Genomic DNA, 56542 nt, shown 5'->3' with positions numbered 1-56542 from the left:
GATGTCTTTTACCGGGGCAGTCGATGCATTAGTTACCACGAACTTGATGAAGTCGAATACTGTTTATGAAGTATTAGTCGTTGCTGCTCAAGATAGAAGCGTGCTGTCGGATTTAGGGATTGGCATTGAAGCGGACGTAGTGCTATCGGCATTCGATCTTAATCAGTATCAAGTGGATACGCTTATTGTATGTGGTGGGCTGCGTGTAAGGCCTCAGCCCATGCCTATCCTGCGAACGAGGTTAAAACAGGCAGATAGTCAAGGCGTGGTGCTGGGTGGGCTATGGAATGGTGCCTATTTTCTTGCAGAAGCAGGGCTATTGAGTGGCTATCAGTGTGCCTACCACCCCGATGGAAGGGCAATGATGGCAGAGGAGTTTTTAGATGTATCGGTCTCTAAGCGTAGTTTCATCGTTGACCGTAATCGCCTGAGTTGTGCGGGTGCTAGTAGCTCCCTAAGCATGATGATCGAAATTGTCAGAAGTGATTGTGGTAATGATGTGGCCTGTGCCGTTGAAGAGATGTTGAGCTGTGATAAAGCCATTGAGGCTCCGGATATTTCAACGATCAGCGTTGATCAAAACGGTACGCTACCTGAAGCGCTACAAACGGCTTTGCAGCTCATGAAAAACAATATCGAAGAGCCCTTATTGATGTCTGAGATTGCGAAGTGGGTCAACATTTCCAGGCGCCAACTGGAGCGATTATTTTGTCATCATGTGAATGCCAGCCCATCCCGGTACTATATGGAGTTGCGTTTAACGCGTGCTCGGCAACTGTTACAGCAGTCCAATAAGCCTATAGCCGAGGTGGCTGTCGCAACGGGTTTTGTCAGCATTTCTCACTTCCGGAACTGTTTTTATCAGCTCTTCGAAATGACGCCCACTCAGTTTAGAAAGTTGTGCCAAGTTGGCAGCACGTATGAGTAAAGGTGGATAGGCCGGGTAACCCGCTTCAGTGACAGCAGCTCTTGTCAAAGGCGGCTTAGTCCGGCCATTTTGCGGCAGTCTAGAAACCCGGCGGAGAACCAGGAGTCGTCCCGCGCGCCCGTGCGGAGTTATGACGGCCGTCGATCACGCTTGGCGTTGGCAGCGGGCTCTGGGTCACCGCCTCGAGTTTGGCGGTATCGAGATCGGAGGCGATCGCACTCGCCGGTTTCAGGCTCAGGTCGGCATCGCGGTAGGCGACGATGGTGCCGTCGCTGTCTGCCAGGAAGGCGAAGCTCTTGGGCGTGGGCTGGATCGAGCGCACGTTCTCCTGAACATGTTGAAGGGTTACGTCGCCGCCAACCACGCCTAGGAGCATGTCGTCACGCAGAATGGGAGCGGCGAAGGCTACTACCAGCTCGTTGCTTGCGAGATCCAGATAGGGGGTGCTGGCGGTGGCCTTCCCCTCTGTCAGCGCGACGCGATACCACGGGCGCTGGGTGGGGTCGTAGCCCGCCGGGGGCTGTTGGCCATCGCTGGTGATCAGGCGCTTGTCCGGCGTGCCCATGTAGACCTGACTGAAGCCCCCAGCAGCGACGGTCTGCTGCAGCGCCGGAATCAGCGTTTCGCTGCCCACCGATGGCGCGACCGCCTCGATCAGCTTGCGCTTCGACGCGGCCCAGGCGGCAATCGCATCGCGGTGCCCGTTGGCCACCGATTCGAGCAGATCCTGATTGACTGATTGCTGATGGCGGCTGACCAGCCAGTAGCTGATACCGCCGGTGGCCGCGAGCGCGACCAGAATCATCGCCAGACAGCCGGCCATGATACGAATCTTGAAGAATTTCAGCATGCTAAGGTTCTTTGGAAGGGGGTATTGGAAGAGTCCGATGAGAAGTTTGACTTAACGATTTATCGATCTTCCGGAAACGAACTTATTGCTGTCTGCTGTGAGCGCGTTCGGCGCACCGCGCACCGCCAGGTGCGCGCGAGCCCGCAACAGTTGCCGCGAAGGTCAGCCGCCGGGGCTCGTCTGCCGTCAGCTTTTTGTGCCATGGCATGTGGTGCTAGAGCGCTGGCGACGGGTTGACGCTGAAGACGGTCATGAAGTGCAGCACGGTGACGACGACGCCGAACAGCCCGACCAGCCAGACACTGGCGCTGCCGCCTGGTGCCATGAAGCCAGTTTGGGCGTCGGGGCGCTGCCGGGCCTTCACGATCAGCAGAGCAGGGATGATGCAGGTCCAGAAGGCGGCGGCAGCGCCGGCATAGCCGATCGCCAGCACGAAGCCGAAGGGCACGAATAGCGAGCCGAGCAGCGGCGGTATGAAGGTCGCGATCCAGGTTTTGGCGCGGCCTTGTCGATCGTCAGAGAAGCCGAGCAGGTCGGCCATGAAGTCGAACAAGCCCAGGCCGACCCCGATGAAAGAGGAGAAAATCGCCGCGGCCGAGAAGACGCTGAGCACCTTGAGCGCCAGCGAGGAGGTACCGATACCGGCGAGCGCTGCGAGTAGGGCGTCCACGTTGCCGCCCTGGGCCAGCACCGGAGCGAAGTCCGGACGCGCTACGTTGCCGAAGACGCTGGCCAGCCAGACCAGATAGAAGACCAGCGAGATCAGCGTACCGCCAAGGATCGCTTTCTGCGCCTGGGTCTCGCCACCGTAGTACTTGCGCAGCGAGAAGACCGACATATGGTAGCCGAAGGAGGTCAAGGCCACCGGCAGCATGGCGAGTGCGTAGGTAAACCAGCCGAACTGGCGGCCGATGTCGACGAAGATCAGGGACAGATCGATGTGCACGAAGAGGCTGAAGATCCCGAAAGCGAAGCTCGCGATCATGAAGGTGATCAGCAAGACTGAGATGCGATCGACGGCGCGGGTGGAGTGAAAGACCGCGTAAGCGAAAATCGCGACGAACACGATCGAGGCTGAGTGACGGCCAAGCGGTGTGATCCCCGCCAGAATCAGCCCGGCACTGGTGATGTAGGCGTAGAGGAGAATCGCGCCCACGAAGTAGACCGCCAGGTTGTTGAGATAGTTGATGCGTTTCCCCAGCAGATCCTGGGTGATGGTGCTGAAGGACGCATCGGTATCATAGTGCTTGAGAACTTCCAGCAGCAGCCAGCCGGAGAGTGTCATGACCAGCATGGTCAAGAGCAAGGCCAGCGTAGACCATAGCAGCCAGCCGCCGGCGCCCGCGGTGGGCAGGCCTAGCATGCCAGCGCCGACACAAACACTGGCGATGATACTGATACCGCCGATGAGGGTGGGGTTTTTTGTCATTGGAGTCGTCCTGAAGAGGGCCCGGTGAGATACCCCGCTAGGGGGTGTTCATGGCGAGCCGGTTGGATGGTTGCCGATGAGCGCAGCGTAAGTCTCCACTCGATGTCGATGACGCGCCTAGAGGTCGCCTCTCAGCGACCACAGCTCTGGGAAGAACTGCAGGTCTAGCGCTTTCTTCAGATAGGTCACGCCCGAGGTTCCGCCGGTACCGGTACGCTGACCGATGATGCGTTCGACCGTCTTCATGTGACTGAAGCGCCATTTGTGGAAGTTGTACTCGGTATCGATCAGCTTCTCGGCGAGTTCGTAGAGATCCCAATAGCGGTCGGGGTGGCGATAGATGCTCGACCAGGCGGCTTCGACTTCGGGCGAGGCGGCGTAGGGCGTCGACCAGTCGCGCTGCAGGGTCGTCTGCGGCAGCTCGAAGCCGCGCCGCGCCAGCAGTTGCAGGCAGACATCGTAGAGGCTGGGGGTATCCAGCACCTCGTGCAGCCGCTGGTAATGCGCGGGGTGGCGGCGGTGCGCTTCGGCCAGGCGCGGATGCTTGTTGCCGAGCAAAAACTCCAGCTCGCGGTACTGATAGGACTGAAAGCCCGAGCTCTGGCCGAGACTGTCGCGGAAGGCGAGATAGTCGGAAGGCGTCATGGTCGCGAGCACCTCCCAGGCATTGATCATCTGCGACTGGATGCGTGCCACCCGGGTGAGCATCTTGAACGCCGGGCGCAGCTCGTCAGCGTTGATCGCCCGCGCCGCCGCGTGCGCCTCGTGCAAGCACTGCTTCAACCACAGCTCCGAGACCTGGTGGATAATCACGAACAGCATCTCGTCGTGCTGATCGCTTACCGGGTTCTGGCAGGCGAGCAGAGGTGCCAGATCCAGGTACTCGCCGTAGCTCATGTTCTGATCCCAGTGCACCTGCGGCTCGTTGCCCAGGTCGACGGCGCTGTGTTCGCGCGGGGTCGGATTGTCGTCATGCATTTGGGTTACTCCCTGGTCTTGTGTTGTCGTCGAACGTTGTTGTTGAACGTTGTTGTCAACTGTCGCTATCGAGCGTGTCAGCACGGTTCGGATCCAGCGTCTCGCCGACGTGCTCGAGAATGTCGAAATGATCGCGCCCCGGCATCAGGGTGACCGTCGCCGTGACGCCGTCTCGCGCGGCTTGTGCGGCGAGGGCCTCGCCCTGTTGCTGAAACACCGCTGGATCCTGCTCGCCGTGGATCAGCGCCAGCGGGGGAAGCCCGGTCAGCGGCAGGCACAGCGGGCTCAGGCGACGGGCGCGGGATTCGTCCAGGTCGAGTGGCCGGGCAATCGAAGTGCCGAGCAGCGGGCGCAGGTCGTAGACACCGCTGATCAGCCACAGCGCTTCGATGGCTTTTGGGCACTCCGCCGCGAGGCAGCTCATCAGTGCCAGGTGCGCGCCGGCGCTGTGGCCGCCGAGACGTACTTGGCCGCTCAGGTCGAGAGCCTGTTGTTGCGCCAGCAGGTAGCGCACCCCGCGCGTGCTCTCTTCGATCAGCGTCTCCAGCGTGACCGCAGGAGCCAGCGGGTAGTTCAGCGAGGCGAAGGCCCAGCCACGGGCCAACCAGCGGGTGGCCATGAAGTCGGTGGCGGTGGCGTCTAGCGCCTGCCAGTAGCCGCCGTGGAGAAAGATCATCAGCGGCCAGGGGCCGTCGCCCGCAGGCCGGTGCAGATGCAGCCAGGCGTGGTCAGCGTCGCCGTAGGCGAGACGCTGTGGTGGGCACGCCTCACGCAGCGTGCGGCCCAACTCGGCCTGGTGAGCCAGGCTCGCGTCGGCGTCGCGTGCCCAGCGGCTCGGTGAGTGGGCATGCTCGCGCGCTTCGAGACTTGGCGTGTCGGCCATCAGGTCACCTCCGTGCGGGTCTGGAAGCGTGGGTCGCGGTACTCAGCGCTCTCCACTACCTCGCGGAACTGCTCGGCGGCTTGCCAGACATCGACATGGCTGAGATAGAGCGGGGTGAAGCCGAAGCGCATCAGCCCCGGTTCGCGGTAGTCGCCGATCACGCCACGCTCGATCAGCGCCTGGACGATGCCGTAGCCGTGTTCGCGTTGCACCAGACTGACCTGGCTGCCGCGCTGCGCCGGGGGCGGGGTAATGTCCTCGATGCCGTGGGTCTCGAACAGATCTTTGATGCAGGCGCGGAAGAAATCGACCAGTGCCAGGCTCTTGGCGCGCAGTGCGGCCATGTCCACCTGCTGCCACAGCCGCAGTGAGGCTTCGAGCGGGGCGTAGGCCAGCGCCGAATGGGTGCCGGTACGAAAGCGCGTCATCCCGGCGGCCGGGGCATAGTCGGCGTCGAAGGCGAAGGGTTGGGCATGACCATGCCAGCCCGAGAGCGGCTGCCAACCTGCTTGCTGACAATCGCTACGGACATACAGGAAGCCGGGTGCCCCCGGGCCACCATTGAGATACTTGTAGGTACAGCCGACCGCGTAGCGAGCGTCGCTGCCTGCTAGGTCGACTGCCAGCGCGCCCGCCGAGTGAGCCAGATCCCAGATCACCTCGGCGCCGCTGGCGTGAATACGGCGGGTGGTATCGGCCATGTCGCGCAGTTGGCCGGTGCGATAGTTGACCTGGCTCAGTACCACTACGGCCACCTGCCCATCCAGATGCGCCTCCAGCGGCGCGCCCTCGGGCAGAAAGCGATGTTCGAAACCGGCGGTACGACAGAAGCCCTCGGCGATATAGCCATCCGCAGGGAAGTTGCCGCCTTCGCTAAGGATGACTCGCCGCTCGCCCCCCTGGCGCTCAGTGATATAGCCGAGCAGCTTGAACAGGTTGAGGGTGATGCTGTCGCTGACCAGTACCTCCCCCGCGCGGGCGCCGATCAGCGGTACCAGCAGGTCGCCGAGGCGTTCGGGGGCATCGAACCAGCCCTGGTTCCAGCCACCGACCAGCGCGTCGCGCCACTGATCCCGGGTCGCATCGAGCGCGTCGCGGGCGGCCCGCGGCTGCGCCCCCAGTGAGTTGCCGTCGAGATAGAGCACGCCCTCGGGGAGGGCGAAGTTGGCCTTGAAGTCGGCGAGTGGATCCTGGCTGTCCAGGTGACGTGCGTCGGTGATCGTTGGGCGCATGGGCATGTCCGGTCGCGTTAGAGAATTGACACTCCAAAGCGTACGCTGAACGGATCGCGTGTGGGTTGCGTTTTTTTGTGCCCTAATGGCATAAAGTGCAAAAATACGTCTTTATCAAAGGAGGTTCGCAAAATGCATGCATTAGATGCCTTCGATCGTCGTTTGCTCTACACCATGCAGCGCTCACCACGCCAGACGCTGACGGAGTTGGCCGAGCGCGTGAATCTCTCGCCCAGCCAGTGTTCACGGCGTCTCGCTCGGCTCGAAGCGAATGGCATCATCCTGGGGCACGCGCTGCGTCTGGCACCAGAAGCGCTGGGGCTCATGGTGACCGCCTTCATCTCGGTGTCGGTGGAGAAGTCGCGGCTGGGGTCGCCCAGAGAAACGATCGACTCGCTGCTGGAGTGCGATGAGGTCATTGACTGCCACTCCACCACCGGCAGTCACGATTTTATCCTCAAGGTGAAGGTGGCGGATCTCGCCGAGCTGTCACACTTTCTTTCCACTGTCGTCAGTCCGATTCCAGGCATTCGCGATGTCTCTACCCAGGTGGCACTGGAGTGCTTCAAGGAGGCCGGGCCATTCAAGGTGAAGGGCTGATGACGCTGAGTCGCAGGAGGAATGACAAGGGCACGGGCCGTCGAACGTCCATCATCCCTCATGGAAACCACAGACCGGGCTTATAGTCTTCGTGGGTAGTGGTACGTCCCAGGATCCAGCCCCAACTTTTGCAGTCGATAGGCCAGCTTGGCCCGAGTGATGCCCAGTTCGCGTGCGGCCAGGGAGACATTGCCTTCGGCAGCGTTGAGTACGCGTTCGAGCATCTCCACCTCCCGCATGGCTGCGGGTTCGTCGGCGCGGCTGGATGATCTGGCTTCAGCGGCATCGGCGGGGCCCGCCGTCTCGAGGTCTCCCGCGTCGTTGATTCTTAGCTTGGGGCCAGGGTTTGAAGAGAAGCCGTCGTCCTCGAACAGGTGGAAGACATCGATTGGCCCGCCATCCATGGCATTGATGACACCCCGTTCCACCAGGTTTTGAAGCTCGCGGATGTTGCCGGGGTAGTCGTATTCCAGCAAGGCGTCGGAGGCCTTTCGGGTAAGCCCGGTAATGGATTTTCGATAGCGCTCGGCGTAGAGGCGTGAAAAGTGCTCGACCAGCAGCGGGATATCATCGCGCCGTTCCCGGAGTGGCGGGAGCCGGATCGGAAAGACATTAAGACGGTAGTAGAGATCTTCTCTGAAGCGGCCGGCCTGCACCTCCTGAAAGAGATCCTTGTTCGAGGCGGCAACGATCCGAACATCGACTTGAATCGGCTGCCCCCCGCCGACGCGCTCGATTTCGCCATTCTGCAGCGTGCGCAGCAGCTTGCCTTGGGCCTCCAGGCTCAGTGACGGAATTTCATCGAGAAAGAGAGTGCCGCCATTGGCGCGTTCGAAGCGCCCGGGTCGGCTGCGTTCCGCTCCTGTGAAGGCGCCTTTTTCCACGCCGAACAGCTCGGCCTCTATCAGCGTATCGGGGATGGCCGCGCAGTTGAGCGCGACGAGGGGGCCATCGGCCAGCAGGCTGCTGCGATGCAGCGCGTTGGCGAAGAGATCCTTGCCCACGCCTGACTCGCCATTGAGCAGTACGGTGGCAGGCGTGGGAGCGACTCGTTCGATCTTCTGCAGAGCGACGCTGACAGCGGCAGAGATACCTACGATTCTCTGGAAATCGTCACCGCTGGGCGTGTCTCCGGGGATAGTCGACGCCTCGGTCTTTCTGCGCGCGGTGCGAGCCGGTGTCTGGGCATTGGGCAACGTATGTCGGTCGAGCTGGAGCCAACTGAGATCATCGATGTTGTCCATGCGCTCATTGGTCGTTTCACCCACGATACGGCAGTGCGACGCGCCGCAGCCGGCGCACTCCACTTCTCGGTATATCACGCGTTTGCCATAGAAGGCGCTGGCATAGCCGCTGGCGTAGCCAAGCTGCATCCAGCAGATCGGTTCCTGAGATAGTCCGTACGCCTTGACGTGCTCGGCGGCTTCGATGGAGTCATGCCAGAGAAACTCAGCGTCGAATGTGCCGTTCGGAATATCGTGATCGCGCCGTATCGTTTCGACTTTGACCATCCCCATGACGGCGTGCAAGCGCTCCCCTGCGCTCAGTACCCCGGCATCATCGCTATCCGGCCAGTGCTTGCGCACGAACGTCGCATCCGAGGCACCGGCCGAGAAGCCGACGCGCATCAGCAGGTCGCGTGCGCCGATGGGCCCCAGAGCCTCGATTAGCTCTCGACGCAAGGCGCCGAACGAGTTGGCGCCGAACAGCAGCATGCGGCGCGTATCGAACCAGATCCGTCCGTCGTTGGGTGTGAAGCGAAGACTCTCCGTCAAGTCGTGTAGCGTGGGAGGATCTCCGGCATACAGCGCATCTTCGACAGAATTGGCTCGCTGCGCTTGCGCTGCGATCTCCGAAAGGCGCAGTTTTTGGGGCATGTAGTTACCCTACCAAAGTCGCAGAAATGAATTCGATCTTGCCTCGGCTTTACAAAATTTCATAAAAAAATGATGAATTTTATAAAGCTTAAAGGATCGTTCTCTGTCTTGCCGTTATCCATTGGTCTTCAAAACGGGGGAGGTTCTACTGGTTTAATGGGGGGTTACGCTCCTTGCTTATACAAAGGTCTACTCCTCTTTGTTAGTGGCACACCGCTTGCTCTTACCTGATTGGCAAGCTGTATGTCTCATTACTGAGAGGAGAAAGACCATGTCGAATGCACCTGCAAGCACTGCTTATAAAGTCGTCGAAGTACCCGAGCCGATGAAGGCGATGCAGGATCGATTCGGGCGAGAGGGGAGTTTCGTCGGGCGATCAGAAACGGAAAGCCCGTGGGTTCCTTTTGGCGAAAACGCGGCGATACGCCATCTCGCTTTCGATGTCAGGAACAATGTCTACTGCAATATTTTATGGATAAAAGGCCCGGGCGTCATCGGCACGCATAGACACCGAGGCATGGTCTGGGCTGTCGGCATGGAGGGGACGTTTCGCTATCTGGAGTATGACTGGACTTGTGGGCCCGGTGAATTCATTACCGAAATGCCCGGCCAGGCCCACACGCTGGTGACCGATGAACCGAATGGCATGAAAGCGCTGTTCTGGATGCAGGGAGCCAATGAATTCTACGACGAAAATGGGGAGTGGGCAGAGACCCTGGATGTCTTCTGGTTCATCAACCACTACGTCACCTACTGCGAAGAGAACGGTATTCCTATCAACGACCAACTGTTTCTGTGAGGGATACCATGCCTATCTTTGAACAGTTCAGTGTCGAGGGTCGTTCGGCATTGGTCACCGGTGGCGCGTCGGGGCTGGGGCTTGCTTATGTCGAAGTGCTGGCGGAAAGCGGCGCTAAGGTCACACTCACGGATATCGACATCGAGGCTGCGGAGCATGAAGCAGGTCGGTTGAGAGAGCGAGGTCTTGAAGTATATGCCCAGGCGCTCGATGTGGCCGACAGAGATCAAACGGATCTGGCATTCGAGGAACATGTGCGCCGCTTCGACGGCTTGGATATCGTCTTCGCCAATGCGGGGATCGACCCGGGTGCGGGCTTCTGGAATCCGGCCGGGTGGCGCAATGAAGAGGGGCAGGTCGATACCCTGGATCCCGCCCGCTGGGACCGGACGATCGCCATCAACCTGACTGGCACTTTTAACACCGTGCGCATGGCGGCGAAGTATATGAAGCCCCAGCGCCGGGGATCCATCGTCGTCACCTCGTCGAATGCCGCCATCATCACCGAGCCCATGGTGGGGCTCCCCTACATGCCGGCCAAGGCCGGTGTCTCCCATATGGTTCGCCAATTGGCCTTGGAGCTTGCGGAGTTTGGGATACGCGTCAATACCATCGCACCCGGGGGCTTCATCACCAATATCGGCGGCGGTTGGCTGAAAGACGAAACCGTACGCCGGAGTTGGGATGCCAAAGTGCCCCTGGGGCAGTTGGCGGAGCCGGATCAGATTAAAGCGCTTGCCCTCTATCTGGCCTCGGATGCGTCCTCGTATATGACGGGGGCACAGTTGGTCATCGATGGGGGGACGTCTCTGGGGAGGGTTGGCTGATGCGTGCTGCCGTTTTTCAGGAGTTACATCAGCCTCTGGAAATCCATGAGCTTCCCGATCCCACGCCGGGTGACGACGAGGTCGTTATCGAGGTGAAACGGTGTGGGATCTGTGGTTCGGACTTGCACATGACCGAAGATGCCGTCTTCGGACTCTGCCCCGGTGCTGTGCTGGGTCACGAGTACGCCGGAGAGATCGTTGCCTGCGGTGCCGCGGTCGACAACCTGCGCACGGGGCAACTGGTGTCCGTCATGCCATTCCGAAGTTGCGGGAAATGCCTCTCCTGCCGGTCGGGGGACCCCGCCTGGTGCCAGCAAATGGTGCTCGAGGGCGGGGGCTATGGCGAGTATGCGGCAACCGCGGCACGGCAGTGCATTGCGCTGCCCGATGGCGTGAACACGGGCGACGGCGCCATCGTCGAGCCGCTGGCCGTCGCGCTTCATGGGGTTCGGCTTTCCGGCATGCAACCTGGCGATCGTGTCCTGGTTCTAGGTGCCGGCCCCATCGGTCTGGCGGTTGCTTTTTGGGCGCGTCGTTTCGGGGCGAGGCAGGTTGTCGTCCAGGACATCGCCCGGTATCAGGAGCAGCGAGCCCACGACATGGGGGCGACCGGTTTCGTCTGCACGCCAGACGACCCCGCGGGGGGCGCGGAGCGTGAGCTCGGCGGGAAAGCGGATATCGTTTTCGAGTGTGCCGGTGTTCCAGGCCTCATTGCCCAAGCCATCGACCAGGTGCGCCCCCATGGCACCATTTTGCTCCTTGGTTTATGTACCAAGCCTGACAGTTTCGTTCCCTTTGCCGCCCTGTCGAAGGAGGTACGCCTTCAGACAGCTGCCTTCTTTTCCAAACGCGAATACGAAAGTGCCCTGGATGTACTTGACGCGGGCGCTATCGAACCACGCCACTTGATTACCGAGACGGTGCCACTGCAGAACGTGCCATCGGTATTCGAGGCTCTAAAAAACCGCACTCGACAATGCAAGGTGCTCATCAGCCATGAACAACAACAATGCTAACGTCATGCCCAACGCCCGCGCCAGCTCACGCTATCAGATCATTCTGGTAGCACTGCTAAGTTTGAACTTCGGTATCGTCTTTTTCGATAGGAATGCGCTGAGCTTCTTGATGCCATTCGTTCAGCCCGAACTCGGGCTGACGAATACTCAAATAGGCCTGACAGCCTCCGCGCTATCGATTGCTTGGGCCATATCGGGCATGGTATTTGGTGCCATGTCCGATCGTAGTGGGCGCAGGAAGGCCTTTCTCATTCTGGCCACTATCATTTTTTCCCTTTGCTCCTTTCTGACGGGGCTCGCCACTTCCTTTCTAATGCTGCTTGGCGCGCGGCTACTCATGGGGGTTGCAGAGGGCCCCATCCTGCCGATATCGCAGACGGTGACGGCCATGGAAGTCACGCCCGAGCGCCGGGGCGTGGCCATGGGCGTGATGCAGAACTTCGGATCGAATCTGCTGGGCTCTTTCGTGGCCCCGGTGGTGCTAGTCGCCGTCGCCTCGGCCTTTGGCTGGCGAGAAGCCTTCTTCCTCGCGGGGATCCCTGGGCTGCTGGCCGCCGGACTTCTCTGGTGGCTGATGCGTGAGCCTGGCATCGCTCCGGTTCCGTCCGCCGTAAGTGATCAACCCGCTCTCCAGCGTCCGAGCATCAGGGAGATGCTCGCGCATCGAAACATCGTCATCTGTTCACTCATGGCGATACTGCTGATCGGCTATCTGGTGGTTTGCTGGTCTTTCATGCCGCTCTACCTCACCAGTGTGCGGGGCTACTCCCCTCAAACGATGGGTTGGCTGATGGGGACGCTGGGCATCTCGGCGGCCATCGGAAGCTTCGTGGTCAGCGGTATCTCCGACAAGGTGGGGCGCAAGCCGGTCATGATCATCACGCCATTCATGGGACTGATTCTGACCTTGAGCGCTATGTACTTCCAAGGACATGCGTTCATCCTGGCCATCCTGTTCTTCTTCGGTTGGTCCTTGAATGGCATATTTCCGATGTTCATGGCCATCGTTCCTTCCGAAACTGTCGACCCACGTTACATCGCCACCACGCTTGGCTTCGTCTGTGGTATCGGCGAAATATTGGGTGGCGGTGTTATGCCTACCCTGGCCGGTGCTGCCGCCGACATTGCTGGTCAGTCCGCGCCGCTATGGTTGATGAGTGGCATCTGCGTCCTTGCAGGCATTCTGGCACTGGGGCTTAAGGAGACAGCACCAGCGATCTTGGCCAAACGGTCGCAAGAGGCGCTAGCCTCGACATCTCTCAATTGAGTGCTGCATGTAGTGTCGGAAAACGCACGATAGTTAAAAATGCATCCCACATAGCCACCGAGGAACAACGGTGGCTCAACCTGGCCGCGTGCTGTTCCACGACGACGGCCGGGTGGAGGCCGAAGGGCGCTTAATAAATCCCAGTGCTTTCACACTGACTGGATACCGTGAGCTTCTCGCCTAACGCGTGCTCGGTAGCGGTTACGACAATCCGGAAAGCCTACGTGGGGGGGCGTTGGTTTAACCCCCCGACCAGCCCATCCAAATCGGCACATAAACCACCAATAGCAGCACCCCGATCAGCCCAAGCAGGTAAGGGATGATCGCCCGGGTAATTCGCTCCAGCGGCAGTTGCGTAATAGAAGACGCCACGTAGAGGTTAATCGCCACCGGCGGCGTTATCATGCCAATCGAAAGCCCCACCACGATAATCAAACCAAAATGAATCGGGTCAATTCCCAGCTGCAGCACCAGCGGCAGCAGCACCGGGGTAAGAATAATCAGCGCACTGGCGGTTTCGATAAACACCCCGGTGAGCAGAATAATCCCTACGATCAGCAGCATAATCACGTAAGGGTTGGTGGAGAGCGACAGCACCGCCTGGGCAATCGCCCCCGGCACCTGCCAACTCGATAGCGTCCAGCTCAGTACCGCCGACATGGCAATCACCAGCATAATCACCGCGGTGGTCATCGCCGAACGGATCAGTAGCTTGTAAATCTGGGGCAGGTTCAGGTCACGATAGACAAACAGCGACACCAGCATGGCGTAGTTCACCGCCACCACCGCCGCCTCTGAAGGCGTGAAGATGCCTGAAAAAATACCGCCGAGGATAATCACCGGCGTCATCAAGCCCCAGCTGGCGTCTTTAAAGGTCGTCCAGATGGTCGCAAGCGACAGCGGCGTACCTTTGGGATACTGACGCTTATAGGCTTGAGCAATGGCGATGGCCATTAACCCCAATCCCATCGCCAGCCCCGGCAAAAAGCCATTGAGAAACAGCTTGGAGACCGATTGCTGGGCGATGACTGCGTAGATGATCATCGGCACCGAGGGCGGGATCACTACCCCAATGGTGCCGCTGGCGGCAATTAAACTGGCTGCCGAGGCCGGGTCGTAGCCTTTGCGCTTCAGCTCCGGTACCAGGCTTGACCCCACCGCCGCGGTCGTTGCCGCGCCTGAGCCGGAAATCGCCGCAAAGAACATGCCTGCCATCACCGAGACCACCGAAAGCCCGCCGCGCATAAAGCCGACCAGAGAATCGGCAAAGCTGACCAGCTTTTCGCTTACCTTGCCCTGGGCCATTAAATCCCCGGCGAGGATAAACATCGGGATCGCCACCAAGGCAAAGGAGTTAATGCCCTGGAACATCTGCTGGGTGACCACCATCAGCGGCACGCCGGACTGATATAGCGCGTAGAGCGTGCTGGCGCCAATCGCAAAGGCGATCGGCACGCCCAGCAGCATAAACAGGAAGAACAGCCCAAACAGCAGCAGCGTCATAGCGACTCCTCCTGGGGTTGGGAGGTTTCGCCGTTAATCAGCAGCTCAATGATATCGACCAGCGCATACCAGGCCATCATCGCCGCGCAGATCGGCATCACCGCGTAGACGTAGGTCATCGACAGCCGCAGCGAAGCGGATTTCTGAAAGCTCTGCACCTGCATATAGCGGTAGCCGATCACAATCAGCGCGATCATAAACGCCAGCACAATCAGCAGGGCGGCAATCCGCGCTATTTGGCGCAGGCGGCCGGGCAGGGCGTCGACCACAAAGGTTACGGCAATGTGCCGCCCGCGCTGAAACGCCAGGGTGCCCGCTAAAAAGGTGATCCACACCAGCAGAAAGCGGGCGACTTCTTCCGTCCAGCCCACCGCGGTGAACAGCACCCGCGAGACAATCTGCAGGGTAATCACCCCGATCAGCGCCGCCATGCCCGCAAACACCACGGGCTGTAGAATGGCGTCCAGAAAACGTTCAGTACGCTGTAGCAAGGTTACCAGTGGATGCGTGTGAGTGGGCACTTACTTCACTTCCTCCTGGATGCGTTGCAGGTAATCGCCGAACTGATCACCGTACTTTTCATACACCGGGGCAACGGCTTCCTGGAAGGCGGCGATATCCGGCGACTGATTGATTTCCATGCCCGCCTCGGCCAATTCGGCTAACTGCTCGGCTTCCATAATGGCGTTCTGTTCCCTGGCATAGGCAGAGGCTTCGCTGGCGGCGTTAAGCACGATCTCCTGAACCTCCTCTTGCAGGCCGTTCCAGGCGGGTAGGCTCATAATGAAAATCGCTGGCGCGTAGATATGCCGCGTCATGGTGAGGTAGTCCTGGGTTTCCGCCAGGTTAAAGGCATGAATGGCGTTAACCGGGTTCTCCTGGCCATCAATCGTGCCCTGTTGCAGCGCGGTCAGCGCTTCTGTCCAGGCCATGGGCACGGCATTGGCGCCGAGCTCGCGGAACGTATCCACGTAGACCTCGTTCTCGATAACCCGCAGTGTCAGGCCTTCGAGATCTTCGGGCGCATTGATCGCCTTTTGGCTATTGGTGATATTGCGAAAGCCGCGCTCAGCAAAGGCCAGCCCCTTAAGGTTCACATTCTCTAACTTGGCCAGTATTTCCTGGCCGATCTCGCCATCCAGCACGGCGTAAGCGGATTCAGCGCTTGGAAACAGGAACGGCAGCTCAAATACCGAGAACTCATCAACAAAGTTGGCCACCGGCCCGTTGGTGATTACGCCCATATCGACGGTACCGATCTGCATCCCTTCCAGAAGGGTGCGCTCGTCACCTAAGGAAGCATTGGGAAATATCTCTACCGAGACCGAGCCGTCGGTCTGTTCGCTGACCAACTGCTGAAAGCGCTCGGCGGCAATATGGTAAGTATCTTCTGTATTTACCACGGTCGCTAAGCGCAGGTTAATAGGGGTAATTTCCTCTGCCTGGGCCATTAGCGGTAAACCCAGCAGGCCAGCGCATAGCAAGGTTAGGTTTAACTGTTTGAATTTACTTGTATAACAGGATGCGGCATGAGCGGTAAAACGGGCGCGATGTTTCACATTATCTCCTAGTGGTGGCTGTTCTTATTATCTTGGTGGGCTTCATCTATACCACATCGAACTAACAGGGCAAATTACTTATTTTTATTCCACTATTCGCGATAATAATCCAAAAAATCTTTATAGATCTTGGGCTTGAGTGATTTAAGGGTTAGCGATAGCCTGCAAGCATTGACGATTGATTAACTGCCTTGGAAAGCGATGGTAAGGCTTGGCCGGTGGTGAGTCTTGCTAACCATGTTCTTACTAACCAATAACCATGGCAACGCCAGCTAAAACAGGAATAACCAATGGATAAGTTGCTCAACGACCTAGTGGCGGTAGTCGGCCCAGAAAACGTGTTGCTCGGTGACGATGTCTCCCAGCGTAGCGTCGACTGGTTTACCGGGGCGCCCTGTCGTGCCAAGGCCATTGTCAGGCCCCGCAACACCGAACAGCTCAGCAAAGTGATGGCCCTGTGCTACCAGGCCGACCAACTGGTGGTGACCCATGGCGGCATGACCGGCATCGTGCACGGCGGTGAAGCCAGCCCTGAAGAGCTGGTCGTTTCTCTGGAGCTGATGAACCAGATCGAAGAGGTCGACCTGGTTGGCTCTACGATTCAGGTTCAGGCCGGGGTGACACTCCAGCGGGTACAGGAAGCCGCGGCGGAGGTCGATATGCAGTTCCCCCTCGATCTCGGCGCCCGGGGTTCGTGCACCATCGGCGGTAATATCGCCACCAACGCGGGGGGAATTCGGGTCATCCGCTACGGCATGATGCGCCAGCAAGTGCTGGGGCTGGAAGCCGTGCTCAGCGACGGCACCGTGGTCAGCTCGCTCAACAAAATGCTCAAGAACAACGCGGGCTACGACCTCAAGCAGCTATTTATCGGTAGCGAAGGCACCCTGGGCATCGTCACCCGCGCCGTGCTGCGGCTGCAGCCGCATATGCCCAGCGAGCAAACCGCTCTGGTCGCGGTGCCCTCCTTCGATGCCTTGACCCAGCTGTTGCGCAGGGTTTCCCAACAGCTCGCCAACAGCCTTAGCGCCTTCGAGGCGCTGTGGAATAGCCACTACAAGCTGGTGACCACCGAGAGCGGCAAGCACGCGCCCCCGATGGCCGACGACTCGCCTTTCTACGCCATCATCGAAACCCTGGGCCTGGATGACATCCAGGATGCGGAGCACTTCACCGAGATACTGCAACAGGCCATGGAAGACGGCTTGGTCACCGACGCTGTGCTAGCCAATTCCGGTGCCCAGCGCCAAAGCATTTGGGCGATTCGGGAAGATATCGAAGTGCTGGTGAAAGAGCTAAAGCCGATGTTCTCCTATGATATCAGCCTGCCGATTCCGCATATGGACGCCTACGTCGATACCCTGGAGCAAAGCCTCAAGGCGCAGTTTCCCCAAACAGGTAAAATGATCGTGTTCGGCCATCTCGGCGATGGCAACCTGCACATTATGATCACGGTGCGCGACGACAGCCCGCAAAGCCGCCGCCAGGTCGAGCAGTTGGTTTACTCCCCCCTACAAGAGTACGGCGGCTCGATCTCTGCCGAACACGGCATCGGGCTCGAAAAGCGCGACTACCTGAGTATTTCCCGCTCCAGCGAAGAGATCGCGTTAATGAAGCGCATGAAAATCGCCTTGGATCCCAAGCTGCTGTTGAACCGCGGCAAAATCGTGGCGGTGGAGTGAGTTTGGCGGTTTGACTATCGGTCGCCCAGGGCGGAGGGGGCTGGTGTTATCAGCTCCCTGGTGAGTTGCCGCAACCAGTGGATGCCCGAATCGTGATCCTTCCTTTCATCCCAGCACAGGCAGACTTTGAACGCTGGGACGTCCAGGGGCAGGGCGTAGAACTTCAGGCTATTGTTGCGGCAAATGACCCTGGCCGCGCTCTCTGTGACCACGCAGAGCAGCGTTGTCGATACCAATATTTCCTGCAGCGGGTTGATGTAGGGCGTCTTGGCGACGATTTTGCGCTCCAGCCCCAGCTCCCGCAGTTTTTCATTGATGAGCAGCGGGCTGTCCTCGCGATGGGATAAAGCCACCTGCGGGGTGTTTAAAAACGCCTCAAGGGTGATGGCGCTGCCCTCGCCATGGAAGGTGGCATCGCCCACACAGCCAATCACATCGTCAAACAAGTACTCGTGGTGCGAGGTGAGCGGCAATGTTTCGAGCTGCACCACTGCAAGGTCAATATCGTGCTCTTGCAGGACGTGCTGGGCGCCTTCCGCACTGGCGATGCGCGTGGAGAGCATGTTGAAGCACACATCGGGGGCGTGTTCCAAACAGTGCTGGATAAGCTTGGGTTGCAGCTGCTGGCTGACATAGTCCACTAGGCTGACACGGAACTCCCGCTTCGATGTGGCGGGAGAAAACTCGCTGTTGCTGTGAACCGCCTGGTCGAGATAGAACAGCCCTTTGGCCACCGCGGCATCCATCTGCCGGGCAAGCGGGGTGGGCTGCATGCCGTCCAGCGTCTTGATGAACAGCGGGTCGTCCATTAACAGGCGCAGCTTTTTCAGCGAGTGGCTGACCGCCGGTTGCGTCAGGCAGAGCGCCTCTGCGGTCAGCGTCAAACTCCGTTTCCAATAAAGCGTGTGAAAGACCAATAGTAAATTGAGATTTATCTTATTGAGTCTGTTCGCCAGCTTCATATGGGTGGTGTCAGCCATCAGGCGATTCTCTTGTAGCAGGCGATTTACTTGAGCGCCTCCTGAATGCGCGGCAGGTAATCACCAAACTGCTCGCCGTACTTCTCATACACCGGCGCAACAGCCGCCTGGAAGGCTTCCATATCCGGTGTGTCGTTGATCTCCATGCCCGCATCGCGCAGCGCTTGCAGCTGTTCGCTCTCCATCTCGGCGTTCACCTGACGCTCATGCTCGGCCGCTTCCTGGGCTGCCGCTAGCAATACTTCCTGGGCGTTTTCTGGTAGTTGGTTCCAGGCGGGCATGCCCATCACAAAAATCGCCGGGGCGTAGGTATGGCGGGAAAGGGTCATGTAGTTCTGGGTTTCATCCAGGTTGAACGAGTGGATCACGTTCACCGGGTTTTCCTGACCGTCGATGGTGCCCTGCTGCATGGCGGTGAGCGCTTCTGTCCACGCCATGGGGATCGCGTTGGCGCCCAACTCGCGGAAGGTATCGGTGTAAACCGGGTTCTCCATCACGCGGATACGCAGGCCGTCCAGGTCTTCCGGCGAGTTCACCGCCCGCTCGCTGTTGGTCAGGTTGCGGAAACCGCGCTCGGCGTAAGCCATGCCTTTCAGGTTCACCTCGGATAGCTTATCGAGCAGTTCCTGGCCAATCGGGCCATCGAGCACTGCGTAAGCGGCTTCCGGGGAGGGGAACAGGAACGGCAGTTCAAATACCGCCATCTCTTCGACAAAGTTGGCCACCGGGCCGTTGGTGATCACGCCCATATCTACAGTGCCGATCTGCATGCCTTCCAGCAGCGTGCGTTCGTCACCTAGCGTGGCATTAGGGTAGATCTCGATATCCACCTTGCCGTCGGTACGTTCTTCCACCAGCTCTTCAAACTTGGTGGCGGCGATGTGGAAGCCATCCTGCTCATTGACCACGTGGGCCAGGCGCAGAGTAACGGGATCCATATCCGCAAAATCAGCCGCGTTCGCGGCGCTCACCAGCGCCAGTGAGACGCCCAGTGCCAGCGTGCTACGTGCAAATGTTTTCATATTATTGTGTTCCCAATGGACTAAGGTGCAGAAGTGCTCCCAAAGCATGCACCACACCAGGGAAAACGGTCAATTGACTAAAGGGCTCAAGCCCCATACGGCTGGACACAGCGCGCCTGCACGGTTACGATACGCACCCACAAGCGCCCGTAGCTCAGTTGGATAGAGTATCGGCCTCCGAAGCCGAGGGTCGCAGGTTCAAATCCTGCCGGGCGCGCCAAATTGTAAAAAGGGCCTACGAGAAATCGTGGGCTTTTTTTTGGCTGTTATCGATCTAAAATAGAATTTAACGCGCTTCTAATATAGTGACGCAAGTAACCGGCTGCTAAAAGATGCAGAAAGGTACGGCTTTTGGCAGTCCATGTTAATTTGCATTGTTATATAACTTTCCTTCTTTCATATTTGCTAGCTTCAAGATTCTCTTTGCATATTTTTAAATACATTCCTATACATTTAGTTATATTGTTGCAGTCTCTTTTTTTATCTTTTATGACAATGTAAATATTATCAATTGATGCTCTGATATTTTGAATCTCTTGATCAAGATCGCTACACTCGTTAGGCGGATAAGAATTTATATAATCTATCGGAAGAAGGTTGTTAAAATATTCATCATTCCTAATGATTTCAACTTTCATGGCTTCAATGCTTATCTCTCTATGTTTTAAAAATAACTCTTCGATTCTTTGAATTTCATTTCTTGCTTCAATTAGAAATTTGTCAATTATTTTAAGATACTGCCCCTTTGACATCTCGCAGTTTTCAGTGAGCGCATCCGGTATTATATCATTTCCCCATTTTATCTGAATGCTGTTATCAATGCATTCATCATGATTTGACAACTTCGTAGGACTTTCTGATTCTGGATCATTCCAAACGGCGATACAGTGAGGAAGTCCGCGATGGAATTGTTCAAGGGTTTTATATGTGTAGACCCATATTGAATCGGCTAATTTATTTTTATGGCTTTCATAAACAATTTCATTTCGAAAATAATCGGAGTTTTTCAATTTTTCGATGAAATGGGGAATCGTGTTTTTGATTACATAGTTTGAAATGTTTTTCTTGAGAAGTAATTTCACACTAATTCTTCTGCTTAAAGCATGTGATGTGTCTTCAGTTTTCAGAAGAGTAAAGTCATTTGTGTTAATATAATATTTTTCAATTTCTTGTTTGCTCTCCCTTGTCAAGATGTTTGACTTAGGAATTTCAATTTTCCAAGCATTAGCTGTTTCTAAGGTGTTTGCTTTATTGACAAAAGCCCAATAAAGATTATCCTCTTCGGGATTGTACAAAACTAAAATGACTGGCAAGGAATAATCTGTCCAATAGGATAAATGCTTTTTTTGCCCTCTGAATACTATTGCATCTTTTGTTGATTTGTTGAAGTAACTTCTACCTGATTTGAGTTGTACGGCATATAACATACCAGTTGGATGACCATCATCGACAATTTCAATTTGAAAATCAATCCCATGATCAGATATGGGTTGCTCTCTTTCAAGCCAATTGAAATCCTGTAAAATTGTAAGAGCAAATTTATGGACTCCAACTCTTTCAGTTATTTCATCTTTCACGCTCATGTCTTACCTTTATATAGGAGCTGTATGACGCATCGTTAAATTTATTTTTCTAGCTTCCATATTTTTTCAATTGCACACGCCATGATATTTTTAAGTTTTCCATGATTATAATGAACAGAGCCGTATCCGGTTCCGCCATTAAGGTAAGTGAAAGCTAATGTATTTCTATTAATATCACCGCGAGTTCTTGATACATTCCCACTTATCCCATCCAATTCTAGAAAATACTTACCAAAAGTATCCATATGCATTAATTGCTCAATATCCTTTTTAGTAAAAAACAGTTCAATAAAGCAATTTTCTTCAGATCTAAGATCAAAATTGACACGTACACCTAGAGGTTCTTCAGTAACCATCCATGTTGTTTCATCCATAATTACACCTTGAAATTTAACGGCTGCAATATAATGGCGCAAGGAACGAGCGCCCGGAGACTACAGGAAGCGTATTTGATGGTATTGTTAAAAGGATTTTAAGGGCACATAAATAGCTGGAGAGAGTTAAGGGTTAGCAAATACCCCAAACAATCGAGAGTGATTACCTAAAATAAAAAAATCTAAGCAGTTTGCAATGATTAAGCTAATAAAACCAAAGATTGTGCAAGTATTTCCTATCATAGTCACCCCCTCTCGAATGCCAGCTATTGAATCGAGTCCCCATTGATCTCCTGAGCTTTTCAATCTCTCGATTGAATGGGGCGGGACAATAAAAAGTTATCATTAACGAGCTGCCCTGTCAATTGCATTGCATAGCCTATTTGCGGTTATAATTCGATAAGGCAAAGTCCCATTGAGCGCAAGCAAGCCACGTTTGAGCCTTTTTTCTCCAAGGCGTTCAATAAGGCTATTTAACGTAATAGCGTTTATTTTTCCACCCTTCAGGTGTAAAACTCGGCTATTTTGTACCTTTGGATTAAATCTTAAATCATCTAGCAGCGTTAATGTTTCTTGAGAGACCTCAGGGGATGGTTGCCGCTTAAAAATTCTGTTGCTCTCACTAACCACAATATTTTTAGCAACAGTAATATTTGTGCTTACAAAAATACAGTTTTCAAAGGTGCAGTTTCTGAAATTGCTGTTTTTTATCAGTGCTCTAGAAAATATGCAATACTTAAATGTGGCATCAGTGAAGTTCGATTTTTTAAGGTTCGTGCCTAAAAATTCTACTTGCGTAAAAGTAGCGCCTTTAAAGTTGCAACTAGTCAAAATTGCACCTTTAAAATTGACATCAATAAATGATGATTTAGAGAAATCAGCACGAAAGCATTGTGCTTTTGAGTAAAATTTATTTCGAATATTTCTCGTTTTAGTCTTGCGGTAGAATACAGATAAACGAGATAGATTATTTTTCCCTTTTGGAAGCATCATGCTCTCCGACTGCTTACTCTTCTAACGTTCGCCTAATAGATGCGAGTTTTCGAACGTCCAAATTGATGCGTTTGTAAGCACATTATTCACTGCTGAATTCCAGTATTTCTTCGCTAGAGTAGGTTTTCATTTGGTAGCTCCACATTGGGCGACCAGGATAACCATGATTGTTTAAATGCTCCTGAATCTTTAAAGAGAACCCTTCATTACTCCAAGGGTGATAGCTAGGATACCCTTGGTTTTCAGGATATATAAAGGCGATGAACATTCTATTTTTAACCTCTAAAACCTCAAGGTTATACCCTTCTTTTAGGTCGACAGGATAATGTCCTTTTAAATAGGTATCGAGAACATCCTGAGCCTTTCCTACTTCTATTTTTTCTTGAATTTGCTTCGTTGCAGTTATCCCCATAAACACCATTGGCGTCGCAATGGCTATAATTGCTAGAAGTCCGGACAGGCTTACCCCTATCTTTTTCCACTGCTGCAAACTAAATTTCGCTGCAACGGCAATGATTATACCGGCGATTACCGAAGCCAGAATGCTATAGCCGAAATTATCTAGATCCACTTAATTTCTCCACATAGTGCTAACAGTTTATTAGTGCGCATGCGAGTTTTTCCTGGCGACCACCACTCTAACCATCTAGCTAGCATTTATAGGATATTTACCCAGAAATATGAGCACTCATATTAAAAAATATTACCAGAAAACCGCGCATTTTAAGATAAAGATACCTATGAGTATACGGTTTTGGCGGATATCCGCTTAGATTCGTTTTCAGTTTCATGCTACCTAGCTGCGCGCAGCTTTTTTAGCTTTCGGGTGCTTCCTCAATTCTCTACTGAAATTAGCCTAGCACAAGCGGCTGAAATGGGCTGAGGCCGTAAGTTTTTCTTTTCAACGCTTCTGCTTGGCCTTCTGATGAGGACTCGTAACATTTTTCAGCATTGGCAGGTGTGTCGCCGATGCAGTCTTGACTGGGTGGGATCAGGTGGGCAGAGACAAAATGCTGAGCAAAAACGACCCCTCGCATAAGCTTGTGGAAGCCAAGAGGGGGGCATGTGTTTGGTCATCACACTGCTAGCTGCCAATGCGAGGGCGGCGGATGAGAAGAGGCGAAATGTTAGTTCAAGCACAAGCCTTAAGCCGACATAAAATCGTTCCAGCGCCTTACCAAATAGTTATGCTCATCCATAACAGTATTCCACACCGCGATGCGGCTCATTCTTGTCTGGTAGTCTCCGCCGTCGCGGATTTCGCCTCGATGAATCAGATCAGAAGTGCCATCGGGGCCTGGAAGGTTTTTGGCGGCAGGTTGGCCGCCATACCAAAAGTCCCACTCCGCGGCGGATAGGTGAGGGCGGGTCAGTTCTGGGGTGGAAATGTAATAGCCCTGGCGGGTCATGACGGCGCCGGGCCATCCAGAAATCCACCAGTTGAGGTAGTCATAGGCCGCATCTAGGGTGCCTGTCCAACAACCAGCTCCAGCTCTCTTGGTTGATATCCAGCCCTTTGGGGAGCATGTCCATGCGATAACCGAAGCTGTCCACGTTGTGGCTAACCGGGAGCATGGTGATATGCCCGCTTGGGCGAGAGCCGTAACAGCCATCGGGTTGGACGTAGAGCAGGTCGACCGGGTTACTGCCTGCTCCCAGGGGCGCGTGGGGCGTTAGCCTACCTGTCTTGGGCAGATCATTTATCATGTCCCAGTGCGTGATGCGATCCACCTGAATGGGTTGAATCGCATTAGCGGGCCACACGAAGTTCAGCTTGATTGTTAAGAAAGTTATAATAGCAGTTTGCTATATATAGCAAACTGCTATTATAGTGTAGCCAGTGAAAGGGGTTACATATGCATGTGGTCACACAAAAACGTATTTGGGAAGCAAAGGAGAAATGGCCGCAGTCGGCCACTGCCTTAGATGCATGGTTTCGCATCATGAAGGGTAGCGAGCCCCAGAGCTTTGCTGAGATGAAAGAAATTTTTCCGGCAACGGATAAGGTAGGAAGCCACCATGTTTTTGACATTGGTGGCAATAAGATTCGACTGATAGCAACTGTGCACTATCGCGCTAAGCGCGTTTTTATCCGCCATATTCTCGATCATCCTGAATATGACAAGGGTAAGTGGAAGGAGTGAAGATATGAATGCCGTTCTTGATCAAGCCGCTACTCACTGGCAGTACATTGCACCTCTTCTCTCTGCGCCAGAATCAGAGGATGAGTATGACGAGAAAGTAGAAGCGCTTGATGAAATTCTAAATTTGGTTGGCGATGATGAAAATCATTATTTAGCCAGCCTTGCGGCGCGCCTTGGTGATCTTCTTGAGGCATATGATGAGCGTGTACGCCCCATGCCTGTCGCGGGGGATACTGATGTGCTTCGTTATCTTATGGAAGAACATGGCATTACCCAAAATGATTTGCCGGAAATCGGCGCTCAGTCTGTTGTTTCGTCCATTTTGTCAGGCAAACGTAAGCTTAACTGGCGCCAAATTTGTGGGCTTTCTGACCGCTTTGGCATTCCAACGGATGTTTTCAAACAGCGTAAAACACTCAGGGATATTAGGGTCTGTTGACGTTTCATCGCGAACCGCGTTGTGGTGCAACCCGAAGGGCTGGGCCCGTTTTTACCCGCGGCGGCGTTAGTCGTCATTCATTTGGAATAAGGCAAGTCGACGCTGTGCCGGATAGAGCAGAATGCCGATCGGCAAGCGATGGTGCCCATGAGTTACTGTGGCATCACTGCATTGAACAGCATAACGAACCACTGAAGGAAATCGTGCTGGAAGTCGATGGCACCGATATTCCCGTGCACGGTGACCAACCTGGCAAGTTCTTTAATCGCTATTACGATCACCACTGCTATTTCCCGCTGTATGTCTGCTGTGGACGTCATCTGCTGGTGAGCTATCTGCGTACCAGAGACCGCAGCGACAGCCGCCATGTAGGCTGAGGCACGTCAGCTTTTCTTTTAAACGCTTCTTCTTTGCTTGCTGAAGTGGACTCGTAATATTTTCCTGCGTTGGCGGATGTTTAGTAGGCGCAGCCCTGATTAGAGGCGGGCTGGGGAGCAAACAAGCACCCCCGCTTAAGCTCGTGAAAGCCAAGAGGCGGAGGCATGTGCTTTTAGTCATCACGCGGTTAGCTGCCAGTACGAAGCTTGCACTTTAAGCCGACATAAAATCATTCCAGCGCCTGACCAAATAGTTATGCTCATCCATGACGGTATTCCACACCGCGATGCGGCTCATTCTTGTCTGGTAGTCTCCGCCGTCGCGGATTTCGCCTCGGTGAATCATATCAGCGGTGCCATCGGGGCCTGGAAGGCTCTTGGCGGCAGGTTTGCCGCCATACCAAAAGTCCCACTCCGCAGCGGAAAGGTGAGGGCGGGTTAGTTCTGGGGTGGAAATGTAATAGCCTTGGCGGGCCATAACGGAACCGGGCCATCCGGAAATCCACCAGTTAAGGTAGTCATAGGCCGCATCTAGCGTGCGCCCCTTCACATGCCGTGAGATTGACATGCCGCCGTACCAGGCGCGGTAGCCCTCTGTGGGGGCCGCCATGCGTACCTTGATGTTGCGTTTTTTGAGATCCGTCATGGCGGGCGACCACAGGCTTTCGATGCCGACCCGGCCGCGTACCATATCGGAAGAGGCTTGATCCTGGTTGCTCCAGAAGGCGCGAAAGTGTTGCTGACGCTTAAGATTGATAAGGCAATCAATCAGGCTGTCGATCTCTGCCAGGCTGAGATTACCCAGGTCTTCGAACTCGACCAGCCCTGCTGCTTTGGCTGCCAGCGCGGCGTCAATGGCGCCGATGGCGCTGTCATTTTGCAGGCTGACCATGCCCTTCCAGCGCTTGTCCAACAACCAGCTCCAGCTCTCTTGGTTGATATCCAGCCCTTTGGGGAGCATGTCGGTGCGATAACCGAAGCTGTCCACATTGTGGCTAACAGGGAGCATGGTGATATGCCCACTTGGGCGAGAACCGTAACTGCCATCGGGTTGGACATAGAGGAGGTTGACCGGGTTACTGCCTGCTCCGAGAGGCGCGTGGGGCGTCAGCCTTCCTATCTTGGGAAGATCATTGATCATATCCCAGTGTTTAATGCGATCCACCTGAATGGGTTGAATCGCATTAGCGGGCCACACAAAGTCCACGTTGTGAAACCATTGGTCATAGATATCGAAGCTGTCAGGAGTTAGCACCCCCGCTTGCTGCGCGGCAACGCCATCGAGCACCTCAAAGGTGAGTCGAAGGCCCAAGTCTTCCCGAGCACGCTTGCGAATGCTTTCAAGCAGTGTTACCGAGGTGCCGAGTACCCTTAGGGTGACTGGGCCTCGCTGCACATAGGGCATGGTTAGCGGTTTGGGGGATGCAGCTTCATGCATGGAATATCCTGGGGCTTGGGTGGTTGCTAACGGCCTTCATGAAGGTCTCCAGCGAGTCTGTCACGCGCTTAGCGGTGATGCCATGGGTGATGAAAATCAGCTCCGATATGCGGTCGTTGTTAGGCCAGTCGCTTACGTGCTCCGGTGGATGAATGGTGTGCTGAACACCGTGGATGATCACCGGGCGGGTATCATCTTTGACATGTAACACGCCTTTAACTCGCATGATTTGACTGCCATGGCGATTGAGCAACATCGAGAGCCAAATGCCAAAGCACGTCCAGTCCACTTCGCCATCAAAGCAGAGGCGAAATGACTGAACATCGCCAAGGTGAGAAACCGCGTCAGGTGCTGGCGGCTTACGCCAGGGCCCAAGCCATGTTTTTACCTCTGAGTAGCTGTAGTGGTCAATGTGAGGGCCGCTACCAAAGAGCTCGTCGCTGGCCTGTTGTAAGGCTTCCTGGCCCAATTGCTGCGCTGCCGGGTTGATGGTGTCAATCAGGCTCTGAACCTCATTAAGCTGGGCTTGATCGACCAGGTCGACCTTGCTGATGACGAGTTTGTCGGCGACGGCAATCTGGGATTTCCACACCGGCTGGAGCTTGCGGCTGGCGGTGGCGTTGAGGGCATCGACCAGGGTGAGGTTTGTGCCTGGGCGCAGATGGTGTCGCAGCACAGGGTCTGCGGTGATCGTTGAGGCGATGGGCCCGGGGTCGGCCAGGCCAGTGGTTTCCAGGATGATGCGCTTGAAAGGCGGAATTTTGCCGTCCTGGCGCTGTGACATCAGGCGTCTTAACGCATCAGACAGTTCGCCACGGATGGTGCAGCAGACACAGCCACTGGAGAGTAGCACGGCATCTTCGGCGATTTCACCCAGCAGGCGGTTGTCCAGGCCCACGTCCCCGAATTCGTTGATCAGCACAGCGCTGTCGCCGAAGTCTTCACTGGCCAGTACCGATTTGAGCAAGGTGGTTTTGCCACTGCCCAGAAAGCCGGATATCACGTGAACCGGTAGCAGCGGCGTCGGGTCGTTCATTGATCGGTTCCTCTCTGGGGCAAGCTAGAAACATCTAAGCATTAGTTTAACGATGCCAGAAAATTTTCATCCAACGGGTCGATGTCGCGCCCGGTCATCAGTTCGGCTTGGCGCCAGATGCCGCCTAGATCCTGGACAATCTCGCGTTTGCCTGTTGCGCTGGCAATCACAAAGCTGGAGGCCTGAAAATCCTCAAGCATAAGGCGATGCGGCTTAAGTACGCGGTTGATCAGTTCTGCCCGGTAGGCTCTGGCGCGGCGGCGTTCGTAGTGAGCCTGCTCTGGGTCTTCAATGTGAGTACTCCAGTGGTTTTCACCGCCGAATACGCCGCATAATCCGCACATAACCGCTCCTTTAACAGTTAATTCAGGTTGGCAACGGGCCTATTGGTGTTCAGTCGAGAGGCCCAAGTGATCGCTGGCGGCAAGGGCTACGCGCATAAGTGCCTCGTCCTCTCCGCAAGGTGCCGTTAGCTGGATACTGGTGTGCTGCTGGCTCTCGTCAACACCGCTAGGCAGTGCGACAGCCGGGGCATCAAGCAGGCTTGCCACCATGCTTAGCCGCAGCGTGGCGAGATTCACTTCAGCAAAGCGTTCCGGGTCATCTTCCAAAGGTGCAAGGAGCGGTGCAGCGTGAGCAACGGTGGGGGAGAGTAGCGTTGCCCCGGCGAGTTCCTGGCGAAGCTGCGTTTGAAGTGCCCGGCGCTGGCGATAAAGCGTCACTATGCTGTCCGGTGCCATCTTCTGGGCACTCAACAGTCGCTGCCGAACTCTGGGATCCATCGCCTCTGCCGCGTCACTTTCCAACAGCTGACGGTACTCGGTGTAAGCTTCTGCTGCGCCCAGCCAGCCGTGCTGTTGAATAAGGTTCAGGGTGTCGCTCACGCTGGCAAGCTTGCGTCTGACCAGGTGAAAGCCTGCATTAACAAGCTGCTCGGCACTGCGCTCCAGGTTTTGACGCACGGCTTCTTCGATACGCTCATCGTCAAGGTAAGAGGTATCCAGCACGATGACCGTGCGCTCGGGGTCAGCAGCCTCCCGCGTTGTGACCTCTTCTCCTCGCATTACATCGTCGATGGCCAAGCAGTCTTGTAGAGAGGTCGCGATGACACCAATGGTGTCCAGGCTATGGGCCAGGGGAGTGACGCCTTGTCGACTATGACGTGCCTGGGATGGGCGATAGGAGGTCAAGCCATTAAAGGCGGCGGGCACACGCAGCGAGCCCGCCGTATCGGTGCCTATCGCTGCAGGCACGATGCCTTTGGCGACGGCCACTCCTGAGCCAGAGCTTGAGCCACCGGGCACCCTGGGCTCTCCCGCTCCTGGCGTGTGGTGAGGCGTGCCATAGTGCGGGTTTAGCCCCAGGCCTGAGTAGGCCAGTTCAGTCAGGTTGGTCTTGCCCAGGCATACCATGCCAGCCGCTGTTGCATGGCGAACCGCCGTGGCATCGTATTTGGCGGGCTTATCTGCGAGTACTCGACTGCCAGCCGTTGTCACGCTCCCTGAGACATCGAACAGATCCTTCCAGGCGATCGGGACACCATCGAGTGGCCCTAGCAAAGCACCGTGCGCTTGTCGCTGTGCAGCGGCCTCGGCCTCGAACATGGCGCGTTCCGGAGTGAGCGATATAAACACTGAGTCGCTGTCTTTAGCCGCCGCCAGGCATTGACGCGTGAGAGTGACAGGGTCGAGCTTGCCATGTTTGATGGCTTCGCCGATGGAAAGGGCAGTGCTTGGGTAATAGGTCATTATAAAAATCCCCCGAGTTGTCTGACTGGCGCTGTAGCGATGGTTATTGCCAGCTTAGCGATCTTCACGCTTAAGCGCAGAGGCCGGGATATCGTTGACCGTCAGGCGCTCGAAGCGTTTCTGCTCGGTGTAGACCCAATTCATGCCTACTGATGTCGCTAGAAAACGGTCATCAAAATTGCTCTCTAGCTCTTCTTGAGGGTAGCTACGCAGGATCCAGGTTTTCATCAGTACCACGTACACCACCAACGCGGTAATGAAGCCAACGGCATAGGCGTACTGTAGGAATATAAGTGCCATGGCTCCACCCACCAGCCAGGCGATAATGCCAGCGGGATTGAAGCCGTTGAAAAAGCGGAACTGTCCTGCGGGATCAAACAGTGCGGGCACATTAAGGCGACGGTGCCGCAAAATGTAGTAATCCGCGACCATAATGCCGCCGACAGCGGAGAGTACCGCGCCATAGTAGCTAAGGAAGGTGAACAAATTGTTCAGAATCAGCCAAGGCATGGAAGCGGTGCCGATAATACCGGCGATAACCAAGGCGACAGGGTAGCTAATACGCGGTGCCCCGGCATTGACGAAGGTAAGGGCGGCCGGAATCAGGTTGGCGGCATTATTGGTTGACCACTGAGCCAGTATCACCATGACCAGTAGCGCCACCATGGTTAAGCCGCCACCCTGGCCTTGAATAACGGTGACGGGGTTCCAGTCTCCTGCCGCGATAAACGATACGCCACCAATCAGAGCAATCCAGGCCTGGGTCGCCGGTAAGGCCAGAAACTGTGCGACGAAGACGTTGCGATTGCGGGCGAAGAAGCTGCGTTCTCCTCCCGGCGTGCGTAGGAAGCGGGTCAAGTTGGGAATATCCACCGCTAGCGCTGACCAAAACGCCATGTTGGCGAAGAATAGCCCCAAAGGCACGACGTTTTGATCGCCAACAAACGTCCAGATATTGGTACCGTTGGTTTCGGCTAACACGTTAAGCGTGAAGTACATCCATACGGAAATGGCGACGATGCAGGGGGCGGCGATAGAGGCCAGTAATTCTACGGCGCGAATGCCAAGCGCGGTGTTAACGATTTGCACGACCGCGAAAAGCACATACCACACTATCCAGTTATCAAACCCCCACAGGTATTCGACAATGCCGTTAAGCGCCAGGGCGCCAAGGTAAGTTTGTACGCCGAACCAAATGGCGGCGACCACCCCGCGGGAGACAGCAGGAAGATGCGTGCCCTTGAGCCCGAAGGGAGCACGTAAATAGACGGCAAAGGAAAGGCCGTGTTCGGTACCGATATCCGCCGTTAGACTCATGACTACGCCAAGCACAAGGTTGGCGAAGAAGATGATGGCCACGACCTGAATCAGTGGTAGGCCAGCAACACCCCCAGCGCCGAGCTGGAAGGTGGCAATGATGACGGCCATGCCGATCCATAACCATATAAAACCAAAGAAACCAATCGTTCGCTGATTTAGCCAGACCGGCAATATGGAGGCTTCCAGCAAGTTCTGGTGGCTATTTGATCCAGCCGACGTTGCTGGTTCGTTGATATCTTTTGTAGATCCCATTGCATTGTTCCCCTGAATTGTTGGTAGTCAGTTTTGGTGACAATGGCGTGCTCATTTTATAATTTATAAAATGTAGTATGGATACAAAAATCATTAGTTAGCAAGGGGACGCACTATAATTCTGTGGCGCAAACTGACCTGAGATAATCTAATATTTTGTTTTTGAATAGAAAAAAATTAAGCAGAATCTTGATGAGTGGCATTCGGGGATGGTGCGTAGGCTGTTGTCGCTTTTGCTCGGCTCAAAAGCCAGGGTAAGAAGTGTTAGGATATAACAATTTGAAGGTACCGTTGCTTAGATGGCGATAGGTAAGCAGGCTTGGTAATAGCTAGTCTTGGTAATAGCTAGTCGTGGTAATAACTAGTCTTGGTAATAACTAGTCTTGGTAATAACTAGGGAAGGATAAGTTTGTGGAGGATGTGGTTCTGACCATTGACGATAGTGCTAACAGCGTTCAAGAAGGGCAAGCTCCACGCTATGCCAAGATTCAAGAATCGTTACGTGATGCCATTCAGTCTCAGCGTGTGCCGCCCAGCTTGGTACTGCTTGAGGGGCCGCTGGCGAGAATGTATGGAACCAGTCGCGGGCCAGTGCGCAAGGCACTTGAGCTGTTGCATCAAGAGGGGGTGATTAGTCGCTTTGAGGGGCGTGGTTTTTTGGCAACGTCTGAGGCCGAAACGGTCACGCCGGAGCGTCAGACGCTGACGCCGGAAATGCTGGGTCTCGCCTCTGACTATAAGTCCCAGATTGATGCCCGCCCGATCTCTGATCGTATATATGCCGAGGTGGAGGAGGCGGTTGCCACCTGCTTAGCCTTTGGTCACTTTCGCATCGTTGAGACGGCGCTTAGCGACTATTATGGCGTCAGTCGTACCGTTGCCCGGCAAGTGCTGGGACGCCTTCGTAACCAAAGGCTGGTGGAAAAAGATAATTACTCCCACTGGCTGGCGGGCCCCCTGACCGCCCAGGCAGTAGCTGAAGATTTCGAAATTCGTGCGCTGCTTGAACCGGCGGCGCTTAGGGCGTCAGGGCCTCTGCTGGATAAAGCTGAATTAGAGGCTATGAAAGCAAGCATTCAGCGTTTGATTGATCATCCTGAGCAGCAGAGTGCTGAGTCGATTACACGCCTTGAGCAAGATTTGCATCAGCGGTGCCTGCGTTACTACCGAAACCGCAAAGCTTGCGAGATGATTGCTCAGAGCCAACTGCCGGTCATCGTAAACCGCATGTTTTTTCAGACGGTCGGAGTTCCCCCGAACGAACCCCTTTTGAGAGAGCACCAGCTGGTGCTTGACCATCTCTTGTTTGGTGCTTTCGATGCTGCCGCTTCAAGTTTGCAAGCACATCTCCAGGCGGCTGCCGAGCGTACCCGGCGCCGGTTAAAGGTATTGTCCGTTTTTCCCGAGCCAGACCTCCCGCCTTACCTGCTCAAAATTACTTGAGTCCCTCTCTTCCAGCACCCTGCTGTCCTGTTGCGTATAGGGCAGTGCTGAGTGGTTGACGCCATCTTATAAAACGAAGATTGGATTCATTGGTCAAAATGATGCCCATTTTTGGGGCATTTAATTATTTTCCATCTCTTGTTCGAAGATGTGCTGCACCAAGCGGCCTGGATTTTTGTGAGCTAAATTTATGAATTTATCGAGTAAATGGCCCTATTTTCGGGTTTTTTAGCGCATTTTTGCTTTTTTGGTGCAGCTATAAGTGATGTGTTGGGCTTTTTTAGCAGTCGAGAATGTGTTGTTGACACAAATGACCTTTGTGTCCAGTCTTCAATTTATGGCGTTTGGTGATAGTGATCATTCGCCTGCTGCAAGCACACCATATCCAAGTACCAATAACGAGGTGTTCAAAATGGCTAAAAAAGAGATTCTCTGCGCATTTGGTGTTGACGTTGATGCCGTCGCTGGCTGGCTGGGGTCGTACGGTGGTGAGGATTCGCCTGACGATATTTCCCGCGGTTTGTTTGCGGGTGAGGTGGGGGCACCGCGCCTGCTTAAACTCTTTGAGCGCTACAACCTGAAGACGACCTGGTTCATTCCCGGCCACAGCATTGAGACCTTTCCGGAGCAGATGAAAGCCGTCGTTGATGCCGGTCACGAGGTTGGTGTTCATGGCTATAGCCATGAAAACCCGATCGCTATGACGCGAGAGCAAGAGCGGGACGTGCTCGACTACAACATCGAGCTGGTCACCAAGCTATCCGGCAAGCGGCCGACAGGCTATGTGGCCCCGTGGTGGGAGTTCAGTCCGGTCACCAATGAGCTTTTACTTGAGCGTGGCATCAAGTATGACCACAGCTTAATGCACAATGATTTCCACCCCTACTACGTACGCGTTGGCGATTCTTGGACCAAGATCGATTACTCCAAGCCAGCAAAAGAGTGGATGAAGCCGCTGGTTCGCGGCAAAGAAACCGATTTGATCGAGATTCCTGCCAACTGGTATCTCGATGACCTCCCGCCAATGATGTTCATCAAAAAGTCCCCCAACAGCCATGGCTTTGTTAGCCCTCGTCATTTGGGTGAAATGTGGCAAGACCAGTTTGATTGGGTCTACCGCGAGAACGACTACGCGGTGTTTACCATGACCATTCACCCTGATGTTTCGGGCCGCCCTCAAGTGCTGATGATGCTTGAGCGTCTGATTGAACATATGCAGAGCCACGAGGGTGTGCGCTTCTGTACCTTCGATGAGATTGCTGATGACTTCGCTAAGCGCAGCTGATGCCGATAGGCATTACGAATAATACAAAACGATAATTGAAAAGAGGGTGACGTCGATGGCTGAGCCAAATTCAAATACAACTTCCGAGGCAAGTCAGCACACTGACGAACCCTGGAATGCTGTCATCACCAAAAAACAGATCGGCTACGCCTCGCTGGTTTGTTTCATTGCCTGGGTGGCGTCGGTCTACGACTACACCCTGTTTGGAACTCTGCTGCCTGTCATTGCTGAGGACTTTGGTTGGAGTGCGGCTAAAGCCACTGCCATCAATACTTTTGCAACGATAGGCGTATTTTTGGTTTCGCTGGTAGTCGGCTTCATGCTTGATCGTTATGGGCGCAAGAAAACGCTGATTTTACTGGTGATCGGTGGGGCAGTGAGTTCTGGGCTATCGGGTGTCGCCATGGGAGCGGCTTCGATGGTTATTATTCGTGCCTTCTCTGGCTTTGCGGTTTCAGAAGAGGTGGTAAACGCCGTTTATCTCAATGAGATCTATAAGAAGGCCAAGGGGCGTGGCTTCATGTACAGCCTGGTACAGAGTGGCTGGCCCGTGGGTGCTCTACTCGCGGCAGGTATGACCTCACTGTTATTGCCCGTAGTGGGCTGGCGCGGCAGTTTCTTTGTAGCTGCTTGTGCCTCGATTATTGTTATCGTTATGGCGGTTAAGTTGCCTGAATCTCCAGTGTTTGCGGCTATTAAAGAAGTAGAACGTCGTCGTAAGGCTGGAGACGCAGCAGGCGCCGCAAAGTTGGCTGCTGAGCAAGATATTGAGGTCGACACTGGAAATAATCAGGGCCTAAAGGGCGTTTTTTCACCAGAATTGCGCCGTCATACCATCTCGCTATCGTTGGTCTGGCTATTCAGCTGGATGGCCATTCAAGTCTTTGCGGTGCTGGGCACTACAGTATTAGTTGAAGCGAAAGGGGTTAGTTTTGAAAACTCTCTTTACGTGTTGATTCTGGCTAACGCAGTGGGTTTTGTAGGCTACCTGAGCCATGGCTGGATGGGGGATCGTGTGGGTCGCCGCAACACCGTTTTAGTTGGGTTCCTGCTGGGCGGTTTGGCCAGCATCGTTATGTTGCTTGGCCCGGCCAATGACAGCTTTATCTACATGATGTACGCCGTCACGCTGTTTTTCCTGCTAGGCCCTTTTGCCGCAATCCTGTTCTATATGGGCGAGTCTTTCCCCGCGCACGTTCGCGGCACGGGGACTAACGTGGCTCACGTAATGGCCCCGGTAGGCGCGATTATCGGTTCAGGCTTGGTGTCCATACTGCTGACGATTGGCGTCAGTATGATTTGGGCAGCGATTTTAGCGGGCTCTTTGCCTTTAGTTCTCAGTGGCTTGCTGATGTTCGGTACGCGCCATGTGGATCATCTTGAAAATGACCCTATTGAGGAGGCCGTAGCATGAGCGTATTAACCCGCGACGATGGCTTGGCAGGCAAGGTGGCTATCATTTCAGGTGCCGCTAGTGGCATTGGTCAAGCCCTTGCCGTCAGCTATGCCAAGGCAGGCGTGAAGGTAGTGGCAGGCTACTACCCGAACGATCCCCACGATGTAGAGGAAACGGTTTTCGCTGTAAAAGCCATTGGCGGCGAGTGTGTGGCGGTTGCATTAGATGTGAGAGACGCTAATCAATGCGATCACTTTGCGCAGACGGCCATCGACACCTTTGGCGCCCTGCATATCGTTGTTGCCGGGGCAGGCATTCTTCGCCAGGCACCACTAGGCGAGCTTACCGATCAAGCATGGGACGACATGCTATCCGTAGACTTGACGGGGGTAATGAGAGTCTTCCGTAGCGCTTCCAAGTTGATGCATGAAGGGGGCGCTATGGTGGCAATTTCCTCTATCGCAGGGGGCGTGTATGGATGGGATAACCACGCCCATTATGCGGCAGCCAAAAGTGGCTTAGTAGGCTTAGTAAAGTCTCTGGCGGTTGAACTTGCCCCTCGCGGTATTCGTGTTAACACCCTGATTCCCGGGCTGATCGAGACGCCTCAGTCGTTGGATCCGGTTAATTCGCTGGGGCCTGACGGGTTAGCGGCAGCCAGTAAATCAATCCCCTTGGGGCGTGTGGGGTATGCCGATGAAGCTGCCCGTACGGCACGTTTTCTGAGCAGTGACGATGCAGCCTACGTAACAGGCCAGCAACTAGTGGTCGATGGCGGCTTGACTGTTCGTTGGCCGAGCTAATCGTCTGCCTATGAAGCGAGGAGCACTCCTCGCTTCTCTATTAAATAAGCTGAGTGATCCTTATGACTAAAAAACTTCAGGGAAAAGTTGCCCTTGTCGTGGGTGGCGCTAGCGGCATCGGCCGGGCTATTGCGGAGTGTTTTTATGCCGAAGGGGCTACCGTTGCCTTGGCTGATCGCAATCGTGACGCATGCGAAGAAATAGCCGTATTACTTGGAAACAGTGCAACTCACCATGGTGTCGATGTCGCTGATGAGTCTTCAGTTCAGCTGATGGTGGGCGAGGTGATCAATCATCACCAGGCTATCGATGTGCTGGTCAATTGCGCGGGCATTCTCGATGAAACGCCTTTCTTGGAAATGTCTGCTGAGACGTTCGATCGAATGATCAGTATTAACTTGCGCGGCGCTTTCCTGGTTGGGCGCTATGTTGCTGCGGAAATGGTTAAACAAAAAAGCGGTCGGATCATCAATATCTCCTCTCAGCTAGCACTCAAGGGAGGCGTGGGTTTATCACACTACTGCTCAGCGAAGGCGGGGCTATTGGGGCTAACTAAATCGATGGCGAGAGAGTTAGCACCCTATGGGATTCTTACCAACGCCATCGCCCCAGGCCCTATTCTAACGCCGATGTTAGAAGGGCTTAGTAAAGAGTGGGTGGCCAATAAGGAAGCCGAACTTCCTCTCGGTCGGTTTGGAACAGCAGAAGAAGTGGCGCCCACGGCGCTTATGCTCGCTGCCTCCCCCGATGGCGATCTTTACCTTGGGCAAACGCTTGGGCCTAACAGTGGCGACGTCATGTAGCGGGCTGACAATAGACTTATGCTAAGCCTTATTTTTGTAAAGTGGTTTTCCACCACGTTAGTGGTGGTCTGCGTGTCACTGGCAGCTGTTCGTCTGGGCCCTAAGGTTGGCGGTGTTTTGGCAGGTACGCCAATAGTGCTGGGCCCTGGCTACTTTTTCATGATTCGCGAGCAATCCGACTCATTCGTCGCTGATGCGGCACTGGGCTCTTTGCATGCTATGTTAGCGACGTTGATATTCTGTCTTAGCTACGTGCTGCTTGCTAAACGATTGGGGGCTTTTGCGAGTGTTGCTTGCTCTGCATTTATTTGGATCCTGGCCTCAGCAATAGCGGATCAACTGCCAGGAGGCGTTCTCCTAGCCTTGGCGCTTTTTGGCGTAACGTTACTGTTTTCGCGGGTTTACATTAATTCCATCGGACTTTCTTCCAAAACCGTTTCGGCGCCCGTACGTTGGGGAGACTTGCTCGTTCGTGGTGTGTTAGCGGGAGGTGTTGTCTGTTTAGCGACAATTCTATTGGTGAATGTCGATCCTGCTATCTCGGGTATTGTGCTGAGTTTCCCCATCGGCATGTTAACCATTGCGCTGACGCTTCATCAGCGGTATGGGGTTGAAGTAGCGCGGGTTACGTTAGCCAATACTCAGCTTGGAATGCTCAGCTTGGTAGCGTTTTGTGCTGTGTTAAGTGTCAGTATAGAATTATTGCCTTCCGGTTTTGCATTTTGGCTTTCATTGTTTTTATCGCTTTTCGTTAGCACTTTTCTATGGGGTTTCAGTAGGCTGGAGGATAGTCGGAGAGCTGTTTATAAGTCCTGAGGTGAAGGCAAAAGTGGTGAGTAGCACAATGATGGAAACGCCCTCAGCTCACTCGTTGCCTAGGAACCTGACGCAGATGGCTAGCTGTTTGACCGCCAGGCAGGGCGGCAATCATATCAGCGGCCTCTAGCAGTTTCGGTAGGTCAATACCGGTAGTGACTCCACCGCCATGTAGGGCATATAGCAGATCCTCTGTGGCGGTGTTGCCCGTTGCACCCGGTGCGAATGGACATCCACCAAGTCCTGCGCAAGCAGTATCGACTGCTGTGGCGCCATGGCTTATGGCGAAAAGGGCATTAGCTACCCCCATGCCAAAAGTATCATGGCCGTGGAAGGCCCAGTTCACTCCTATGCTGGCATGCCGTTCGCGCAATTGCTTGAAATAGTCGGCTACTTGGTAAGGTGTGGTTCGACCGGTCGTGTCACAAAGCGCTACCTCTATGGGCAAGTCGCCAACAAGTTCTAGTGCGCTGCTAAGAATACGATCAACTTGTTGCCAGCTAATGGTGCCCTCAAAGGGGCAGTCGAAGCTGGTGCCAAGGTCGAGGCGCAACCGGCTCCCTTCGATCTGTCGTACACGCTCAATCACCCTGCGCAGCTCTTGTAGTGAATCGGTGGTGCTGCGCCGTACGTTGCTTTGGTTGTGGGTTTCCGATACTGAGATGACATAGACGATTTCGCGAATGCCGTGCTCCAACGCTAGCTCGGCCCCCTTTAGATTAGGCACCAGCGCAGAGAAACGCACCTCTGGCCGGTTAGCAAACGCTTCCACCAACTGGCCGGTATCGGCCATCTGGGGAATGGCCTTTGGGCTTACAAAGGAACCAATCTCCAGGCGAGTGACTCCTGCCTCGAGTAGCGCCTGGATACAGCGCTGCTTATCGGCAGTGGGCAGTCTGTCGCGTATCGACTGAAAGCCGTCACGTGGCGCAACCTCGACAAGTTCAATACTGGATGGCGGCGATAGGGTTGTCATTATGCGTTCTCCATCTCCTCATCGTTATTAGGGCCAAGGCGCTTAGCGGCATAGGCTGCGTCAATGAGGAATTGTAATCCTAGCGCGGCGAACCCGATCGGTAGCAGTGCATAGGGGTAAACCATTGGCGTTCCTAGCGAGCTTGAAACACGCTCGCTGTACTCAAACGCCTGCATCGCCATGATGCCGCCACGCCATACAAGAATGATGCAAAACAGCGTGCCCATCAGTCCCGTCGTCAGGTCGATCAAGGCGCGGATGCGCGCGGGCAGCTTATCTTTAAAGAAGGTAATCCGGATATGGGCGTCGTGGCGCTGTGCTTCAGCAGCGCCAATCACCGCTAAGTAGACCAGCAGAAAGGAGTTGATCTCCAGGCTCCAGCTAGTAGGGGCCGCAAAGACATATCGCATGGTGGCGTCATAGCAGATAGACACCACCATGAAGACCAACACCGCCATTGATGTCCAGCGTAGGACGGCCAGTAGGCCGTCCCAGCTACGCATTGCCATTGTGGTCATTTTGCTCTCCCTCAAGCGTTGCCAAGGGCCAGCGCAATGGCGCGATTGCCGACCTCCCCGCCGACTTCTCCCTTCCAGTGATCCCAGACATCCTGGACACCGGCATTAAAGATCTCAAGGTCCTCATCTGAAGGCTCGACAATCTCCACGCCTGCCTCCTCGACCTGGGGCCAGTACTCGTTGGGGTAGATATCGTTGTTGCAGTGCTCAATGAAGTTCTCATCGTACCAGTCGGCTGCCTGCTGCAAGATGGCACGCGCCTCATCGTCAAGGTTGTCCCAGGTGTCCCGCAGCATAAAGGGGGCAACTGAGAACCCGGTGATTGGCAGCTTGTAGCAGACCTTTAACTGCTCATGGAGGCTGCGGCCGATAACCGTCGAAATATTAAACACCCCTGCGTCGACGGTTCCCCGCTGTAGCGCCATGTAGGTCTCGGAGGAAGGAATGCGGGTCGCCCCCACGTTGTAAGGCTCAAAGGCTTTTGTCGCCTCAAAACCGACGATGCGAACCTTCTTCCCGCGGACATCGTCGAGCCGGCGGATGGGGCTAGCCTCGGTGCTCCATAGATACTCCGGTTCAAGGATGCCGCCACCGGAGGTGAGCATGTAGAGATTGTCCTCGGCCAGCACCTCGTTGATTAGCTCCATCAGCGGGCTGCCTTGGCGCAGGCGCTCTGGATGGCGATAGAGCTCGCCTACCACTCCAGGCAAACCAGTGACGCCCAGTATCGGGATGGAACGGGTGACGTAGGAGAAGGTATGGAACATGAAATCTATGCTGCGCGACCGCAGCGCTGGCAGCTGTTCGTCTACTTTGAGCAGTTGGCCAGAGTCGTAGAACTCCACCGAGAGGCTATCGCCTCCCTGCTCTTTGAGCATCTCCACAAAGCGATTGGAGCCATAGGTTAGCGCCTTGTAGGAGTCGGGCAGGTAGGTGACACCCGTCAACGTGGTGGCAGCGTAGCTGCGGGGGGCCAGCAGACTCTGGGTGCCGAACAGCGTGGCACCGGCGGTGGCAAAGGTGCCGTACTTCAACACTTGGCGGCGGGACAGTGTCATGATGAATCTCCTGATTGTTGTTGTAAGCGTCTTGCATTAGCGCCTGTTGTGAAGGTCTGTTGCCATCGATCATGGCAAACGTTCACTGCACTGACGTTGAAACACCGGGTCTACATTAGCCCCGGTAACCACAGGCTGAGGCCAGGGAAGAACACAAACAGCATCAGCACGAGGAACTGCACGGCGACAAAGGGCAGTGCGCTTTTGATGATTTCTTCCACCGAGAGCTCGGGGCAGACCCCGCGCAGCGCGTAGAGGTTGAGCCCCACCGGAGGAGTGACCACGGCAATCTCAAGGTTGAGTACCATCACGATACCGAACCACAGCGGGTCGTAGCCCAGCGCGGTGACCAGTGGCAGCAGGACCGGGGTGGTCACCACGATTAGCGACACGGCATCGACTATCATGCCCAGCAGGATCAGCAGCAGCATTACCGCCACTAGGATTGCCCAGGCGGGGAGGCCGGTGGCGGTGAGTGCCTCGGTGAGGAGCTGCGGTACCCGCACCATGTTGAGATAGTCGCCGAAGATCTTGGCACAGCCGATAATGAGTAGAATGGCACCGCTGATGCGCGCCGTCGTTGCCAGTATCTCCAGGAACTTGCGCCAACTGAGGCTGCGAAATATCAGGGTGGCGATCAAAAAGGCACCACCCGCGCCAATGCCAGCGGCTTCGCTGGGCGTGGCGAGGCCCGAGTAGATCGAACCCAGCACGGCCACCACCAGCAGCGCGGCGTGCCAGATGTTAGCCAGGCTCGCCCAGCGCTCTTTCCAGGTAAAGCGCTCTTGACTGGCTGGCGCCTCTTCAGGGTTCAGCCGCACTCGAATGTAGATGAACAGTGATAGCGCGAAGGCGAGCACAATGCCGGGAACGATGCCGCCGATAAAGAGATCAGCTACGGATACGCTAGACACTGCGCCATAGATAATAAAGGGCACGCTAGGAGGAATCAGCATGGCCAGGGCACCCGCACTAACGACGGCACCTGCGGCCAACGATCGGCTATAACCGCGCTGAAGCATCTGCGGTACGGCAATGGATCCCACTGCCGCAACGCCCGCTAGGCTGACCCCGGATACGGCGCCGAACATGGCCGAAGCGCCCACCGAAGAGATCGCCAGGCTGCCACGCAGCCAGTTGAGCCAGCGCACGGCGGCAGTAAAAAGACTAGCCCCCACCGGTGTCGCGCCCAACAAGTTCCCCATCAAAATAAAAAGGGGCAGGGCAATCAGCTCGAAGGCATTAAGCTGACCAAACAGTGACGTGGGAGCGAAAAAAAACGCCATTGAGCCACGCGCCATATAGAGGCCAGCTAACCCAGATAAGCCCAGGGCTAGGAAAATGGGGAAACCGACAATAATCAGCCCGACTAAAATGGCAAGAACGATAATGGGATCCATGATGCTCTCCCCCCTCAGATCACGTTGTCGGTGCGAAGAGCGTCGAGGGTATCGGTTGAGAACGCCAACCAGTCGGTAAGGACTGTATGGGTATGCTCGCCCAGGGCAGGGCCGACGCTACGTATACTGCCTGGGGTGCTAGAGAGCCGCGGGAAAACATTCTGCATCGGGAGTGGGTGACCATGGCGATCAGGCACTTCTACGATGGACTCACGCGCTTGGAAATGTGGATCGTCAAGCATATCGGGGGCTCGGTAGACTAGCCCTGCTGGCACTCCCGCCTTGGCGAGGATATCTACGATATGAGAAGCGTCGTGCTGCTGGGTCCAGGCGGCAACAAGGTCGTCGATAGTCTGCTGGTTCTCCCCGCGTGCCCGATGGGTCGCGTAGTCTGGGTGGTCGGCTAGTCGAGGTTGCCCCATGGCCTCACAGAGGCGGCGGAAGACGGTGTCTTGATTGGCACCGATAATAACGTCGCGCCCGTCACGGGCTGGGTAAGCATTTGAGGGAGCAATTTTGGGCAAGAAACTGCCGCTACGTTCGCGGACTTTTCCAGCGCGAGCATACTCAGGAATTAAGTTCTCCATCATCGCCAGTACAGACTCGAATATCGAGCTATCGACTACTTGTCCTTGACCGCTCCGCTCGCGCTGGTGAAGGGCCATCATGGTGCCTAGTGCGGCATGCAAGCCCGCCAGTGTGTCGCCGATTGAGATGCCAACGCGCACTGGGGGGCGATCAGGATAGCCGCTTAAGTAGCGTAGCCCACCCATGGCTTCGCATACTGAAGCGAACCCAGCCCGGGTTGCATAGGGGCCATCTTGGCCAAAGCCTGTGACCCGCACCATGACCAGCTTTGGGTTGTGGCGGGAGAGTTCTTGGTAGCTTAGTCCCCAGCGCTCCATCGTGCCGGGGCGAAAGTTTTCGATGATAACATCAGCATGCGTCGCTAGTTGACGCAGTACGTCCTGTCCGCGGGGCTGGCGGAGGTCGAGGGTCAGCGACTGCTTGTTGCGGCCAATGACGTTCCACCACAAAGGGTCACCACTCACCCGGTCGGCTTCTCCCCACTGCCGCATCGCATCCCCCTTGCCAGGAGGCTCGACTTTCACCACATCAGCACCAAAGTCGGCAAGCACTTGGCCGCAATAGGGCCCTGCAATCAGTTGCCCCAGCTCAAGAACTTTAATGTTCTCAAGGGGGAGAGGAGAGGGCGTGTCTTGTTGTTTCATTGTTGTTCTTAGGCCTCTTTATGATTACTCAATGCCCCTCTAACTGGAGGGGATGTTGGGGTGAGGGACGTGCAGTGCCTGGGCAGCCAGCAAATGGGCGCGCATTACGTTCTCAGCCCACTCGGGGCTGCCCGCCGTGATGGCCTCCAGAATCTCGCGATGGTGACGCATGCTTCTACGCAGGTTGGCAAGGTCATAGTTGCCGAAATTACGATGGATGACTGATGTGCGAACAACGTTTTCGAGCAAGTTAGCTAAACGGTGATTGTTGCTGGCGAGAATAAGGGTTCGGTGAAATTCGTGATTGAGTGACGCAATGTCGCTGCGTGATTCAGTGTTTGTGTTGACCTGTTCAGTGAGGGATTCCATTTGGGTCGCTAGGGCTTCTAAAGACTTAAAACACGACTTGCTTATCTGTGTGGAGGCTAAGCGAACCGCTAAGGGCTCTAGCACCAGACGTAATTCGAATACTTCGCACGCATCTTTAGCCGTCCAAGCCACCACGCGTGAACCACGGTGGGGAATGGCTTCGAGCCAACCTTCCGACACCAGCTCCCGCAGCGCCTCACGCACGGGTGTACGGCTGACGTTTAACTCACTGGCTACACTCGTTTCACGAAGGTAATCATTTGCCTGGTAATGACCATTTAGAATCCGCTGCTTGATTACATCATGGACTCTAGCCGTGGCGGTCTGAACCACGCTTGAAGTGTATGTGGATATAGCATCCATCCGTTAGGCACCCTAAGTTGCATACAATACTTAAGGTAGACCATTATTTTTGCGTAAAATGATTAGACTTTAGTCTTTTTTGTATGCAATCTGCTTTTCGGAGCATAAGCTGCCGCAGGCTTATGAAGTATCTCCAGACCTTATGCTTATGATAGTGTGTGCCTCTACTGAATCGCCCTGTGTTTCGTAGGCACCTCCAAGCCTTATATTAAAGTTATCTATGAGTATTCATGAGTCGTCCCCGCTATACTGAAGAATTAAAATTCGAAGCCGCCAGGTAGGCTATATAACGGGGTTCATCGTTATTCTTAGAATAAGGTTCTGTACTAATCCTCTCCCACCACCACAATTGCTGAGCATACTGTAGGATGGTTAGCCGTTCTAACTACCCTATTATAAATGTAGACGCTTCTGCGCTTATGAAAGTGGTGTGCCCATTGTATTCTCATCTAGGTCAGGTGCTTTTGGCATCATTTGCGCGAGCGGATAAATGTTCGTAGTTGTTCCTAACGCTCAAGGTACCTTCTGTTTGCAACAATGAAGGGCCTATAGATCATATGTCCTACAGTTTTCGATTATTCTATGTACTTAGGGAACCTATGATTAACGTGATGAGCGCGGGCCAGACAAGGCCAAAATCGATGAAAAATGGATCGGTCTGGCATGCGAGTTTACGGGTTGTAAATGAGTATTTGGGTGGGGGCGCCGAGTCCGGGACTCGCGCACGAGGCGATTTTTAACGCCATATGGGCAAGCGCAATAGTTAATCAGAGGTTTCCTAGAATTTTGATATACGAGTAGTACATGATTAAACGCAGCCAAGTCACTATCACCGATATCGCCAAACATGTGGGCATGACCAACATGACGGTGTCGCGTGCATTGAAACAGCCTGAGAAGGTCCGGCCAGAGACGCGTGAGAAAATACTTGCTGCGGCAAACGAGCTGGGCTACGTACCGAATGCCTTCGCCAGCCATCTCCGAAGTCGTAAGAACCGGCTCATTGGCCTCGTGACAGCCAGCGTGGATAATCCCTTTTACAGTGAGGTAATCAAGGCAATTTCACGTGCGGCTAAGGAGCATGACTACACCATCATGCTGATCGACACCGATGGCTCGCCAGCGCTTGAGGAAGTGGCGATCGATACACTGCTCAGTTATCAGGTGGCGGGTATTATTCTGTCGCCAGTCTCTGACGATGCCAGCTATCGACCCATTTATTTGGAACGCCTGCGTAAGGCCAACTTGCCGGTGGTGATGCTGGATCGAACTCTGGATGTGACTGACTTCAGTCGTGTGGTACTGGACAACCATCTTGCCGGAAGATTGCTTGGCGAGTTGTTGGTGAAGAAGAACATCGAGCGAGTGCTAACATTAACAGGACCACGTGGCTCACAAATCACACGGCATCGGCTAGCTGGCCTCAAAGAGGCTTATGAGGAAGGTGGCATTCCGTTGTCATTGGAGCAACGTCCAGGAGATTACACCTTGCAGCCGGCCTATCGTGATATGGCCGCCCATCTTCGCCGAGGTAAGCTCCCCGACGCCGTATTCGGTTTTAATCAGTTGATTACTCTGGGGGCGATGCGGGCCCTGCATGATGCGCATCTATCACGGGATGATGTTCTTGTAGTAGGTATAGATCGACTTCCCTATGCCGATATTTTCGATGTATCGATCCCCTGTGCAGTGCACGACACCTACCAATTGGGACACGAAGCATTTCGATTGCTCTTCGAACAAATAAAAGACCCCACGACCGATGGCCGTGAGGTCACGATCTCTGCCACGCTGATACAGTAAGGAGAATGGGAACTTAATGTGATCGGCGTGCTGCGTCCATCGATATACCAATCAGTTTTACTGAATCACAGTGCCGCCAAGCGTTCGGCAATCTGCTCTTCAAGGCGCGACTGGTCATCGGCGAAACGGCGGATACCCTCAGCCAGCTTGTCATTGGCCATGGCGTCCTGATTGTGTCCCCAACGAAAAGCAGGCTCGTTGAGGGGGGGTGGCCGTGGGCCGCCATTGCGTGTCATAAGCACATTGGGCTTCACTTCGCCCATTGTAGTCGCCAGTACTTCGAGCAACACTGGCGAGATGGTCAACCTTGGGCAGCCGGCGAGTGCTAGCACCTGATCGGCGGTGCGGAAGCTGGCGCCCATCACGACGGTATCGTAACCGCCTTGACTGACCCGCTCGCAGACGCCACGCACGAACTGTACGCCGGGGTCGTTTTCGGGGGTGAAATTTTGTCCGGTCTCCTTTTTGTACCAGTCGGTGACACGGCCGACGAAGGGAGACACCAGGAACACACCAGCATCGAAACAAGCCTGGGTCTGAGCATCGCTGAACAGAAGGGTGAGGTTGCAGTTGATGCCTTCTTTCTCCAACACTTCTGCAGCACGAATGCCCTCCCAGGTCGAGGCTAACTTTATCAATATTCGATCTTTGGCCACTCCTCGCTGCTCGTAGAGTGCAACCAGCTCGTGCGCCTTGCGGATGCTGGCCTCGGTGTCGAAGGACAGTTTCGCGGCTACTTCGGTTGATACGCGACCAGGGATAAGCTTGGCAATCTCGCTGCCCATGGCCACGGCAAGGCGATCCACGGCATGTTCTGCCTGCTGATCACGGGTATCGGCTTTGACTGCAGCGAGTTCCTGATCAATTAACGCTTGGTAACCCGGTAACTCAAAGGCCTTGAGCAGCAGTGAAGGGTTGGTAGTGGCGTCGTGAGGTTGGTAGCGCTGAATGGCCTCCAGGTCACCGGTGTCGGCGACCACCATGGAGTGCTGACGAAGGGCGTCGAGCTGATATGTCATGGCGTATTGTCCTTCAACTGAGAATAGGTTTGGTCAGGCACAGTGATTGATGTTCAGTAATAGTGATCGGTCAGGGCCTGACGATAACGGGTGTAAGCTTGTTCATAGGCGGCAACGCATTCCGGCTCGGGATCCGCTCGTGAACCCTCGTCGAGTTGTACTAGTCGGGTGCAAAGTCCCTCGAGCGAGGCGTTGGGGTAACGCTCGCACCAAGCCGCCTGCAATGCCGCGCCAAGAGCAGCGGCATCGGTAACTGCGGGGCAGATCACTGTAGTGTCGGTGATATCAGCGATCATTTGGCGCCATACCGGGTTCTTGGCCCCGCCGCCGATCAGGCGGATCTGTCTGGCACCTTTAGCTAGGTCACCAAATAGTTCGAGACCGTAGCGCAGGCCGAAGGTGGCGCTCTCGACCACTGCCCGGCAAAGATTGGCCTGGGTGGTGTTGACGCTGGTCAGGCCTAGGAAGCTGCCGGTGGCCAAGGGCAGTGCTGGAACCCTTTCGCCGTTGAAGAAGGGCAGCACTGTTACCCCTTCGGCACCGATAGGTGCGGCGGCTAGACGCTCGTTGAAGGTTGTCAGATCAAGCCCTAACAGTTCTCTCACGCGGGTGGTGGCTGAAGTCACGTTCATAGTGCAGATCAACGGCAGCCAACCGCCGCTGCTGGAGCAGAAATTGGCGACCATGGCGCTGTCGGCGATCACCGGTGCATCGGAATAGGCGCACACTGTCCCTGAGGTGCCCAGGCTCAGGGTCACTAGTCCTGGAGTGATATTGCCGGTACCGATGGCCCCCAGCATGTTATCGCCGCCACCGCTTGAAACTACCACGCCATTGGCCAGTCCCAGTTCCCGAGCTAGGGCAGGGCGCACCCTCCCAGCTGGCGCGTGGGGCTCGATCAGCCGTGGTAGCACTCGCGCTGGATCGAGCTCTGGAGCTATCTCGGCGAGAACGTCCTCGCGCCAGCGTCTGGTATGAGTATCGAAGTAGCCGGTACCGGACGCATCGCCTGCCTCGGTAACCCGCTCTCCGGTCAACCAGAAGTTCAGGTAATCGTGTGGCAGTAGCAGGCTGTCAATGCGGTGGTAGGCCTCGGGGTGTGTTTCGCGCAGCCAGGCCAGCTTGGAGGCGGTATAACCGGTTTGTAGCACCAGCCCCAACTTGTCTAGGCAACCCTCTTCGCCGCCCAGCTTATCGACTAAGGCGGAGTTGTGGTTTGCGGTTTCGGTATCGCACCACAGTTTGGCTGGGTGCACGGGCTCCCCAGCTGCGTCCAGCGCTACTAGGCCGTGCTGCTGACCAGAGACACCAATGGCACGGATTGCCTGCGTGTTGATGCCAGCGGATTCCACGGCATCAGCGAATGCACCTCGGAAGGCCGCCAGCCAGTCGGCCGGATCCTGCTCGCGTCGGCCGTTGGCTTCCTCGCGAAGGATATGGGGCCGGCTAGCCTCGCCGAGGATGCGACCAGCATCTACATCAACCACGACTACCTTGGTACTTTGGGTGCCACAGTCCACACCGATGTACATGTTAGGCTCCTTGCCGGTAAAACACGGTGACTAGTGAGATGTGAAACCGCCATCAATCGGCAGGCTAGCACCGCTGATCATTGAGGCCGCCGAGCTCAGCAGGAAGGCAACCGGCAGAGCAACTTCACGAGGGGTGGCAAAGCGTCCCAAAGGAATGGCTGCCAGCATCGGGTCGCGCTTGGCGGGGTCTGCCCAGGCGCGTTCGGCCATAGGGGTCAGCGTTACCGTAGGGTTAACGCTGTTGACGCGTATGCCCTTAGGGCCTAATTCGAGACACAATACGCGCGTCATAGCATCCATGGCCGCTTTGGACGCGCAGTAGCCGAGATGCCCCGGCAGGGCAGCCATGGCCGCCTGACTGGAGACATTGACGATGCTGCCCTGGCGACCATTCGCAATCATGTGACGTGCTGCCTCCCTGGCCACCACGGCACTGGCGGTGACATTAGTGGCCATGATTTGCTCAAGGTCTTTCGCTTTAACGTCAAGAACGTCGTCAAGTATTGAGATACCCGCACAGTTGACCAAGCCATCAAGGACAGGCATCTCAGAGAAGGACGCATTGACCGCCGCTTCATCGGTAATATCAACGGCCAGAGTAATCGCACCAAGCGACTGTTCCAGTTCGGCGAGAATGTCCTGATTGCGGCCTATCAATACTAGGTTAGCGCCTAGCTCGGCGAGGGCCTGGGCAATGTCGAGACCGATGCCGCTGGTAGCGCCCGTGACGAGAATGCGTTGATTCTGAAGTTCGAAATTCATGAAATAAGTTCACTCGCTCAGTATGTGGTTGGTATTGAGCCGATGCATGATCGGCTTGAGCGTCGGATAGAGCTGACAATAAAGCGTGAAGAGTTCATCGTATCGACAAGCCGCCGTCTCGCATGGAGTGGCGCGCTCGACCAGGGTGCCATGTTTTAGAGGCTTGGCCAGGTCGAGCAAACTGCAAGCCTGACCGGCCAGCAGGCCAGCACCTAGCGCTGCCTCAACGCTCTCGCGGTAGGTGTAGACGGGCATGCGGGTAACGTCGGCGATGATTTGCATCCATAGATCCGACTGAGAGGCACCGCCGACCACAATTAGGTGGTCGTCGAGGGCCACCCCTTGTCGGGTGCCTGCTTCCATGTTGTGCCGTAGAGCGAAGGTCACACCTTCCAGCACGGCTCGGTAAAGATGATGGCGCTGGTGATAAAGGCTGAGTCCAATGAAACCTGCGCTGGCATGGGCATCCCACACAGGGCTGCGCTCACCCATCAAGTAGGGTAGGAAGAGCAGACCATTGGCTCCTGGGGGAAGCTCGCGTGCGGGCGGCTCGAGACGTTCAAAGGCGCTGCCGCTCTCAACGGCTGCGGCCTTGTCCTCACCACAGAAGGTATCGACGTACCAACTTACTGAAGCACCAGCGGTAAGAGCCCCGCCGAAGGTGTAGATCTCCTGATCGCCGTTCAGCACGTGGGGCATGCTGATCAGCCCCAGGCTGGCGTCGGCGCGCCGGTTAATCATTCCCCAGCACATGCTGGTGCCGATCATAGCGACATGATTGCCGGGCCGTGTCGCCCCTGCTGCCAGTGTGGCCATCGCCGCATCGACGCCACCGGCGAACACGGGGATACCCTCGCATAGGCCCAGTGAACTGGCCAGCGACGGCAGCAATCCGCCGACCGGTGTCGCCGAGCTCACCAGCCGACTCGGTAGCTTTTCACGATCAATACCCAAGGCTTCTAGCATCTCTGTCGACCAAGCGCGTTTCTCTAAATCGTAGATGCCACCGATGTTGCCAGCAGAACTGTGGTCGATTGCAATTTCGCCACTCAGTAGATAGTTGATATAGCTGTTGGGCGGCAGCAGGTAACGGGTTTGCTCCCAGACGTCGGGTCGCTCGGCTTTGAGCCACATCATTTTGGTGAAACCGTAGTAGCTATCCACCCCGTTTCCGGTGATATCCCCCAGCTGGGTCAGGTTGATGTGCTCCTTTACCCACTGCACCTGAGCTTCAGCTCGGCGATCCATCCATATCAAGCAGGGATGGAGGGGCCGGATATCAGCGTCAACTGGTATACCCGAGCCACCGTAGAGGCTGCTAACACAAAGCCCTTTGACGTCCCGAGGATTAATGCCAGGGGTACTAAGGCAAGCGCTTAGGCAACCGAGTACAGCTTCCCACCAGACATCAGGCCACTGTTCGGCCCAGAGTGGGCGGGGGGTATCGACTCGATAGCCTCTGCTATGTTCGGCCAGTATCCGGCCATTACCATCTAGTACTAGAGCCTTTGTGCTCTGTGTGCCGATATCGATACCGATAACAGTTTTCATGCAGCTCTCCTTTTCTCGGCGCGGGACTAACCTCGCCAAAGAGTATGTCGGCACTCAGGGCGAGCGCTTGCGGCTGATATAGATCGCCAGCAGGATGATCAAGCCCTTAATGACGGTCTGGAGGTAGGGAGATACGCCCATCAGGTTCAGGCCGTTGTTGAGCACCCCGAGCAACATGGCGCCAACAAGAGTCCCTAGGATCATGCCACGACCCCCGGTAATGGCGGTGCCCCCCAGCACTACGGCAGCGATGGCATCGAGCTCGAAGCCGACCCCCGCGTTGGGTTGGCCGCTCATCAGCCGCGAGGTCAGAATCAAGCCTGCGATAGCCGCTGTAGTGCCGCTTAGGGTGTAGACCAGTAGCTTGTAGCGCGACACTCGGATGCCGGAGAGACGAGTGGCCTCTTCGTTGCCGCCGATGGCGTAAAGATAACGGCCGGTGGCAGTATGGCTGAGCAGCACATAGCCTAAGGCATAGACGGCGATCATGATCAGTATGGGCACCTCAATGCCGACCAAGCTTCCGCGCCCAAAGAAGGCGAAGCTATCCGGTAGGCCAGAAATCGGGTAGCCGCCGGTATAGATCAGACCGAGCCCGCGGGCGATGCCCATAGTCGCCAGGGTGACGATAATTGGTGGCATGCCAACAAAGGCAACAAAGACGCCATTGAAGGCCCCGAACCCTGCGCCCACCAGCAATCCGAGGATGATAGCCAGCGAAGGTGGGACACCGGCAACCATCAAGCCAGCCATGACAGTACCCGACAGAGCCATCACCGGGCCCACCGATAGGTCAATGCCGCCGGTGAGGATGGCCAGACTCATGCCCACTGCGATGATCGCGATGATTGACGATTGGCGCACCAGGTTGGCCATGTTGCTCCCTGTTAGGAAGTTGTCATTGATTAGCGACATGGCAATGAAGACGACGATGAAACCGATCAGCGGGTAGAAGATTGGAGTACGGCGCCAGCGGGCCAGTCGCGTCTTAAGTGACTGAGGTTTGGTGCTGGAAGTTGAGGCGAGCTGGCTCATGCGCTGAGTCCCCCCGTAGCATGGTGCATGATGGATTGTGAACTGATATTTTCGCCTTCAAGTTCGGCGGCAATCTCACCTTGGTAAAAGACCTCGACGCGGTCACAGAGACCGAGGATTTCTGGCAGTTCTGAAGAAATCATGATGATCGACACGCCTTGCGCGGTGAGCTCCTTCATCAAGGCGTAGATTTCGGACTTGGCACCAACATCAATGCCGCGTGTAGGTTCATCAAAAATCAGCACCTTGCATTGGTGACCAAGCCAGCGGGCGATCACCACCTTTTGCTGATTGCCACCACTAAGGTTACCAACCGGTGTTTCTGGACTAGGGGCTTTAACCCGCACTGAGTCCATCAGGTTCGCGGCGGTGCGCGACTCCTGACGGCGCTTAATCAGTGGCAAGGCGCCCTGGAATTGCGTCAGATTATTCAGGGAGATGTTATCGCGGCACGAGAACGGCAGTATGAGCCCCTGGGTCTTGCGGCTTTCCGGGAGCAGCCCAATTCCCTGCTTGAGGGCAGTTGCTGGGTGGCGGAGCTTAATCGATTTGCCTTCCATACTGACCTTTGCATGCACAGGGCGCGTTGCGCCGATCAGCCCCATAGCCAGCTCCGTGCGACCGGAGCCCACCAAACCAGCGAAGCCAAGGATCTCGCCACGATGAAGTTTCAATGAGTACTCGGGACCATCGGGGGCGAGGCGCAGGGCTTCGATGTTCAGCACCACATCGTCGTAGTCAGCATCGCAACGCCGTTTGGGAAAGAGATTCTCGACGCGTCTGCCGACCATCTTCTCAATCAAGTCGTCGGGGGTGGTCGATGCGGTGTCACAGTCATCAACCTTTTCACCATCGCGCATCACCGTAACGCGATCGCAGATAGTGAAAATCTCCTCCATATGGTGGGAGATGAAGACCATACCGACCTCTTGCTGGCGCAGCTCACGCATGATGGTGAACAAGTGATCGGCTTCGCTAGGCGTTAAGGTTGCTGTTGGCTCGTCGAGCACCAGAATGCGTGCATCCAGGGATAGGGCCTTGGCAATTTCGATAAATTGCTGGTCGGCGACGCTTAGCTCAACAATAGGACGGTCTAGGGGGATAGTGACCTTAAGACGCTCGAACAAGCGCTGAGCTTCGGCGACCATGCCACGTCGGTCACGCAGTCCTAATCGATTGCGTTTTTCGCGTCCCAGGAAGATATTGTCTACGGCGTCTAGGTAGGGAATCAGGCTGAACTCTTGGAAGATGATGCCGATCCCCGCGTCGAGAGCATCTTGATAACCGTGAAAATCGCAGCTCTTGCCATCAATGATGATTTCTCCTTCATCTTGTCGGTAGATGCCACAGAGAATCTTCATTAGAGTCGACTTGCCGGCTCCGTTCTCGCCAAGCAGTGCATGCACTTCGCCAGCATGGATATCGAGCGACACATTCTGCAGGGCCTTAACCCCAGGAAAGGACTTCGAGATATGTCTCAAGGATAATAATGGAGTCATAGGGGTACCCTCGTGTGCCACCAGAGGTGGCACACGCTGTCGGCGTCTTTGGTAGGGGTTACCAGCTGAAATCGGCGGCTTTATCGCGATCGATCAGCTCGACGTCAATGGGGATTTCTGCAGGCGCAGTTTCAGCCCCCCAGTACTTGGCCATTGCCAGGCCGAGCCCCACGCGAACCATATCTGCGGGATATTGCGCTGAAGTGGCGATGAACGGTGAATCGGCTTTCTGTATCTCGGCAACGGCCTCGGGATGTCCGTCGACACTGACCAACTTGATATCCTGGCCACTGGCTTCAATGGCGATCAGGGCACCCAAGGAGCCGATGTCGTTGACGCTGAATAGGCCGTCGAGCTCTGGGTTAGCCTGGATGATATTCTCTGTCACCGTCATTGCATGGGTGCGTTCCTGACGGCCGTTCTGCGTAGTGACAATTTCAATGCCGTCATGCTCGTCGAGCGCGGCGTTGCAACCATCGATACGCTGCAGGATAGGCACGACTGGAATGCCATCCAGCAGGGCTACTTGGCCTTCGCCGTCTAGCTGCTGGGCCAGATATTCGCAGGCTTTATAGCCAGCATCGTAGTTTTTTGACCCTACGAATCCGTCCACTGGGCCGTTGGCCTGAGCATCAATGGCGACCGTGGTGACGCCGGCTTCCTTAGCAGCCAGCACCGCAGTTTCAACACCGACGGAGTCGGCGGGGTTAAGCAGTAGGATGTCGATTCCCCGCTGGATCATGTCCTCGACATCGCTAACTTGCTTGGAGACATCATGGCGGGCATCAGTGGTGATCACTTCGGCTCCTATGCTCTCGGCGGCGCTCTCCAGTGCCTCTTGCATAGTCACGAAGTATTCGTTGTTGAGTTCCTGGAAGGACATGCCGATTGTCAGGGTATGCTCATCAGCTGATGCGGTCACTGCTGTTAAGGCAGTGGCGCTGGCGGCGAGGAGAACCGTCTTGCGAAAGGGGGCTGCGATATCACTAATTTTCATGGTTAGCTCCAGATTTGTTATTGTTGCGTTGCAAGGTGCAGTAAAGCTGACTTTATCAAAATGTTAACGTCAACATTTGAAAGCTAGAAGAGTCCAGCGGACAAAGCAATAGAGCTCAGACCAATGTCTACTAGCTCCTGTTCTGTCTCTTCGAGTTTTCCTACTTCACATATCGAAATTGCTAGGCAGAACCACCATGTCACGAATGGTCACATTGCGAGGGCGAGTCAGAATGTACATGACAGCATCAGACACATCCGATGGCTCAATAATGCTGCCTGACTCTTTCGCCTTGCGCAGGTTTTCTTCAGGCCAATCAGCAAGCAAAGCACTGTTGACAGGGCCTGGTGAAACCGAAGCAACACGGATGCCATGTTTCAAAACTTGGCGGCGCACGGTCTGGACGAAATTGGTCATGGCCCACTTGGAAGAGGCGTAGACCGGCTCCCAATGGACGGGGAAATGCCCAGCTACCGAGCTCGTCACTATGATGTCACCAGTTCCGCGTTCGATCATGTGTGGCAAGATATTCTGGACGTTCTTCATCACGACGCTGACATTTAGGCTCACCATTCGGTCAATGGCATCTGGGTCAGCGTCGAGCAAGTCACCCCCGATATAGCTGCCAGCATTGGCGTGGAAGATATCGAGTTGGCCAGCTTTCTCCAAGATTTGTGACAGCAACGTTGCGCAGTCCTTAGGGTCGAGCAAGTCCATGACCAGGGGAATCGCAGCATCGCCCAATTCCTCACAGATTGTCTTCAGTGAGGCCTGATCGCGGTCAACCAGTACGACACGAGCGCCTGATGCAATCATCGCCTTTACAGTAGCAAGCCCTATTCCCGATGCCGCGCCGGTGACAGCTGCGACCTTTCCTTTCAATTCATTAGCCATCAAATTCTCTCCTGTAATTGTCTTTTTTTAGTCAAAGCGACTTGAAGTTTTTGAAGCATTTGTACAGTGGATGGGTGCTGATATCTTCTAAATGTTAACGTCAACATTAATGAACACTAGTCGCCCACCATGGGCAAATCAATGGAGGGTAGACCAATGTCTAGAGTAATGATTGAGCCGAAGACATTTCAGCTAGCTGAATGAGCGCATTCGAAACGCGCGCTACGGCCTTAAGGCATAATTATCTGCCAACAGCCTAGAGGGTAGGCTCTTTCGAGCAAAGAACAGAAAGATCTTCAAACGTAATTCCCCCATATGGCAACCGCTGTCTGCTAATCTCGCTTACCGTGGATATATTCCCCTAAACGTCTCCTGGTGGCCTTCGAACAGTAGCGCGGATTATTCAGCATTAAGCTTATACCGAAGTGACTTGGGCGCCAAAGAAGTAGTACTTGTTCTGCTTGACTAGTCGCTCAATCAAGGGTGTCTTATCAACGTAGTAGTAATAGTCACCTTCACTGGTGTCAGAAAAGATCTGAACCCCAATGGAAAGTTTACGACGATAAGCAGATGACATGCTCGACTCCGATAATGTAACCCATTCGGCCATTGTGACATTTTATTATGCTGATAGGCGGGGAGAGGAGGTGCTTTTGCAAGGTGGTCATCATGGAGTGTGAAGAAGCGCGGATAGGGCCCTATTGCCAAAGGTCAAAATGTCCAAAAACCGGACATTTTATAATCACGCTATGTGGCCGCTTTGGTGGTGGCGATGGGCACCTGTCGGTGTAAATCGGGACAAAGCGGAAAGTGCTATTAAAGTCCTATATCACTTCAAACCATTGTTTTATATAAATTAAATCGCGTTTATCGATAGGGTGCCTTAGTGGGTAAGTCCACCGGAAAGACTTAGAATTAGCCTCCGAAGCTGAGGGTCGCAGGTTCAAATCCTGCCGGGCGCGCCAAATTGTTAAAAAGGGGCCTGCGAAAAATCGTGGACCCCTTTTTTTGGTTTGGCTGTTATCGGCCGAGGCTGTGTGAAAACGTAGCTGTCGCTATACTTATCCCATGACTAAGTGTGGGAGGTACCGATGAAACGGTTCGTCGCAGGTGAATCCCGATCCCAAGCTACCTTGTTTCCTGAGCTTCTGGATGATTTTGTCTCAGAAGATAATCCGGTTCGAGCCATTGAGGCTTTTGTTGACGCCCTTGATCTCAAACAGCTGGGCTTTAATGGCGTTGTCCCTCATGCGACGGGTCGGCCCGCCTACCATCCCGCCGTTCTTTTAAAAATCTATCTCTACGGCTACCTCAATCGCATCCAGTCTAGCCGCCGACTGGAACGTGAGGCACAGCGTAATGTTGAACTCATGTGGCTAACGGAACGCCTAACGCCGGATTTCAAAACGATCGCAGATTTCCGCAAAAACAACGGCAAAGCGATTCAAGCTACTTGCCGCGACTTTGTCTTGATATGTCGACGCCTAGGGCTCTTTTCACATTCGGTAATGGCGATTGATGGCAGTAAATTTAAGGCAGTCAACAATCGAGACCGTAATTTCACCTTGGCTAAGATGAAGCGGCGGGCAGAAGAAATCGATAAAAGTATTGAGCGTTACTTACACCAGCTCGACGCAATGGATCAAGGCTCTGCCGCTATCACAGAAATGCGGACAACAGGTTTGAAAGAAAAGATCGCTTCCCTAACAGAAGAAGTTCAGCAACCCTGAATTCAAACATTAAGCGCAGCACCTGCGGTTTTCAGCGCCCCTGAATACTCTCCCAGGAACACTTGTGCCGGTGTCCGATACCCCAAGCGTTTTCTGGGGCGGTTGTTCAACTTGGCAACGAC

General features: G+C 55.0%; 53 protein-coding genes, 1 tRNA gene and 2 pseudogenes (1 of these 56 cut by a window edge). 19 read left to right on the top strand and 37 right to left on the bottom strand.

Translation table 11 applies throughout. The features are described from left to right. Window positions 1-928 carry the 3' portion of a GlxA family transcriptional regulator gene (locus tag QT231_RS03415; protein WP_308335530.1) on the top strand. Its footprint begins 125 nt before the window's first position, so 928 of the gene's 1053 nt are visible here — the last part of the coding sequence; the start codon falls outside the window, past its left edge; the stop codon is at window positions 926-928. A 79-nt stretch (window positions 929-1007) separates the two neighbouring features. Here the strand turns inward: QT231_RS03415 and QT231_RS03410 are convergent, their stop codons facing one another. From QT231_RS03410 to kynU, 5 genes are all read right to left on the bottom strand, one after another. Then, window positions 1008-1778 carry a cache domain-containing protein gene (locus QT231_RS03410; protein ID WP_308335529.1) on the bottom strand — a complete coding sequence of 257 codons (771 nt, stop codon included), beginning with the start codon at window positions 1776-1778 and terminating at the stop codon, window positions 1008-1010. Between the two features lie 214 nt (window positions 1779-1992). Further along, the gene (locus QT231_RS03405) at window positions 1993-3207 is read right to left on the bottom strand and encodes an aromatic amino acid transporter (protein WP_308335528.1); all 1215 of its coding nucleotides are present in this window, start codon (window positions 3205-3207) and stop codon (window positions 1993-1995) included. 117 nt (window positions 3208-3324) lie between these two features. Next, window positions 3325-4185: a tryptophan 2,3-dioxygenase gene (gene kynA / locus QT231_RS03400; protein ID WP_308335527.1), complete on the bottom strand. Its 861-nt coding sequence runs from the start codon at window positions 4183-4185 to the stop codon at window positions 3325-3327. Window positions 4186-4240: 55 nt separating this feature from the next. Continuing rightward, window positions 4241-5068, bottom strand: coding sequence for an alpha/beta hydrolase (locus tag QT231_RS03395; protein ID WP_308335526.1), 828 nt, complete (start codon window positions 5066-5068; stop codon window positions 4241-4243). After that, on the bottom strand, window positions 5068-6300 hold the full coding sequence (kynU, locus tag QT231_RS03390) for a kynureninase (RefSeq protein ID WP_308335525.1): 1233 nt from the start codon (window positions 6298-6300) through the stop codon (window positions 5068-5070). Before kynU ends, QT231_RS03395 begins: the two co-directional genes overlap by 1 nt. A gap of 132 nt (window positions 6301-6432) precedes the next feature. Between kynU and QT231_RS03385 the strand changes: the two genes are divergently transcribed. Then, window positions 6433-6900 (top strand): Lrp/AsnC family transcriptional regulator, encoded by a 468-nt coding sequence (locus QT231_RS03385; protein WP_308335524.1) that lies wholly within the window; start codon window positions 6433-6435, stop codon window positions 6898-6900. An 80-nt stretch (window positions 6901-6980) separates the two neighbouring features. On the opposite strand, the gene QT231_RS03380 is transcribed toward QT231_RS03385, so the two are convergent. Further along, a complete protein-coding gene (locus QT231_RS03380; RefSeq protein ID WP_308335522.1) occupies window positions 6981-8777 on the bottom strand; it encodes a sigma 54-interacting transcriptional regulator in 1797 nt (598 codons plus the stop codon). Between the two features lie 271 nt (window positions 8778-9048). Between QT231_RS03380 and QT231_RS03375 the strand changes: the two genes are divergently transcribed. From QT231_RS03375 to QT231_RS03360, 4 genes are read left to right on the top strand one after another with little or no spacing between them, the layout of a single operon-like run. Further along, on the top strand, window positions 9049-9576 hold the full coding sequence (locus tag QT231_RS03375; RefSeq protein WP_308335521.1) for a 2,4'-dihydroxyacetophenone dioxygenase family protein: 528 nt from the start codon (window positions 9049-9051) through the stop codon (window positions 9574-9576). A gap of 8 nt (window positions 9577-9584) precedes the next feature. Continuing rightward, a complete protein-coding gene (locus tag QT231_RS03370; protein ID WP_308335520.1) occupies window positions 9585-10403 on the top strand; it encodes an SDR family NAD(P)-dependent oxidoreductase in 819 nt (272 codons plus the stop codon). Further along, window positions 10403-11419: an alcohol dehydrogenase catalytic domain-containing protein gene (locus QT231_RS03365; protein ID WP_308335519.1), complete on the top strand. Its 1017-nt coding sequence runs from the start codon at window positions 10403-10405 to the stop codon at window positions 11417-11419. Before QT231_RS03370 ends, QT231_RS03365 begins: the two co-directional genes overlap by 1 nt. Then, a complete protein-coding gene (locus QT231_RS03360; protein ID WP_308335518.1) occupies window positions 11400-12686 on the top strand; it encodes an MFS transporter in 1287 nt (428 codons plus the stop codon). The genes QT231_RS03365 and QT231_RS03360 overlap by 20 nt, the downstream gene beginning before the upstream one ends. Before the next feature lie 240 nt (window positions 12687-12926). On the opposite strand, the gene QT231_RS03355 is transcribed toward QT231_RS03360, so the two are convergent. The 3 genes from QT231_RS03355 to QT231_RS03345 are packed head-to-tail and all read right to left on the bottom strand — an operon-like array spanning window position 12927 to window position 15748. Next, window positions 12927-14189, bottom strand: a complete 1263-nt coding sequence (locus QT231_RS03355; RefSeq protein ID WP_308335517.1) for a TRAP transporter large permease — start codon at window positions 14187-14189, stop codon at window positions 12927-12929. Next, a complete protein-coding gene (locus QT231_RS03350; protein WP_308335516.1) occupies window positions 14186-14710 on the bottom strand; it encodes a TRAP transporter small permease in 525 nt (174 codons plus the stop codon). The genes QT231_RS03355 and QT231_RS03350 overlap by 4 nt, the downstream gene beginning before the upstream one ends. Further along, window positions 14711-15748, bottom strand: a complete 1038-nt coding sequence (locus tag QT231_RS03345; RefSeq protein ID WP_308335515.1) for a TRAP transporter substrate-binding protein — start codon at window positions 15746-15748, stop codon at window positions 14711-14713. It lies immediately after the preceding gene. A 290-nt stretch (window positions 15749-16038) separates the two neighbouring features. On the opposite strand from QT231_RS03345, the gene QT231_RS03340 reads away from it, so the two are divergent. Next, window positions 16039-17430, top strand: coding sequence for an FAD-binding oxidoreductase (locus QT231_RS03340; protein ID WP_308335514.1), 1392 nt, complete (start codon window positions 16039-16041; stop codon window positions 17428-17430). Between the two features lie 14 nt (window positions 17431-17444). On the opposite strand, the gene QT231_RS03335 is transcribed toward QT231_RS03340, so the two are convergent. After that, on the bottom strand, window positions 17445-18410 hold the full coding sequence (locus QT231_RS03335) for a LysR family transcriptional regulator (protein WP_308335513.1): 966 nt from the start codon (window positions 18408-18410) through the stop codon (window positions 17445-17447). A 26-nt stretch (window positions 18411-18436) separates the two neighbouring features. Next, the gene (locus tag QT231_RS03330; protein WP_308335512.1) at window positions 18437-19432 is read right to left on the bottom strand and encodes a TRAP transporter substrate-binding protein; all 996 of its coding nucleotides are present in this window, start codon (window positions 19430-19432) and stop codon (window positions 18437-18439) included. 143 nt (window positions 19433-19575) lie between these two features. Between QT231_RS03330 and QT231_RS03325 the strand changes: the two genes are divergently transcribed. Then, window positions 19576-19652: transfer RNA gene (locus QT231_RS03325), tRNA-Arg, on the top strand. A gap of 157 nt (window positions 19653-19809) precedes the next feature. Here QT231_RS03325 and QT231_RS03320 read toward each other — a convergent pair. The 6 genes from QT231_RS03320 to QT231_RS03295 form a co-directional block, all read right to left on the bottom strand. Continuing rightward, a complete protein-coding gene (locus QT231_RS03320; protein WP_308335511.1) occupies window positions 19810-21015 on the bottom strand; it encodes a DUF4365 domain-containing protein in 1206 nt (401 codons plus the stop codon). Between the two features lie 41 nt (window positions 21016-21056). Beyond that, window positions 21057-21389 carry a hypothetical protein gene (locus tag QT231_RS03315; protein ID WP_308335510.1) on the bottom strand — a complete coding sequence of 111 codons (333 nt, stop codon included), beginning with the start codon at window positions 21387-21389 and terminating at the stop codon, window positions 21057-21059. A gap of 345 nt (window positions 21390-21734) precedes the next feature. Continuing rightward, window positions 21735-22382 (bottom strand): pentapeptide repeat-containing protein, encoded by a 648-nt coding sequence (locus tag QT231_RS03310; protein WP_308335509.1) that lies wholly within the window; start codon window positions 22380-22382, stop codon window positions 21735-21737. An 82-nt stretch (window positions 22383-22464) separates the two neighbouring features. Further along, window positions 22465-22953, bottom strand: a complete 489-nt coding sequence (locus QT231_RS03305; protein ID WP_308335508.1) for a hypothetical protein — start codon at window positions 22951-22953, stop codon at window positions 22465-22467. Between the two features lie 574 nt (window positions 22954-23527). After that, window positions 23528-23791, bottom strand: coding sequence for a hypothetical protein (locus tag QT231_RS03300; protein WP_308335507.1), 264 nt, complete (start codon window positions 23789-23791; stop codon window positions 23528-23530). A 40-nt stretch (window positions 23792-23831) separates the two neighbouring features. After that, the gene (locus tag QT231_RS03295; protein WP_308335506.1) at window positions 23832-24146 is read right to left on the bottom strand and encodes a hypothetical protein; all 315 of its coding nucleotides are present in this window, start codon (window positions 24144-24146) and stop codon (window positions 23832-23834) included. A 92-nt stretch (window positions 24147-24238) separates the two neighbouring features. Between QT231_RS03295 and QT231_RS03290 the strand changes: the two genes are divergently transcribed. From QT231_RS03290 to QT231_RS03280, 3 genes and pseudogenes are all read left to right on the top strand, one after another. Further along, complete coding sequence (locus QT231_RS03290; protein WP_308335505.1) at window positions 24239-24526, top strand: type II toxin-antitoxin system HigB family toxin; 288 nt, start codon at window positions 24239-24241, stop codon at window positions 24524-24526. Between the two features lie 4 nt (window positions 24527-24530). Next, the gene (locus tag QT231_RS03285) at window positions 24531-24965 is read left to right on the top strand and encodes a transcriptional regulator (protein WP_308335504.1); all 435 of its coding nucleotides are present in this window, start codon (window positions 24531-24533) and stop codon (window positions 24963-24965) included. 90 nt (window positions 24966-25055) lie between these two features. Continuing rightward, a pseudogene (locus QT231_RS03280) lies at window positions 25056-25333 on the top strand (transposase); the annotation flags it as partial. Between the two features lie 223 nt (window positions 25334-25556). On the opposite strand, the gene QT231_RS03275 reads toward QT231_RS03280, so the two are convergent. The 5 genes from QT231_RS03275 to QT231_RS03255 are packed head-to-tail and all read right to left on the bottom strand — an operon-like array spanning window position 25557 to window position 31136. Next, the gene (locus tag QT231_RS03275; protein ID WP_308335503.1) at window positions 25557-26780 is read right to left on the bottom strand and encodes an extracellular solute-binding protein; all 1224 of its coding nucleotides are present in this window, start codon (window positions 26778-26780) and stop codon (window positions 25557-25559) included. Further along, window positions 26773-27816 carry a GTP-binding protein gene (locus tag QT231_RS03270; RefSeq protein WP_308335502.1) on the bottom strand — a complete coding sequence of 348 codons (1044 nt, stop codon included), beginning with the start codon at window positions 27814-27816 and terminating at the stop codon, window positions 26773-26775. Before QT231_RS03270 ends, QT231_RS03275 begins: the two co-directional genes overlap by 8 nt. 41 nt (window positions 27817-27857) lie before the next feature. Next, a complete protein-coding gene (locus QT231_RS03265) occupies window positions 27858-28160 on the bottom strand; it encodes a hypothetical protein (RefSeq protein ID WP_308335501.1) in 303 nt (100 codons plus the stop codon). Window positions 28161-28199: 39 nt separating this feature from the next. After that, on the bottom strand, window positions 28200-29564 hold the full coding sequence (locus QT231_RS03260; protein WP_308335500.1) for an amidase family protein: 1365 nt from the start codon (window positions 29562-29564) through the stop codon (window positions 28200-28202). 54 nt (window positions 29565-29618) lie between these two features. Next, entirely contained in the window at window positions 29619-31136 is a 1518-nt protein-coding gene (locus QT231_RS03255; RefSeq protein ID WP_308335499.1) for an NCS1 family transporter, read from the bottom strand. A gap of 411 nt (window positions 31137-31547) precedes the next feature. Between QT231_RS03255 and QT231_RS03250 the strand changes: the two genes are divergently transcribed. The 6 genes from QT231_RS03250 (at window position 31548) to QT231_RS03225 (ending at window position 37682) form a co-directional block, all read left to right on the top strand. After that, window positions 31548-32579 carry a GntR family transcriptional regulator gene (locus QT231_RS03250; protein ID WP_308335498.1) on the top strand — a complete coding sequence of 344 codons (1032 nt, stop codon included), beginning with the start codon at window positions 31548-31550 and terminating at the stop codon, window positions 32577-32579. Window positions 32580-32991: 412 nt separating this feature from the next. Continuing rightward, window positions 32992-33864, top strand: a complete 873-nt coding sequence (locus QT231_RS03245; RefSeq protein ID WP_308335497.1) for a polysaccharide deacetylase — start codon at window positions 32992-32994, stop codon at window positions 33862-33864. A 55-nt stretch (window positions 33865-33919) separates the two neighbouring features. Then, complete coding sequence (locus QT231_RS03240; protein ID WP_308335496.1) at window positions 33920-35278, top strand: MFS transporter; 1359 nt, start codon at window positions 33920-33922, stop codon at window positions 35276-35278. After that, on the top strand, window positions 35275-36063 hold the full coding sequence (locus QT231_RS03235) for an SDR family NAD(P)-dependent oxidoreductase (RefSeq protein WP_308335495.1): 789 nt from the start codon (window positions 35275-35277) through the stop codon (window positions 36061-36063). The genes QT231_RS03240 and QT231_RS03235 overlap by 4 nt, the downstream gene beginning before the upstream one ends. Before the next feature lie 62 nt (window positions 36064-36125). After that, on the top strand, window positions 36126-36866 hold the full coding sequence (locus tag QT231_RS03230; protein WP_308335494.1) for a 3-oxoacyl-ACP reductase family protein: 741 nt from the start codon (window positions 36126-36128) through the stop codon (window positions 36864-36866). Window positions 36867-36938: 72 nt separating this feature from the next. Further along, on the top strand, window positions 36939-37682 hold the full coding sequence (locus QT231_RS03225) for a hypothetical protein (protein WP_308335493.1): 744 nt from the start codon (window positions 36939-36941) through the stop codon (window positions 37680-37682). A gap of 43 nt (window positions 37683-37725) precedes the next feature. Here the strand turns inward: QT231_RS03225 and QT231_RS03220 are convergent, their stop codons facing one another. The 6 genes from QT231_RS03220 to QT231_RS03195 all read right to left on the bottom strand — a co-directional run bounded on the left by QT231_RS03220 (window position 37726) and on the right by QT231_RS03195 (window position 43598). Further along, a complete protein-coding gene (locus tag QT231_RS03220) occupies window positions 37726-38658 on the bottom strand; it encodes a hydroxymethylglutaryl-CoA lyase (RefSeq protein WP_308335492.1) in 933 nt (310 codons plus the stop codon). Continuing rightward, window positions 38658-39176: a TRAP transporter small permease gene (locus QT231_RS03215; RefSeq protein ID WP_308335491.1), complete on the bottom strand. Its 519-nt coding sequence runs from the start codon at window positions 39174-39176 to the stop codon at window positions 38658-38660. Before QT231_RS03215 ends, QT231_RS03220 begins: the two co-directional genes overlap by 1 nt. An 11-nt stretch (window positions 39177-39187) precedes the next feature. Next, window positions 39188-40234: a TRAP transporter substrate-binding protein DctP gene (locus QT231_RS03210; protein ID WP_308335490.1), complete on the bottom strand. Its 1047-nt coding sequence runs from the start codon at window positions 40232-40234 to the stop codon at window positions 39188-39190. Between the two features lie 110 nt (window positions 40235-40344). Then, window positions 40345-41634, bottom strand: a complete 1290-nt coding sequence (locus QT231_RS03205) for a TRAP transporter large permease (RefSeq protein WP_308335489.1) — start codon at window positions 41632-41634, stop codon at window positions 40345-40347. Window positions 41635-41648: 14 nt separating this feature from the next. Next, window positions 41649-42866: a CaiB/BaiF CoA-transferase family protein gene (locus tag QT231_RS03200; RefSeq protein ID WP_308335488.1), complete on the bottom strand. Its 1218-nt coding sequence runs from the start codon at window positions 42864-42866 to the stop codon at window positions 41649-41651. Window positions 42867-42905: 39 nt separating this feature from the next. Then, window positions 42906-43598 (bottom strand): GntR family transcriptional regulator, encoded by a 693-nt coding sequence (locus QT231_RS03195; RefSeq protein ID WP_308335487.1) that lies wholly within the window; start codon window positions 43596-43598, stop codon window positions 42906-42908. An 804-nt stretch (window positions 43599-44402) separates the two neighbouring features. Here QT231_RS03195 and QT231_RS03190 point away from each other — a divergent pair. Beyond that, the gene (locus tag QT231_RS03190; RefSeq protein ID WP_308335486.1) at window positions 44403-45401 is read left to right on the top strand and encodes a LacI family DNA-binding transcriptional regulator; all 999 of its coding nucleotides are present in this window, start codon (window positions 44403-44405) and stop codon (window positions 45399-45401) included. Window positions 45402-45466: 65 nt separating this feature from the next. Here QT231_RS03190 and tal read toward each other — a convergent pair whose 3' ends face one another. From tal to QT231_RS03145, 9 genes are all read right to left on the bottom strand, one after another. Next, entirely contained in the window at window positions 45467-46420 is a 954-nt protein-coding gene (gene tal / locus QT231_RS03185; protein WP_308335485.1) for a transaldolase, read from the bottom strand. Between the two features lie 53 nt (window positions 46421-46473). Next, window positions 46474-47952, bottom strand: coding sequence for a xylulokinase (gene xylB / locus QT231_RS03180; protein ID WP_308335484.1), 1479 nt, complete (start codon window positions 47950-47952; stop codon window positions 46474-46476). A 30-nt stretch (window positions 47953-47982) separates the two neighbouring features. After that, a complete protein-coding gene (locus tag QT231_RS03175) occupies window positions 47983-48714 on the bottom strand; it encodes an SDR family oxidoreductase (RefSeq protein ID WP_308335483.1) in 732 nt (243 codons plus the stop codon). A 9-nt stretch (window positions 48715-48723) separates the two neighbouring features. Next, complete coding sequence (locus tag QT231_RS03170; RefSeq protein WP_308335482.1) at window positions 48724-50265, bottom strand: FGGY-family carbohydrate kinase; 1542 nt, start codon at window positions 50263-50265, stop codon at window positions 48724-48726. A 54-nt stretch (window positions 50266-50319) separates the two neighbouring features. Further along, window positions 50320-51300: a ribose ABC transporter permease gene (locus QT231_RS03165; RefSeq protein WP_308335481.1), complete on the bottom strand. Its 981-nt coding sequence runs from the start codon at window positions 51298-51300 to the stop codon at window positions 50320-50322. Beyond that, a complete protein-coding gene (locus QT231_RS03160) occupies window positions 51297-52799 on the bottom strand; it encodes a sugar ABC transporter ATP-binding protein (protein WP_308335480.1) in 1503 nt (500 codons plus the stop codon). Before QT231_RS03160 ends, QT231_RS03165 begins: the two co-directional genes overlap by 4 nt. A gap of 58 nt (window positions 52800-52857) precedes the next feature. Beyond that, window positions 52858-53796 carry an ABC transporter substrate-binding protein gene (locus tag QT231_RS03155; RefSeq protein WP_308335479.1) on the bottom strand — a complete coding sequence of 313 codons (939 nt, stop codon included), beginning with the start codon at window positions 53794-53796 and terminating at the stop codon, window positions 52858-52860. A 165-nt stretch (window positions 53797-53961) separates the two neighbouring features. Beyond that, the gene (locus QT231_RS03150; protein ID WP_308335478.1) at window positions 53962-54690 is read right to left on the bottom strand and encodes an SDR family oxidoreductase; all 729 of its coding nucleotides are present in this window, start codon (window positions 54688-54690) and stop codon (window positions 53962-53964) included. 415 nt (window positions 54691-55105) lie between these two features. Then, window positions 55106-55267, bottom strand: coding sequence for an AAA family ATPase (locus QT231_RS03145; RefSeq protein WP_308335477.1), 162 nt, complete (start codon window positions 55265-55267; stop codon window positions 55106-55108). Between the two features lie 514 nt (window positions 55268-55781). Here QT231_RS03145 and QT231_RS03140 point away from each other — a divergent pair. Next, window positions 55782-56411, top strand: a pseudogene (locus QT231_RS03140) (transposase); the annotation flags it as partial. Window positions 56412-56542: the final 131 nt, after the last annotated feature.

Source organism: Halomonas sp. SpR1 (assembly GCF_031010175.1).
GTDB lineage: Bacteria > Pseudomonadota > Gammaproteobacteria > Pseudomonadales > Halomonadaceae > Vreelandella.
The sequence above is the reverse complement of the archived record's forward strand: the minus strand, read 5'-3'. Positions and strand labels throughout refer to the sequence as shown.

What these genes read in the sequence shown, in the direction of transcription:
- QT231_RS03385 (WP_308335524.1), top strand. Translation starts at nt 6,433, where the DNA reads ATGCATGCATTAGATGCCTTCGATCGTCGTTTGCTCTACACCATGCAG.
- QT231_RS03410 (WP_308335529.1), bottom strand. Translation starts at nt 1,778, where the DNA reads ATGCTGAAATTCTTCAAGATTCGTATCATGGCCGGCTGTCTGGCGATG.
- QT231_RS03155 (WP_308335479.1), bottom strand. Translation starts at nt 53,796, where the DNA reads ATGAAAATTAGTGATATCGCAGCCCCCTTTCGCAAGACGGTTCTCCTC.
- QT231_RS03150 (WP_308335478.1), bottom strand. Translation starts at nt 54,690, where the DNA reads ATGGCTAATGAATTGAAAGGAAAGGTCGCAGCTGTCACCGGCGCGGCA.
- QT231_RS03395 (WP_308335526.1), bottom strand. Translation starts at nt 5,068, where the DNA reads ATGGCCGACACGCCAAGTCTCGAAGCGCGCGAGCATGCCCACTCACCG.
- QT231_RS03160 (WP_308335480.1), bottom strand. Translation starts at nt 52,799, where the DNA reads ATGACTCCATTATTATCCTTGAGACATATCTCGAAGTCCTTTCCTGGG.
- QT231_RS03310 (WP_308335509.1), bottom strand. Translation starts at nt 22,382, where the DNA reads ATGATGCTTCCAAAAGGGAAAAATAATCTATCTCGTTTATCTGTATTC.
- QT231_RS03275 (WP_308335503.1), bottom strand. Translation starts at nt 26,780, where the DNA reads ATGCATGAAGCTGCATCCCCCAAACCGCTAACCATGCCCTATGTGCAG.
- QT231_RS03320 (WP_308335511.1), bottom strand. Translation starts at nt 21,015, where the DNA reads ATGAGCGTGAAAGATGAAATAACTGAAAGAGTTGGAGTCCATAAATTT.
- QT231_RS03405 (WP_308335528.1), bottom strand. Translation starts at nt 3,207, where the DNA reads ATGACAAAAAACCCCACCCTCATCGGCGGTATCAGTATCATCGCCAGT.
- kynA (WP_308335527.1), bottom strand. Translation starts at nt 4,185, where the DNA reads ATGCATGACGACAATCCGACCCCGCGCGAACACAGCGCCGTCGACCTG.
- QT231_RS03355 (WP_308335517.1), bottom strand. Translation starts at nt 14,189, where the DNA reads ATGACGCTGCTGCTGTTTGGGCTGTTCTTCCTGTTTATGCTGCTGGGC.
- QT231_RS03265 (WP_308335501.1), bottom strand. Translation starts at nt 28,160, where the DNA reads ATGTGCGGATTATGCGGCGTATTCGGCGGTGAAAACCACTGGAGTACT.
- QT231_RS03375 (WP_308335521.1), top strand. Translation starts at nt 9,049, where the DNA reads ATGTCGAATGCACCTGCAAGCACTGCTTATAAAGTCGTCGAAGTACCC.
- QT231_RS03370 (WP_308335520.1), top strand. Translation starts at nt 9,585, where the DNA reads ATGCCTATCTTTGAACAGTTCAGTGTCGAGGGTCGTTCGGCATTGGTC.
- QT231_RS03145 (WP_308335477.1), bottom strand. Translation starts at nt 55,267, where the DNA reads ATGTCATCTGCTTATCGTCGTAAACTTTCCATTGGGGTTCAGATCTTT.
- QT231_RS03170 (WP_308335482.1), bottom strand. Translation starts at nt 50,265, where the DNA reads ATGAAAACTGTTATCGGTATCGATATCGGCACACAGAGCACAAAGGCT.
- tal (WP_308335485.1), bottom strand. Translation starts at nt 46,420, where the DNA reads ATGACATATCAGCTCGACGCCCTTCGTCAGCACTCCATGGTGGTCGCC.
- QT231_RS03230 (WP_308335494.1), top strand. Translation starts at nt 36,126, where the DNA reads ATGACTAAAAAACTTCAGGGAAAAGTTGCCCTTGTCGTGGGTGGCGCT.
- QT231_RS03235 (WP_308335495.1), top strand. Translation starts at nt 35,275, where the DNA reads ATGAGCGTATTAACCCGCGACGATGGCTTGGCAGGCAAGGTGGCTATC.
- QT231_RS03195 (WP_308335487.1), bottom strand. Translation starts at nt 43,598, where the DNA reads ATGGATGCTATATCCACATACACTTCAAGCGTGGTTCAGACCGCCACG.
- QT231_RS03270 (WP_308335502.1), bottom strand. Translation starts at nt 27,816, where the DNA reads ATGAACGACCCGACGCCGCTGCTACCGGTTCACGTGATATCCGGCTTT.
- QT231_RS03340 (WP_308335514.1), top strand. Translation starts at nt 16,039, where the DNA reads ATGGATAAGTTGCTCAACGACCTAGTGGCGGTAGTCGGCCCAGAAAAC.
- QT231_RS03315 (WP_308335510.1), bottom strand. Translation starts at nt 21,389, where the DNA reads ATGGATGAAACAACATGGATGGTTACTGAAGAACCTCTAGGTGTACGT.
- QT231_RS03380 (WP_308335522.1), bottom strand. Translation starts at nt 8,777, where the DNA reads ATGCCCCAAAAACTGCGCCTTTCGGAGATCGCAGCGCAAGCGCAGCGA.
- QT231_RS03365 (WP_308335519.1), top strand. Translation starts at nt 10,403, where the DNA reads ATGCGTGCTGCCGTTTTTCAGGAGTTACATCAGCCTCTGGAAATCCAT.
- QT231_RS03175 (WP_308335483.1), bottom strand. Translation starts at nt 48,714, where the DNA reads ATGAATTTCGAACTTCAGAATCAACGCATTCTCGTCACGGGCGCTACC.
- QT231_RS03165 (WP_308335481.1), bottom strand. Translation starts at nt 51,300, where the DNA reads ATGAGCCAGCTCGCCTCAACTTCCAGCACCAAACCTCAGTCACTTAAG.
- QT231_RS03290 (WP_308335505.1), top strand. Translation starts at nt 24,239, where the DNA reads ATGCATGTGGTCACACAAAAACGTATTTGGGAAGCAAAGGAGAAATGG.
- QT231_RS03210 (WP_308335490.1), bottom strand. Translation starts at nt 40,234, where the DNA reads ATGACACTGTCCCGCCGCCAAGTGTTGAAGTACGGCACCTTTGCCACC.
- QT231_RS03220 (WP_308335492.1), bottom strand. Translation starts at nt 38,658, where the DNA reads ATGACAACCCTATCGCCGCCATCCAGTATTGAACTTGTCGAGGTTGCG.
- QT231_RS03255 (WP_308335499.1), bottom strand. Translation starts at nt 31,136, where the DNA reads ATGGGATCTACAAAAGATATCAACGAACCAGCAACGTCGGCTGGATCA.
- QT231_RS03215 (WP_308335491.1), bottom strand. Translation starts at nt 39,176, where the DNA reads ATGACCACAATGGCAATGCGTAGCTGGGACGGCCTACTGGCCGTCCTA.
- QT231_RS03240 (WP_308335496.1), top strand. Translation starts at nt 33,920, where the DNA reads ATGGCTGAGCCAAATTCAAATACAACTTCCGAGGCAAGTCAGCACACT.
- QT231_RS03260 (WP_308335500.1), bottom strand. Translation starts at nt 29,564, where the DNA reads ATGACCTATTACCCAAGCACTGCCCTTTCCATCGGCGAAGCCATCAAA.
- QT231_RS03285 (WP_308335504.1), top strand. Translation starts at nt 24,531, where the DNA reads ATGAATGCCGTTCTTGATCAAGCCGCTACTCACTGGCAGTACATTGCA.
- kynU (WP_308335525.1), bottom strand. Translation starts at nt 6,300, where the DNA reads ATGCGCCCAACGATCACCGACGCACGTCACCTGGACAGCCAGGATCCA.
- QT231_RS03205 (WP_308335489.1), bottom strand. Translation starts at nt 41,634, where the DNA reads ATGGATCCCATTATCGTTCTTGCCATTTTAGTCGGGCTGATTATTGTC.
- QT231_RS03200 (WP_308335488.1), bottom strand. Translation starts at nt 42,866, where the DNA reads ATGAAACAACAAGACACGCCCTCTCCTCTCCCCCTTGAGAACATTAAA.
- QT231_RS03245 (WP_308335497.1), top strand. Translation starts at nt 32,992, where the DNA reads ATGGCTAAAAAAGAGATTCTCTGCGCATTTGGTGTTGACGTTGATGCC.
- QT231_RS03190 (WP_308335486.1), top strand. Translation starts at nt 44,403, where the DNA reads ATGATTAAACGCAGCCAAGTCACTATCACCGATATCGCCAAACATGTG.
- QT231_RS03335 (WP_308335513.1), bottom strand. Translation starts at nt 18,410, where the DNA reads ATGGCTGACACCACCCATATGAAGCTGGCGAACAGACTCAATAAGATA.
- QT231_RS03300 (WP_308335507.1), bottom strand. Translation starts at nt 23,791, where the DNA reads ATGACCCGCCAGGGCTATTACATTTCCACCCCAGAACTGACCCGCCCT.
- QT231_RS03330 (WP_308335512.1), bottom strand. Translation starts at nt 19,432, where the DNA reads ATGAAAACATTTGCACGTAGCACGCTGGCACTGGGCGTCTCACTGGCG.
- QT231_RS03360 (WP_308335518.1), top strand. Translation starts at nt 11,400, where the DNA reads ATGAACAACAACAATGCTAACGTCATGCCCAACGCCCGCGCCAGCTCA.
- xylB (WP_308335484.1), bottom strand. Translation starts at nt 47,952, where the DNA reads ATGTACATCGGTGTGGACTGTGGCACCCAAAGTACCAAGGTAGTCGTG.